The sequence below is a fragment of the Streptomyces sp. NRRL S-337 genome (assembly GCF_000720175.1).
Classification (GTDB): domain Bacteria; phylum Actinomycetota; class Actinomycetes; order Streptomycetales; family Streptomycetaceae; genus Streptomyces; species Streptomyces siderophoricus.
The window spans coordinates 1-54722 of sequence record NZ_JOIX01000006.1 but is presented as its reverse complement, the minus strand read 5'-3'; the positions used below and the strand labels follow the sequence as shown (position 1 = coordinate 54722).

Genomic DNA, 54722 nt, shown 5'->3' with positions numbered 1-54722 from the left:
TCATCCGCCTGCACACGCCCCCGCTCTTCGTGGGGGCTCCGCATTGGCGGCGCGGGTCGTGACTTGCGCACACCGGCCGACCAGGCTGGGTCGGGTTGATGCAGCGGTACCCGTTCGACGTGGTGGCCGAGCAGCGGGCGTTCATCGGGCCACCGCATCCCAGATGGCGCGGCCCACGGTGCCCGGCTTGTCGCTGGCGGAGGCGTGTCGCGTGGGACCGGAGGGCAGCCCCAGCGGGCCCCCGGACCAGTAGCTGACGTACGCCTCTGGGATCCAGGACTTCGCCCCCGGGGTCCGGGGGCGGGCCGGGGTAATCGCGCTCACCACGTAGCGCTTGCCCTTGACGGTGACGATCCGGCGCCCCTCGCTGTCCGTCTCCTCCGCCGGCTCCCCGTCGACCTCAGCGGGGGACACGAAGCTCGTGGGGTAGCTGGACACGGCACGGTCCCGGTCGTCGAGCACGGCCACGTACCCGGGCGCGGTGTGGATGTGGGCCACGGTACCCGTGAACGGAGCCCGACCGGGACGCTGGACAACCACCGCTTGGCCCTGCACGAACCCCTCCGGCGTGGGGGCGTCAACCAGCACCAGGCGGACGTTCCGGCCGTCCGTGTACTTGATGTTGGCGTCGGTGCGTGCGGCGGACATTTCGCGGACGTTGCGCTTGCCGCCCATCATCGCGTGGTTGATCTCGGCCAGGCCCTCACCCTTGCTGACGTGGGCGGTGGTGCCGTTCTCGGTGCGCTCGTAGACCTGCAATTCAGCCCCTTTGATCCGCGCTGGCCCGGTGGGCCGAGCGATTAACTTTGTGGGTACACAGTAAGGCTAACCGTGTACCCACACAAGTGGTGACGCGAAAGAAACCGTGTGGGAACATCGAGCCCATGGCCGACCAGGACGAAGAGCACACCTTCACCACCAAATTCCGCATCCCACGCCGCATGTGGGACACATACGGGCGCGTCGTAGGCGACAGGGAGCGCGGCGCCGATCTCCTCGACCACGTCCGCGCGACGATCAAAGAGCGCGGCACCGAGCGGGACCTCGCCGACCTCGCCGCGGCCGAGGAGGAACTCGCCACGCGCCGGGCCCGTAAGGGCGGCCGGCCGCCCCGCCGCACCGCGGGCTAGGCCACCGACGCCCCGCCGACCGAGGACTGACGGGGCGTCTGAACTGCATCAGATCCGGGAGTAGCAACCGCCCTCAGCTGGGTGTTGGTGCGCGAGGCAGCGGGCGCATTCGCCGCACGCCATGCAGTCCCCGCCGGGCGGGCACGGCGTGGGGTGCTGGTCGGCGGCTGAGCCGTCGAGGATGGCCAGTACGGCGCTGGCGGCGGGGTTGGGTTCGCCGGGGCGCATCGCGGTCTGCCATTGCGCCGTCAGGGCGCGCACGCGGGCGAGGGCGGCCTCGGCTTCCTCGGCGCGGCGGTGGACCTGGACGACGTGCTCGCGCAGGATGAGGCGCTCCTCGTATAGCATCGCGCCGCGGAGCAGCCGGGCGAGCAACACGCCGAGGGCGTCGTCCTGACCGGTGTCTGGGGCCCTGTCCTGCTGTCCCTGCTCGTTGACCTGCGGTGTCTCGGGTGTCCGGGACTGTCCGGGCGGCGGGGTGCCCGGTGTCCTGGTGGTGTCCGGGACTGTCCGGACGGTGTCCTGCTGCACGGCATCGGTTAGGCATCCGCACCGGAGACCGCCTGCATGACGGGGCGGGTCCGCCGGCACGGGCCGGAGGTTGGGGCAGGTGTCGGGGAACCCTCCGCAGGGCGTTGGGGTGGCGTGGACGGTGCTCTGATGCGCGGCACCGAGGATCGTGGCGGGGTCCATCGGCGGGGGCGTCAGGGCGCAGCGGTAGGTATACGTGTGGCCCTCGGCGCACGCCGGGCCGCACTCGGCGGGGTGTCCGTGGCAGATGAACGGGATCGCGAGATCGTCGGGGCAGCGGGGGCAATCCTCGGCGAGGCCGCCGGCCGGGATCGGGCCGGTGTTGGGCTCGGGGCCGTCCCAGACGATGCGGGTGGCGCCTCCGTGGCCGTGCACGTGCTCGGCGTCGGCGACGCTGTTCCACGAGACGGTGGAGGGCCGAGCGCCGCGCCAGCGGATGGACACGGTCCCATCCGGCCAGCACACGCCGTCGGCGACTATGGCGGTGCCGCTGACGCCGGAGATGTCGCGGTCACGGTGGAGGGCGAACAGGCGGGGGTTGGTCATGAGGTGCTCCGGGTTCGGGGCCCGGCCGCGGTCGGCGGCCGGGCGGGGCGGGTCAGGACGTGGGGTGGCTGACGGCAGCGCGGTCGAGTGCACGCTGTTCGTCCTCGGCGGCGAGCGCAGCGCGGAAGTACGGGTCCGCCATGTCGTTGCCGGCCTCGGCGAGGGCGGCGTCGGTCTCGTATTCGGCGGCGATCGTCTCGCTGGAGAATCCGCAGGCGTTCAGGGGACGCTCAGGCATCGGGGTTCCCTTCGGCACCCGGCCGCGCGCGCGGCCGGGCAGGTCGGTTCAGGGGGTGTCGGTCGGCCGCTCGGCCGGGGCGATCAGACGCAGCTGCGAGGGGTCGTGCTCGTCGTCGTGCACCCGGTAGCCGTCGGGCCCGATCCAGTGCGGTTCGGCGTCGCGGGATGCGACGCGGAGCAGGTTGCGGCGGCCGTCCCAAACGACGTCACCGGGCTGAAAGCCGGGCTTGAGGACCTCCACCAGGACGTCACTGCGGTGGCAGGTGATGTGCGTGCCGGTGGCGAGGGTTATCTCGCCGGCCTGCGCGGACTGGACGATGCCCTCGACGGTGATGCGGACGTGGGCGCCGGGGGTAGTGGGCTGCATCGGGGTGGATCTCCTTGGGCCGGCCGGTGAGGCGGTGGCGGTCGGGTGGGGTGACGGTGGTGCTGGTCGTGAGGCATATGAGGGCGACCAGCAGCACGTCGAGGGCGGCGGACATCAGTCGTGGTTCTCGGCGTTGACGGTGCGGATCACGAGCGCCGGGGCCCGGCCGGGCCGCGGGTCGTGGCGGTGCCGCCATGCGTGGACAGTGGCGGCCGGCCGGACGACCGCATGCATGGCCAGCACGGCGAGTTGCCCGCGGCGCGTGCGGGTCCACCGGCCGCCGAAGGTGAGGCGGCGCCAGACCCAGGTGTCGAGCCGGTCCCAGGGGCGGAGGCGGCCGAGGGCGTAGCCGGCGGCCAGCGCGGCGGCGAGGAGGAGTTCAGGCACCGTCGGTCTCCTTGGTGGCAAGCGGGGTGAGCAGGGCAGCGGCCGCGGCGGGCCAGTGGTCGGGGCCCGGGACGTCGACCACCGGCCGGCGGCGCCGCGGCTGCCACTCCGGCTCGCACACCGCGGGCACCGGCTCGACGAACAGCGGCTGCTGCCCCGCCTGCTCCAGCGCCGCGCGGCGGGTCGCGGCGGCGGTCTGCCGGTGGTGGTCCTGGTCGTAGTGGAGGTGGCAGCCCTGGCACATGGCCCGCAGGTTGGCCGGGTCGCAGTGCTCCGGGGTGTGGTCGAGGTGCGCCACGGTCAACACCACCGTGCTGCCGGTGCCGTACGCCGGGCGGGCGTTGCGGTTCGGGCACCGGCCGTGGTGCGTGCCGCGCCCGCACTCGCCGAGGCACTCGCACTGGCCGCCGGCCCGGCCGGTGCGGATGGACAGGCTGATCTCGGGCCAGTCGGCCGGGTAGCGGCGGCGGTTCTCAGGACGGATCGGCATCGCCGGCCACCTCCCGGCACCCCGCGTCGTGTCCGCGTCCGACGGTCAGCCACCAGGTCTCGCAGCACGCCTGCAGCAACGGCGCGCACTCAGCCGGCCTCCGGGGGCGTGCGGCCCCCTCCGCCCGTATGGCGGCCGAACGCGACTCGCGACACCCCGAGCCCCACGCGTACCGCAGAACGGCGCCTACGGCCGCGCCGAACGCGCTCACGCCGCCGCCGGACGCGCACGCCGGGTCTTCCGCCCCGCCTCCGACGCGGCACCCTGACCCGCCCGGCACGCCTCGCACGGCTCCTCGCCCAACTGGTGGTGCAGGCTGAACCCGTAGAACGAGCCGCCCTGGGCATGCTCCTTGTCGAGGCGCTCCCGGAGGCTGTCCTCGGCCCGCGAGGCGTGCGCCCGAGCGCAGGTGTCGCACTTCTCCTTCAGCGCCCGGTGTCGCTTGAGGGTGGACTCGGTACCGCACGGTTCGCGGACGATGCCGCGGTGGTCGATCCAGCTTCCGTCCTTGTGCGTCAGTTGCCACCGCTCGGTGGGGTCGAGGCCGCCCCAGACGCCGTATCGCTCGTCGTTGGCGATGGCGGTGTCGAGGCAGGCGTTGCGGACGCGGACGGGGCAGCTGGCGCAGTCGGCCTTGGCTTCGTCGTAGCGACGGGGGTTGTGGAAGGTCTCGCCCTTCTTCTGGCAGGGGAGTTGGGTCATGGGTTCGTCCTCGGTGTGGTGGTTGGGCTGGTGTGGGGTTGTTGCGGGGTGCTCCCCCTCTCCCCCCGTAGGGGGGAGGGGGAGCGTGAAGCGGCGCGTGAAGCGAGCGTGAAGCTGTGACCTGCGGGTTTCTTGATCGCGTGAAGCTGCGTGAAGCTGAGCGTGAAGCGGTGCGTGAAGCGGGGGTGCGTGAAGCGGCGTGAAGTGTGGCGTGAAGCTGTGACCTGGGCGTTTCTTGATCGTCGTGAAGTGCGTGAAGCGTTCGTGAAGCGGAATTTCCTTGATCAACGTGAAGCGCGTGAAGCGGAGCGTGAAGCTGTTTTGCTCCTTACATCTGGTCGCCATCGGGCAACTCCCCCTGCTCGTCGAACGCCGCGAAGTAGGCGACCGGGGCGGTGCGGGACGGACCGGTCTTGCGGGCGACGGCGAGGCCCTTCTCGACGTACTGATCGAGGCGACGCCGGGCCTTCTCGATCTCCGAAGTGGTGGGCTTGGCGGTCGGGTTGGGGTAGAGGTTCACGGCCAGCGCGGCCGGGCTGACCCCGGCCGAACCGGCAGCGCGCAGCAGGCCGAGGATGTCGACCTGGTGCCAGACCTCGGTACGGCCGCGAGGGTGGTCGTGCTTGAGCTTCCAGGGGCCGCACTCCCCGGCGGGCTGCTTGAGGTGGCGCATGCTGACGATCGGTTCACCGGCGGCACCGAAGAGGCTGACGACGGACCCGGCACCGGCGGTGATCCAGGTGGAGCCGTACAACTCATCGAGGCTGGTGGGTTCTTTGCCGGAGTCCTTGCCGCTGCCCTGCTTGCGGTGGTGGTGGAGTCCTATGACCTCGATGCCCTCGGCCAGGGTGCGTTGGATCGCCCCGTTGATCGCCTGCCCGCCTTCCTCCGAGGCGAGTTCGCCGGCCATGTCCTTGAGGGAGTCGAGGCACACGGCGTCGGCGCCCGCGGCCTGGCAGAGGCGGAGGAGGATGCCGGGGTCCTTGATGAAGTCGGCGGGCGGCGGCCCGACCCAGAAGGTGAGGTGTTCGTCGAGGGCCGCGCGGTCCTCCGGCTCGACCATGCGGGCCATCGAGCGGGCGGCCTGCTGCGGCCGGTCGCAGGCGAGGTACAGGAACCGCTTGACGCGGCGGACCGGCATGCCGAGGACGGCGCCGGAGTGGAGTCCGATGCTGGCAAGGACGACCTGTTGCGCCAGGGTGGTCTTGCCGACACCGGCGGGGCCGGCGATGAGGAGTGCTTCGTTCTCCGCCCAGATGACTTGCTCGCCGTCGCCCCACAGGGCGGGCACGGTGTCGGGCCGGTCGAGGATGAAGGACCCGCCGGGGGTGAGGCGGGCGCCGAACGGGTCGTTGGTGGCGTGGCGTTGCTGGAGGAACCCGGCGATCTGCTCGTCGAGGGTGTCGGGGGCGGTGCGGTCCATGACGCCGGAGCGCAGGCGGATCGCGAAGGAGTCGATGCGGCGCCACCGTGCGGCCTCACGCACTTCTTCGGCGAACGATGCGGCCATGGGCGCGGTGATGGTGACGCTGCCGAGACGCTCGATGAGCGCGCCGCCTTCGACCTCGCGGAGCCGGCCGAGCCTGCTGATCTCGGCTTTGATGTGGACGGGGTGGAGCTGCTTGCCCTCGGCGACCAGGCCGCCGACGACATCCCAGATGATCTGGTGTCCCGGGACGTAGATGTCGTCTCGGGTGATGACTTCGGCGCAGTCGTTGTACGCCTCGGCGGAGTGCATGATGACGCCGGTCAGGAGTTCCTCGGCCTCGATGGCGTTGGGGGGCGTGCGGTCGTCCACCGGGGCCGGGGTGGGGCGGGGGATCTGGTGGACGTTCTCCACGGGCGGTTCTCCTTGCGGTCAGAAGAGGGTGCTGGCGGGCTGCTGCGGGGGGACGGCCGCCGTGGGGCGGGGGCCGGTGCAGGTGTGTTCTGCGACGTGCTTGTGGGGGCAGCGCGCGGGGTGGTGCCGGTCGATCCAGCGGAGCCGGGCCGGCGTGTGGGGGCGCTGGACGAGGCACCAGATGAGGCGGTTGGGGGTGCGGGCGGCGGCCTGCTCGGCGGGGGTGAGGGGCCGGAGGTCTGCGGTGATGTTGAGGGCGGCGCGTTGGCCGACGAGTTGGCGGATGATGGGCGCGCGGCAGGCCGGGCACCGGGTGGTGCCGTCCGCTGCTGCCGCGCGCCCGGTCATCAGCTGGCCACCGAGTCGAGCGTCCCGCCCGAGGTCCGCTGGCGATACATCGTCTGTGCCTGCTGGCGGAGCTTCTCCTCGGTGAACTCGTCTCCGGCGATCTCGATGCCGACGACGCGGACCTTGACGGCGTCGTCTTTCTCTTCGTCGGGGCCCTGCTCGGTGCGCTCAACGGAGGCGATTTCGACGATGGCCATGACGTGGTGACCGAGGTCGTTGAAGAGGTCGGCGGCGTGGGGGCGGATGGCCTTCTCGACGTCGGCGAGGACCTTGGCGTCGAATTTGATGGTGGTCATGCGGCTTGGGCTCCTTCGTAGGTGGTGGTGCATCGGGTGGGGTGGGCGGCTCGGATCGTGGCGACGAACTGCGCGACATCCGCAGCGCCGGAGACCGGGCCTTCGGTGGTGCGGCAGCGCAGGCACTCGTAGCGGGCGCGGGGCGGGCGGACCCATCGGCCGGCGTGGTTCTGCTGGCCCATGTCGACGTACAGGGCGCCGGTGATGACCAGCGGCCGGCGAGCCTGCGGCCGGGCGGTCATTCGGCGCCGCCGAGATCACCAATGGCGATCTGCGCCGGTACGGGCTTCACGGGCTCCGCGCACGCGGCAAGAGGCGACGGATCCCACTCGATGCGGGCGTTCTCCCAGTTCATTTCACGCATCTCGTCGAACGAGAGCATGGACCGCATCAGCTGGCCGGCCAGGACCATGGTCATCGTGCCGTCGGGGTGGAGGGTGCAGTCCTGGATGTCGCCGTCCTCGTTATGGACGCGGAACTGCCGCGGATCGGCGGGAAGTTCTACAGCATCGTGCGCGGCCGGGGGCCGGCCCACTGTTGTGGTGTCAGCCGTGGGCCGGCAGTAGCGGCAGGTACAGGCGCTCACGCGGCGCACCTCCCCGAGAAGTCGCCTACGGGCGCCGTGTTGGCCGGGAGGTTGAGGCGCTGGCGGATGGTCCACACGCCGCTGGTACCGATGTCGAGGCGCTCGGCGATCTGTCCGTCACGGAGGCCGGCCCGGTGCAGACGCCGCACCACGGCCTCCCGCTCGGCGACGGTCAGTCGCCCGGGCCGGTCACCGAGCACGGTCCGTTCGACCACCACGTCATCGACCTCAGCGACCGTGACGAACTGCGGATCGCCGTGCCGCTTCCACCGCTCGTAGTGCATGGCGCACAGCCCCTTCGCGCCGTGCGGATTGGGGCAGCCGGTGACGCGGCAGCCAGTGCGGTGGCGTCGTCCGCCGAGCGGGTGGCCGTGGCGGCGCCAGCGCCGGTAGTGGGCCTCGCACCAGCCGCGGGCCAGGCGTGGGGCGCGGCAGCTGGAGATGGAGCACAGACGGATCTTCATCGGGCCCACCTCGGCAGCCCTACGGGCCACTTGGCCTTGCCGAGGCGGGCGCGCTGCGCGTCGGGGAGGGGGAACAGAGGGTCGCCCCACCAGTCGTGGCCGGCGGCGCGCAGCCACCAGGCGTCGCACATGTCGCCGCCGTGCCCCTTGGGGGTGAGGTCGCCGGGAAAGGTGGCGCCGTCCGCGAGGTACGCGGCGTCGGCCATCTGCCGCTTATCGGCCTTGCCGTAGTCGCAGGCGAAGCACTTCAGGGTGGCCGGGGAGATGAGCGCCCGCGGTACCCCCGCATCGGCCAGTTCGGCGCGGACAACTCCCTGTGCCATGCCGGTGAGTCCCGCGCTCTTGGCGCCGACGGGGAGGTCTTCCAGCACGGCGAGATGCAGGGGCTGGTGTCGGATGAGGGTGCGGCGGATGTGGTCGCGGATGACGACCAGGCGGTAATCGGCGTCGGCGTCTCGGGTCTTGATCCGGTAGGTGGTGCCGTCCGGGAGGCACACGCCGGTGCTGCTCAGAGAGATGTCCAGGCCGATGATGCGAGGCCGGGGCCCGGCCGCCGTGGTGGCGGCCGGGGCGGCGTCGAACAGGGTCGGGCCGGTCACTTCTCGTCCCCCTCGGCGATGTGGCCGCACCCGTCGGTGGTGCAGCGCCAGAAGCCGTTGTCGGCCGGGACGTGCGGGGTCTGCATGTGGCCGCAGACCCCCGCGTTGTGGCACGCGAGGTAGCGGGTGCCGTCCGGCACGGCGTAGAACCGCGCGTGAGGCACCGGGGGCAGAGAGCGCTGGGTGATGCGTCGGGGCCAGGTGACGAGGGCGATGAGGGCGACGCCGAGGGTGATGCCGGCGAGGCCGCCGAGGATCGCGGTGATCACTGCTGCTCACCGCCCGCCTGATGCGGGATGACCGGCCACGCGCCCTCGACCACGGCGGCGGGATCCTTCTTGCGGAACCACTCCTGCAAGCTCGCGGCCTGCGACGCCGCCCACTTGATCTGAGCGTGATGCAGCCCTTCAAGGTCGAGCGCCGCCACATCATCGAATCGCTGAGTCCGCGTCCGCCGGACGAACTCCGGCCGGTCGCCGGTCGGCGTGTGCGCGATGGCGCTGATCCGGTACGCGATCCGCGCAGCCATCAGCGCGTCATACTCGCTGCCGTGCGCGGCCTCCTCGTCCCAACCGAGGCCGTAGACCTGCGCCAGGGTGATGAGTTGGCGGGCGCCCTGCGTCTCGGAGACGCGACGCCGGAACGGCAGGACGTGTTGGTCGAGGACGCGGGTGTCAATGACCGGCCAGATCACCGAATCCTCGTAGCGGTCGAGCAGCGTGGGCAGCCCGTACCGGCGGCACTCGCGGTCGAGGATCGTGAGGTCGTAGACGACGTTGTGACCGACGATCGGCACACCGCGGTTGAGGTACCCGGCGAGCACGGCCGTGAGGCCATCAATGGCCTGCTCGGCGGGCATACCCTTGGCGCTCGCCTGCTCGGTGGTGATGCCGTGCACCGCCGTCGCTTCGGCGGGGATGTCGATACCCGGGTTGGCAAGCCACGTGTGCGGCTCGGTGGGTTGACCGCCGCCGACGGCGATGGCGGCGGCGGTGACGATGCGGTCGGTGTTGACGTCGACCCCGGTCGTTTCGGTGTCGAAGGTCAGCAGACGCTTGGTGTGCCAGGTCATGCCCGCACCCCCTTGAGGGTGGCGAGGAAGGTGCGGAGCCGTTCCGCGGAGGCGGTCGAGGGGTGGAGGCCGCCGTTCGACGCGGCGAACTCGGCCTCGACCTGCTCGGTGGTCATGCCGTGGCGGCCGGCGGCGGCGATGATCTGGAACCAGATGTCCGCGGTGTCGTCCTCGACGATCTCGGCGTCGTGCACGACCTCGCCGAGCTGCTCGGGCGAGGCGTCGCCGTAGTCCGCGGGGTTGAGCTGCCGCTCGACGTCATCCGGGTGGGGCTGGTCCTGGTCCGGCACACGCGTGGCAGGGGTGGACGGAGCCTGGTCCTTGCGAGCCGCGCCGAGCGCCTCCGCCAGGGCGGTGAGCTTGTCAGCGATCTGCTTGTTCATGTGCCCGGCCGCAACTGCCTTCTCGTACAGGGCGCGCACTTCGGCGGGCGTCTTGGCCACCTCGGCGAGCTGGACGTAATCCGGGCGCGGCGCCTCGATCGCGGCCCGCTGCGGGCCACCCGCCACCGCCGGGCCGGCCGGCGCCTCCCCCGACATCAGCGCGGTCGGGGTGATGTCCACGTCGATGGTCGGGACCATCCACCGCAGCGTCTTGCCTTCCCGCTTCGCGGTGCGCTCCTCCAGCCCGAGGAACGCGGGCACGTACCCGCCCGCCTTGGCCAGCAGCTCAGCCACGCCCGGGAGTTCGAGCGCGGCGTAGTAGCCGTGCGACTCCAGCCGCCACACACCGACACCGGGAACCTCGGCGAGGACCACGTTCAGGCGGGTGGTGGGCTTGCACTGGCGGCGCTGCGGGTCCGGCCCGCACGGGCACGGCCGGTCGGACAACAGCTCGGTGACGCCGTCGCAGCGTCGTTGGCAGCCGCCGCCGGACCACAGCTCGTAGTACTGCGAGACGGGCTGGTGGGGAACGAGGATCGGCATGCGCGTCGCGTCCGTGATCACCTCGTACTGGCCGGCTCCGCCGTCCGGGGTCCACGGCGCGACGGTGCCGCCGTACTGCGTGGCGACCCGGTCGAGGAGTTCGCGGGACGGGGAGGTGAGGCGGAAGCGGTTCAGCTTGGACGGGCGGGTGTTGCCGTTGGAGGTGGGCACCTTCTGGCCGATGCGGATGCGGCCCAGCTCCCGGATGCGCTGCTGCAGATCAAGGATGGGCATGATCAGTCCCCCTGTTCGGCCCGCTTGAGCAGGGCCGTGATGAGCGGTGTGGTGAGGAGCCACGCACTCGGATCGCGCATGATCCGGTCGGTCTCCTCGTCGATGGATGCGGTGACGGACAGGTACGCCTGCGTGTTCTCGTCCGGCAGCGAGCAGCGGGCCAGGCCGAGGGCGACGTGAAACGCGATCTGGTCGGCCTGCCGGAGGAGGAAGGCAGCGACGTTGCCGCAGTAGCGCGGCTCCATCTCGTCGAGTCGGTGCTCTACGCCGTGTCGGTCCGTCCAGATCTCGGCCTGCTGGAGGAGGTGGGGAAGGTTCACGCCGCCACCTCCTCGGCCGGGGCAGGCAGCGTGAGGGCCTCGCCTACAACGGACTTGGACAGCGAGCGTTGGAACTCGGCGACTGCCTGCACGTGGCGGAACACGGCATACACGTCGTCGCCGCACTTCAGCGGCATCGGCCGGTACCCCTCCGGCCGCAGGTGCAGGACGATCCCGACGTCGTGCACCGCGGGCATGGGGATCTGCGTGCCGTCCCGCAGCCACGCCACCTCGGCCCGCCGGTACGCGGACATCTGCGCGCCGGCCTCGGGATAGACACCCTTCTCGTCCAGCTCGCCGCCGGTCTTGGTGTCGCCGATGAACAGCGTGTTCGCGGGAACCCGCAGGCACTCGGCGATGCGGCGGGATCGGAACAGGTAGTCGAGCTTCCCGGCCCACCCATCGGTGAAGTTCCCGACGGTCATCTCCGACGCCTCGAACTCGATCTCCCACTCGGCAACGAACCGGAGAAAGTTGTCGAGGAACGGCGCCAACTCGCGGTCGTTCAGCAGCGCCTCGGGCAGCGGGGTGCCGAGGACGTGCGCCTCGATGACGTCGTGGACGGCGCCGCCGATCTCGCCGCGCTCGTCCTTCTTGCGGATGTGGCCCTTGCGCAGCCAGTCGTACGCCGCTTCCTTCTCGGCCGGCCGCAGGGAGGCTGCGACGAGGGTGGGGAGGGTGGCGAACGCGTCGGCGGCGGTGAGGTTGGCGGCCCAGAACACGAGCTGCGGCTTGGGGAATCCCTGGCTGAGGATGGTGGTTACGCGCCGCAGCTTGGTGTCGGTGCCGGGGACGCGGTACCAGCCCTGTGAGGGGCGGGGGATGCGGTCGGCGCCGGTGGGCGCCGGGGTCTGCTTCTTGGTCCGGCGTCGGGGGCCGGAGGCCGGGGCCGTGGTGGCCCCGGCCGTCGCGGTGTTGGTCATGAGAGCAGCGCCCCCAGAATCGCGGTGATGGTGGTGGTGAGGACGACCAACGCCGGGGCGGCGCAGCCGTCGCCGTCGGGGTCCTGGTCGTACGTGGCCCGGTCCTGTGCGGCGCGGGCGGTGTGGGCGCGGCCGTCGTCGGTGCGGCGGCGGTGGTAGCGGTCGCCGAAGGTGTCAGCCACGGTCGCCACCGCCAGCCGTGCACACCGGGCACCGGTGGAACGCGTCGGTGGACTCGTGGCACCAATCCACGCACCGGCGGCAGAACGGGGTGTTGCCGGAGCGGGCGAGCCCGTCGAACGACGTGTCTTCGGGATCAAAAGCGTGGCGGCAGCGACCGCAGGTATCAGCGGGCGTGGCCTCCGCCCATCCGCTCAACTCGTAGCTGCGCTGGTCCAGCGCTACGGGCTCGTTGTCGCGGTCGTACTGCATCTCCCAGCCCAGGGCGCGGCGTTCGCCGGTGGTGGGATGGGTGCTGATGGTGTCGCAGCGGAAGGTTGTCCGGCCGCTGATGTAGGTCCGGCCGGGCTGGAAGAAGTCCGGTGCGTCGGCGTCGCGGGTGGACTCGCCCCCTGGGGTGTCCTTCCCGGCGTCGGCCATGAGGCGGAGTAGTACTGCCGCGTCACCGCGGCCGGGGTCGCATTCGTAGTCCTGGGGCAGGGCGTTGATGGCGTCGGCGGCCTCGCGCAGCACCTCGGCGCGGTGCTCATCCATGGCGTCCCGGTAGTGGCCCGTGCCGAGGAAGGCACGGACAGCGCCGCGGTCCACCTTCGACGCGAGGACCCGGGCGTCCCACACGGTCTGCTCACGGGCCTTCTTCACCAGCCACGCGACCGTTTCGGTCTTGGCCCCGGCAAGCACCTCAGCGCGGTAAGCGTCGAGCTTCACCCGCAGTTCCGCGAGCGTTCCGAGCGGAGCTGTCTCGGCCCGGCCGTACTCGTTGATCAGATCGTCGCGGGCGCTCATGCGTCACCCGCCTCACGCTGCGACGGCACAGCCTTGGGAGCAGCCACCGCCCGGATACGGTCGGCCAACGCGAGGCACTGCCCGCCATACACGTGGATCTTGGTGGAGAGTTCAGCAACGAGCTCTTCCACGAGCAGCGACTCGGGCCGGTGCCCGTCGTACGGACGGTCCTCGGCCTGCTCGTCGAGGATCTCGCCGAGCGCCTCGGCCTGCTCGGTGACCAGGTCCAGGATGAGCGACTCGACGAACGACGAGACATCGAGGGTGACACCCGTCGGGATCGCCTCGACGGTGATGCGGAACGGCCCGGTAACGGGCGTACGGTCAGCGGACATCGGTGCCTCCAGAGAGAAGCTCGAAGAGCCAGAGCGCCAGGAACGCCACAGCGAGGACGATGAGGAGGAGGGCGCCGGTCACGGGAGATCACCCCGCGCGGCAATCCGCTCGGCCCGGAGCGACTTCATCCGGGCCTTGATCTGCTCGTCCGTCGGCGCCTGCCACGTGTGCGTGCCGGCCTCCTCCGTCCACTGCTGTGCGTGTCCGCGCTGCGGCAGGCCGCAGGCGCCGCAGGCGTTCGGCTCGGGGTGCCTGGCCGTGGAGGGCGCGAGGATCGTGCGCAGTCGCGCTGCGGACTCTGCAGGCGTCGGGCCCGGGGCATCGTCGTGCACCAGGCGCCACCGCTCGGCCGCGCGGTCCCACTCGATGTGCTCGCCGTCGAGGCCCGCGATGTGGCCGTCCGGCTCGATGTGGAACCCAATGCCCGCGTCGGCGAGGGCGTTAAGGCCGTCGGTCGCGCGCTGCCACGGGCACGGCTCGGTGGCCTGCGCTTCGGTGGTCACCGATTCCACCAGCAGGTCATCCCGCTGCCCGGCCAACTCGTCGACCCGGGCTCGCAGCCGCTCCACCTCGGAGGCCGACTCCGGCGACTGCAACATCCCCGCCGCGTCCAACGCCATCGCGATACCCGCAGGCGTCCGGTGCGTCTGCATTGTGCGGCAGATCAGGTCAGCCGCAGCGTTCACGAGACGGGCGTTCACCGGGCCACCGCCGCAGCGATCTCCGACATGACGGCGGCGTCCAACGGCACCGCACACGTCACGCGGATCTCCACCCGTGACCCGTCCCGCGCCTCGTCGGTGTGCGTGACCAGGATGTACGGCCGGACACCCATGAACTCGGGCCCGATCCGGACCTCACCGCCGCGCTCGTACAGCCACTCGCCGAGGTCGTCGATGTCCGCCACCATCACGTGTACGTACTCGTGGTGCGGCTCGATCACGGGGTGCGGCAGGGAGGTGTAGTTGAGGAGGCACTCGACCTCCCGCGCGTTGTAGGTCTGCTGCCGCACCTGCCGGGCGGCACGCTCGCCGTCGTCGTGCGGCGCGAGGTGTAGCGGCACCGGCACCGGTGCGTGGCCGGTGAACCGGCCGGGGAAATCGGTAGGGTTGATGCTCACGGTGAGCCTCTCGTTTCTGTGGTTGGTGAGGTGAGCCGGAGGGGTCGCACCGGAAGGCAGCCGGTCGCGGCCCCGACTCACGTCGGGATGGGTCAGGCCGCGGGCCGCTCGGTAGCGGCGGGGCGGGAACTGGTGAGGATCGGGCGCAGACGCGCGATCAGCTCGCGGGAGGGCGGCGGCGCCGCTGCAACTTCCTTGCGGATGTGGGCGATCAGCTCGTCGCCGAGCAGCGCCCGGCGCTCGGCCGGCGTCATGCCGCTTCCTTCACCAGCTCGGCGGGCTCCATCAGTGACTCGATGGCCACGCCGTAGGCGTAGTGGATTCGCAGCATCGAAATCAGGTCAGGCTGAGACTCGCCGGACATCATCCGGTAGGCCGCGGACTCCGCGATTCCCGTGCGGCGGTGAATCGCGTACGCGGTCTTGTCGCCCTTGGTAGCGGCGGCGTCGCGCAGCTTTTCGATGCACAGGCGGTACATGTCACCCCCTTGTAGATGCAGGTGGAGGGAGGTTTCTCCCTCACGAGCAAGAAGTTACGGCATTCCTTCCTCCCTCGCAAGCATGCTTGCTAGGTAGGGAGGGGTGAATTTCAAAACCGCACACACGTTCGCCTCGGTTGTTACACTGCCGCAATGGCGTCACATGGCTTGACCTGCACTCTTGCTTGCGCGCAAGAATCTGGATACTCCCTAGCTAGGGAGGTACATTGCGCGCATGACTGCCGACACGCCCCCCACTCGCGCGCAGCGATTCGCCGCCGCCGTAGCACCGGCCGCACAGCGCGCTGGCTACACCGGCCGCGGCGCCAACGCCAGACTCGCGCGCGACGCCGGCATCCCGGAGAGCACCGTCAGCCGGATGATGCTCGGCAAGACCATCCCCGACCCCAAGTCGTTCGAGGCCCTCGCGCGCGCGATCGGTCTGCCCGTAGCGGACCTTTTGATTGAAGCCGGAATTGTCTCTGCCGAATCACTGACCGAAACCGGCCGGTCACAGGTACGATCTGAGCCGATCACCCTCGAAGAGGCGGCCGACCAACTGGGCATTGCCGACCCAATCGGGCGCCAGATGTTTTACGGGACAGTCGAACGGCTCAGGAGGCAAGAGCAGGAACAGGCCCCCGGCGCAGACGGGGGTGTCGCAGCCGAACAGTGAACGGGGGCAACCCATTTTGCTTTCCACGCGCCACCGCATCACCGCCGTTGCAACACTCGCCCTCGCCGCCGGCCTACCCCTCCTCGGTCACGGCCTCATATCCGACAACACCGCGCGCACGACCGGAGGCGTATGCCTCACGTCGTGCGCGCTTGTGCTGATAGCCCTCCTGGCAATCCGGTCATGGATCACCGACACCACCCAAGAACGCTCCATCCTCTACGACTCCATCTGCTCCGCCGAGACCGAGAAGGAGCGCTACCAGGCCGCGAAATACGCCCTCGACGCCGAGCGCGACCGCATGCGGCGAGACGCCATCAACGCCGAGCGCCGGGCCGCACAGGCCCTCGCAGCCGAACGTGACGCGCTCCGCGACCAATTCGAGGAAGAGCGAAATCAGCTAATCTGCCAGACTTTCGAAACCGCGTTCCGCCTCGCCCGCGCCGGAATCGCCGAGGCCCCCGCCACTCCCCGCGTCATACCGTTTCCGTCCCAGCACCACCCTGCCGAGGGAGAGACGACCCGCGGTCGAGGTGTGACCCGCCCCTGAACCCGGGCTGCCCGAAAAAAGACATCGTGATCCGCCCCGGCCTGATGATCTGCGCGCCCCTCACGTGCGCATGGTGCAGGCGGACCGTTACCACCTGGCGGATTACCTCGCGCTTCTGCTCCAGCTGCAGCCCACCCCACACCGCCTCGACGTCCGGGGCACCCAGCAGACTTGCCACCACCGGCGACACCGGCAGCGACAACGCCGCCGACTTCTCTTGCGCCGCCTTGATCTTCGGCAGCAGGTTGCGTTCCATCGAGGCCAGCGACATCGCGGACAGGCGCGGCTCTCCGGTTTCCTCGTCGAACGTGCCGGCCAGCTCACGCGCCTCCGACAGCTGCCTCTCCAGCCGCTCCGCCAGCAGCCGCGCGGCCTCGGCTTCCGCGTCCTCCCCGTCGCGCTGGAACGCTGACACCGCGGCCGGGGAACTCAGCCACTCTATGATCGCCTGCTCGACGTAGGCTTCGAACCGCGGAGCGCTGATCGCCGTGTCTCCATCCAGGAAGCACAGGTACCGCGGCTTCGAGCCGCCCTTGTGAACGATCAGTTTCGGCAGGTCGTCCCCGTGCTCACCGCAATAGGCAATGTGCGCAAGAAGGTGGCGCACACGCGAGTCACGCTGGGTGCGCCGTTCCGGGCGAGCGAGAATGCTTTGAACCGCGTCAAACAGATCATCATCGACGATCCTCTCCCAGGCGGCATCGCCGACGATCTCGCCCCTGTGCTTGCGGCGAGCGGCATACGCAGGCTGGCTCAACTGCTCAACCACACGCTTTTGATCCCATCGCACGCCGGACCTCGTAGCCGCGTCCGGCTCTGAGTTCAGCCACTGGGCAATGCGGTATGAGCTTTCACCTGCCGCGAACCGCTTGAACATTCCAATCACATACGGCTTCCGCGTGGGGTGCGGAACCTGGTCGATCAGGTCGCCGGTTTCCGGGTCGTACCGTCGGACGTACCCCCACGGCGGCCGGCCGGCGGGCTTCCCAGACTCGGCAAGGCGCCTCTGTGTGCGCAAGTTCCGGTCCCGAATGCCCTCGGCCTCATCCTCGGCCTGCAGGGCATCCATCGCGGTCGCTTTGCGATCCTCGCGCTTGCTCAGGTCGTAAACGGTGCCGTTGTAGCAGAGCAGGACGCCCGCTTCGTAGCAGACGTTCCGCAGCCGGACGTACGCCTCAAGATCGCGGTAATACCGGGATGCCTCCCACGCGACGACGATGCGGCACTTCCGCGCGGCGATCCCGTCGAGCATCGCCTCGAAGTCGGCACGCTCCCCCTTGCGGTGGCGAGACGCGGAACGGTCGACGTCCTTGTCGAATACCCCGACGATCGGCCAGCCGTACCGGTCGCATAGCTCGCGCCCCTCATGCAGCTGCGTGCTGACGCTGCGTCCCCGTTTTGTGGGGTCGTGGGACGCGCGGCCGTAGAGGTAGGCGTCGAACCGGATGCCGGGGTGTACGAGGTGGAGGTACTCGGGCGCGATGGGCATGAGGCCACGATAAAACCGCCTACCCCTCTAGCGTCGGTAGTTTGGATAGAAGCCCATCAAATACGGCAGCGCGTCGGCCAGCTCGGCCGGACTCCGCAGCGTGACCTGGGACTCCGCGGCCGGCGCCGGAAGCGCGTCGGCAGGTGCCGGTACGGAGAGGTGCGGGGAGTCGGTTGCGCCGGTGTGGCGGGAGGACTCGGTGGGGTCCGCAGGGTCGGTGGGCCGGGGATCGATCGGCGCGTGGGAGGACTCGGGAGAGGGGCGGGGGCCCGGGATCGAGGAAGGAGGAGGGGTCGGCGGGTTGGAGCGTGTCGAGGACGTCGGAGGGGCGGCAGAGGTGGGACGGGTGGATGACGTGGACGGGGACGAGGAGGTCGAAGCGTTCGGAGTCGAGGAGGTCGGAGGGTTCGGAGGGGTGGGTGCGTCGGAAGGTGTCGGGGGTGTCTCGGAAGTCGCCGGGGACGCCGGTGAGTTGGGGTCGGTGCTGCGCTTGCGCGGTTCGCTCTGCGAGTTCATGGCTCGAAGATCTCGCGATCGGCCGCCGCGCCGCGACCCCTGTGGATAACTCTGGGTGACGAGTTATCCACAGGCTCGGGCGGGGGTTCGCGCATTGTCAGTGGCATCGGGTTGCATGGGGGCATGAGCAACGAAGATCTGCGTGCCGCGGCCGATGCCGTCCTGACCCGGCTCGTCGGCGATCCCAGCGGTACGGCCCGGCTGCGCGAGGACCAGTGGCGGGCGATCGAGGCCCTGGTCGCCGAGCGTCGTCGCGCGCTGGTCGTGCAGCGCACGGGCTGGGGCAAGTCGGCGGTCTATTTCGTCGCGACCGCGCTGCTGCGCGAGCGCGGCAGCGGACCGACCGTGATCGTCTCCCCGCTGCTCGCCCTGATGCGCAATCAGGTGGAGGCGGCCGCCCGGGCCGGGATCCGCGCGCGCACGATCAATTCGGCCAACACCGAGGAGTGGGACACCGTCCAGGCCGAGGTGGCGGCGGGTGAGGTGGACGTCCTGCTGGTGAGTCCGGAGCGGCTCAACAACCCCGATTTCCGTGATCAGGTCCTGCCCAAGCTCGCGGCGGCGACGGGGCTGCTGGTGGTCGACGAGGCCCACTGCATCTCCGACTGGGGCCACGACTTCCGCCCCGACTACCGGCGGCTGCGCACCATGCTCGCCGATCTTCCGCCGGGTGTCCCTGTGCTCGCCACCACCGCGACGGCGAATGCGCGGGTGACCGCTGATGTCGCCGAACAGCTCGGGACGGGCGAGGGCACGGCCGAGGCGCTGGTTCTGCGCGGTCCGCTGGACCGGGAGAGCCTGAGTCTGGGCGTGCTGCCGCTGCCGGACGCCGCGCACCGGCTGGCCTGGCTCGCGGACCATCTGCACGAGCTTCCGGGATCGGGGATCATCTACACCCTCACCGTCGCCGCCGCCGAAGAAGTCACCGCCTTCCTGCGTCACCGTGGGCACACGGTCGCGTCGTACACGGGCAAGACCGAGAACGCCGACCGCCAGCAGGCCGAGGACGATCTGCTCGCCAACCGCGTCAAGGCGCTGGTGGCCACCTCCGCGCTGGGCATGGGCTTCGACAAGCCCGATCTGGGTTTCGTGGTGCATCTGGGCTCGCCGTCCTCGCCGATCGCGTACTACCAGCAGGTGGGCCGGGCCGGCCGTGGTGTCGAGCACGCCGAGGTGCTGCTGCTGCCCGGCCGGGAGGACGAGGCGATCTGGAAGTACTTCGCCTCGCTGGCGTTTCCCCCCGAGGAACAGGTGCGCCAGACCCTCGACGTACTGGCCGCCGCCGGCCGGCCGGTGTCGCTGCCGGCCCTGGAGCCACAGGTCGAACTGCGCCGCTCGCGCCTGGAGATCATGCTCAAGGTGCTCGACGTGGACGGCGCCGTGCAGCGCGTCAAGGGCGGCTGGATCTCCACGGGCCGGCCTTGGGCGTACGACGCGGAGCGCTATGCGTGGGTGACGCGGCAGCGCGAGGCCGAGCAGCAGGCGATGCGCGAGTACGCGACCACGACCGGCTGCCGGATGGAGTTCCTGCGGCGGCAGTTGGACGACGAGGCGGCGGCCGCCTGCGGCCGGTGCGACAACTGCGCCGGGGCGCGGTTCACCGCCGAGGTGGCGGCCGCTTCGCTGGATGCCGCGCGCGGTGAGCTGGGGCGTCCGGGCGTGGAGGTGGAGCCGCGGCGGATGTGGCCGACGGGGCTGCCGGCCGTCGGCCTCGACCTCAAGGGGCGCATTCCGGCGGGCGAGCTGGCCGCGACCGGCCGGGCGCTGGGCCGGCTCTCCGACATCGGCTGGGGCAATCGACTGCGCCCGATGCTCGCGGCGCAGGCACCGGACCGTCCGATTCCGGACGATGTGGCCTCCGCGGTGGTCACGGTCCTCGCCGACTGGGCGAAGGGGCCCGGTGGTTGGGCATCCGGGGAGCCGGATGCACCGGCCCGCCCGGTGGGAGTGGTCTGTCTCTCCTCGCGTACCAGGCCGCAGCTGATCCGCTCGCTGGCCGAGCGGATCGCGGCGGTCGGCCGGATGCCGTTCCTGGGCGTGGTGGCCTCGGAGGAGGACGGTGCCGACACCAGGATTCCGCGCAGCAACAGCGCCCAGCGGTTGCGCGCGCTCCACGGCTCACTCGGCGTACCGCCGCAGCTGGCGCAGAGCCTTGCGTCCGTGGGCGGCCCGGTGCTCCTGGTGGACGACTATGCCGATACCGGCTGGACGCTGGCGATGGCCGCCCGTCTGCTGCGGCGAGCCGGAGCCGAGGGGGTGTTTCCGCTGGTCCTCGCCGTGCAGGCGTAGGTGATGGTCCCGGGCGTGGGCAGCGGCCGCCCGGTGGAACCGTGGCCATCGGGGATCCCGACGCCGCGGGTCGGGGCCGACGCACGGGTGCGACAGCAGGGAACTTTCGTCACAGATGGCGCGATTCCAGTCTCCTGAGGGAATTGCTCGTTGCCCGCATCCCGGTACGACCGCAAGAATTGGAGGTGCTTCCCCGTACCGGCCGCTCCGCGGTCACGCTCGGTCATGACCTGGTGCTCGGACACCAGGACATCGCCCGATGCGCTGACGCGTGGACGAAGGGAGGACCGTGACCTTCGACTTCGTCCCGCCGCCGCGCCTTTCGCCGCCCTGGTCCACCGACCCAGCCGCCCGGCTGGGCCGGATGCTGGAGCCCGCCGAGTGGGCCTCCGCCGGTATACCCCTGCTGCGCAACCCCCGTGAGGTCGTCGCCGGCCTGCACGAGCGTCATCGTCCGGGGGCGTCGACGGCCGTCGTGGCGGTGCTCGATGCGCAGGATCGGGTGACGGCCAGCGCGTCCTTCACCGAGCCCGCTGCCGCCCCCGACGGCTGGGAGTTCCGAAATGCCCTGCTGGCGCATCTGCGCCGGGTGATCCCGCACGACCTCCGGCTGCGCGCCCCGGTCCGGACCGCCGTGCTGCTCTACTGCCGTGACGGGGAACCCCGTTGGACGGAGACCGACGGCGCGTGGATGTGGGGCCTGCGCGACGCCTGCACGCTGCACGGCCTCCGCTGCGGTGCGTACATCGCGCTGACCCCCGACCGCTGGCAGGTACTGGGGGAAGGCCGGGGCGGGCGCCGGCCCAAATCTTCGCCCAAGGACGAGCGGCGCACGGAAGCCCGCCATCCGGGAGCCGGGTTCGCCGGGGCGCGCCGCACCACGGCGCCACGCCCGGACGCGCCACGTACGGCCACGGTCCTCGCACAGGGCCGGCCGGCGCCGCGGAGCACCGGCGGCGGGGCGCCGGAGGCCCACCGGCACACGGCGGCACGCTGATCACCTCCCGCCGTACTCAACGCAGGACCGCACGAACGCCGGCGGTACGCGGAAATACGGCCGTACGAGAAGGTGAGAGCCGTGGAAGACGCGAGAGCCGTACGCGGAAGCGGGGCTGTGGACGTGCCGGAACGCAGGCGAGCCCGACGGCCTCTGGGGCCGACGGGCTGCTGCGAGCGGAAGCGGTCAGACGCCGGCGCCGAGAACGGTGTTGATCCGCTGCGGGTCGCCGCAGACGATCAGCAGCGCTCCGGCGCGGGCCATCGCCGAGGGCAGTGCCCGTGCGGTGACCTCGTCCGTGTCGCCGTTGACGGCGACGACCACGACGGGGCGGCCGGTGGCACGCTCGGCGTCGGCATCCGCGTAGAACACGTCGTCAGCGGCGTCGTGTTGGGCCCAGTAGGACGCCTCACCGAAGGACAGCTCGTGCGCGGCCCACGGGTGGGTCTCGCCCGTGGTGAGCACCAGGATTTCACCCGGGGCACGCCCCGAGTCCAACAGCAGGTCGACGGCTTCGTCGGCGGCGTCGATGGCACCGGCGGCGGGCGCCGGAATCAGCTGGAGCTGCGCTCCGGCCGTGCCGGTCTCGCCGGCCGGGGGCTGCGGGGAGCCGGTGCGCTGCGCCGGCGGAGCGGCGACAGGCCCACGCGGCGGGGCAGCGGGTCCGGGCTTGCCCGGACGGGCACTGGCCGCGGGAGCACCGCGCGGCGGCGCGGGGCGGGGGCCGGGACCAGGAACAGGACGGGGGGTCGGCGCGGTACGGCCGGCGGCCGAGGTTGCGCGGGGACCCGGGACACTCTCGTGAATCTGAGGCTCCTCGGGGATGAGAGGCATAAAGGGATGTCTATCAAACGTAAGTGCGGGACACGTCATCGGGTACCGAATTGATGCCCGCACCGCTCAGAAGTCGAAGCCGAGTTGGCCGCCGGCTTCCAGAGCGGCTGCTTCGGGGGTGATGCGCACCTTCTTCAGATGCCGCCACCGGGGCAGCGCGTCCATGTAGGACCACGACACCCGGTGGTGCGGCGTGGGTCCGTACTCCTCCAGGGCGATGCGATGGGTCGGCGACGGGTAGCCGGCGTTGGTCGCGAAGTCGAAGTCGGCGTAATCCAGGCCCACTTCGGCCATCATCGCGTCGCGCTGCACCTTGGCGAGCACGGACGCGGCGGCAACCGCGATGCAGGACTGGTCCCCCTTGATGACCGTGCGGACCTGCCACGGCGTGCCCAGGTAGTTGTGCTTGCCGTCGAGGATGACCGCGTCCGGACGGACCGGCAGCGCCTCCAGGGCGCGTACGGCCGCGAGCCGCAGTGCCGCGGTCATGCCCAGCTCGTCGATCTCCTGCGGCGAGGAGTGCCCCAGGGCGTAGGCGGTGACCCATTGGCCGAGCACTGCGCACAGTTCGGCGCGGCGCTTGTGGGTCAGCAGCTTGGAATCGGTGAGTCCGTCGGGCGGTCGGCGGAGTCCGGTGATGGCCGCGCAGACGCTGACCGGTCCGGCCCAGGCTCCGCGTCCGACCTCGTCGATCCCTGCAACGATCTTGGCGCCCGTCGTGGCGCGCAATGATCGCTCGACGGTATGGGTGGGGGGCTCGTACGGCATGGCGCCAGCCAGATTACGCCTATTCGGCCCAGCGTTCCGCATCGGATCCATACCTGGCCGCAAACGGTGCCGGTGCGGGAACGGGCGGGCTGAGCAGGTGACCCTACCGATGGGTACGCGAGCCGCCGGTGTGCGGCCTTCCCGGACCTGCGGATCGTTGCCGTGCGTCTGCTCGGACGCGAGCGGGCAGCGCGAAGTTGGGGGTCCGCCCCGCGCGTTGGCGCCCACCGGTCGCGTCCGGGAACTCGGCCGACCACGGAGTGAAGGATCAGCTTCCGGCCGGGGCGCGGAGTCGTGGGGCAGGGGTGGTCGTGCGTGTGGTCAGTCTTCGAGGGTGGGAGCCCAGGACGGGAGGGGCTCGGTGCCCTCCAGCCATGCCGCGGGGGGCGCGCCGGCGGGGTCGGCGGCCACGATCCCGCCGACGATGCCGCAGGTGGTGTCGACATCGCCGCCGGCCCGCACGGTTGTCCAGAAGGCCTTCTCGTAGTTGCCGAGATGGCGGGCCGCCGCCCACAGGGTGAAGGGCACGGTGTCATGGGCGCTGGTGCGCCGGCCGCAGCCCAGGACGGCGGCGACGGTGCCGGAGTCGGCGTAGTCGAGCATGTCCCTCGCCCGGCGGAGTCCGGCCTGTACGGCGCTGCGCGGGATCAGCTCCAGTACCCCGTCGAGCAGCTCCTCGGGGCCGGTCTGCCGGCTCGGGTCGGCGACCAGGGCGGCCGCCGCGGCCACGGCCATGGCGCCGACCACGGCCTCGCGGTGCTGGTGCGTGGTGTAGGCGGAGATCTCCGCCTGGTGCGTGGCCTGCTCGGGGTCGTCGGCGTACCACGCGCCGAGGGGCGCGATGCGCATGGCGGCGCCGTTGCCCCAGGACCCCTGGCCGTTGAAGAGCGCCGACGACAGCTCGCGCCAGTCGCCGCCCTCGCGGATCAGCCGGAGCAGGCGGTTGACGGCCGGGCCGTAGCCGCGGTCGAAGTCGTGGTGGTCGGCGAAGGAGGCGGCCAGGGCGTCCTGGTCGATCCGGCCGTGCGTGACGAGCACGGCCAGGACGGAGCAGGCCATCTCCGTGTCGTCGGTCCACTGCCACGGGGTGGGCGGCAGCTCGCGGCGCTTGAGGGCAGGATAGTGGGCGGGGACGAAGAACTGGGATCCGAGGGCATCGCCCACGGACAGTCCGCGCAGGCTCGCCAGAGCCCGCGCACAGCGGTCTGCGTCACGGTGGTCGGGGGTCATCGGTGTGCACTTTAACCGGTGACGCCATAAGGCTCGGGTTCACACCAGCGCTCGAAGGGCCGGTCGAGGGTGTAGCGGCCGTCCGGTCCGAGCAGCAGGGTGCGCCATTCGGCGTTGCCCGGGTTGGACAGCGACTCGAATTCGGCGACGGTCCAGTGGAACCAGCGCATGCAGAACAACCGCATGGTGAGACCGTGCGTGACGATCAGGACGTTCGGCGGATGGTTCGGGTCCTCGAAGCTGCGCCACAGGCTCTCCAGGAACGCCCCGACCCGGTCGTAGACGTCCGCACCGGACTCGCCCTGGGCGAAACGGTAGAAGAAGTGACCGTACGCATCCCGGTACGCCTTCTGCAGCCGTACGTCATCGCGGTCCTGCCAGTTGCCCCAGTCCTGCTCGCGCAGCCGCGGCTCCTCGCGCACCCGGACCTTGCCCGGGTCGAGGGCGAGCTCGCGGAAGGTCTGGTGGGTGCGCCGGTAGGGCGAGACGTAGGCGGAGATCCGCTCGTCGCCGAACATCTCGCGGAGCGGGGCACCGGCCTCCTCCGCCTGCCGCCGCCCCGCCTTGGTGAGGGAGAGGGCGTGGTCCGGCTCCCGCTCGTAGATGGAGTCGTCGATGTTCCCCTCCGACTCCCCATGACGGAGGAGCACGATGCGTCGGGGGCGAGCCATGCGGCCAGCCTAAAACGCCTGCCCTGTACATGCCGCACGCGGGCCGTTGCGGGAGGGTCTGGGCGTTCGGCGCCCGGCTTGCCGAGGACATGGGACATGGCCGCGCCGGCGGTGGCAGTGGCTGTCGGCGCAGACGGCGGACGCCCGCCGTGGACGCCTGCGGTGGTGACCGGCCTCGACGGGCCGGTCCGGCTCGTCCCGTCGATCGGGTCGGCGTGGATGTCCGCCAGGGCCCGTGCTGCACGTCAGCGCACCGATGGGAAACGTGGCCGCGCCGGAAGCGGACGGCGACGCTCTCGGCTTGGTCCCGCACCGATCGCGGCGGTGACCTCGGCAGGCAACCGGCTCAGGCAGCGACCAGGGCCGGGCGGCCGTCGCGTATCTCGTAGGGGCGGCCGCCGAAGCGCCGGCGCAGCAGGCGGTCGTGAGTGACCACGACCAGGGCACCGGGCCAGGCCGCCAGTGCCGCTTCGAGCTCCTCGACCAGGCCGAGGGCGAGGTGGTTGGTGGGTTCGTCGAGCAGCAGCAGGTCGGCCGGGCGGGCCAGCAGCCGGGCCAGTGCGAGACGGCGCCGCTGCCCTGCCGACAGTGCCCCGACGGGCACCTGGAGATCACGTTCGCGGAACAGCCCGAACGACAGCAGCAGCTCAGCCAGCTCTTCCGGATGGCCGGACAGGCCACGGCGGAAGGCCTCCAGCAGCGGCTCGGCCGGGCGGGAGACCGGTATCTCCTGGGCGAGGAAGCCGATCCTTCCCCGGCGCAGCACCGTGCCGCTGTCCGGTGCCGTGAGCCCGGCCAGGACCCTGAGCAGGGTGGTCTTGCCGGCGCCGTTGGGGCCGTGGATGAGCAGCCGCTCCCCCGCCGTGACGCTGAGGGCGTCCACGGCGAGCCGGTCCCCGACCCGTACGCCGTCGAGCTCAACGAGGGTGCCCTCGGTCCCGCCGAGGCCCGGTGCCGCCCGGAAGCGGAGCGGTTCCGGGGGCTTGGGGACCGGGTGGTCCGTGAGTCTGCGCAGCCGCTCCTGGGCGTTGCGCACCCGGCTGGACACCGATGCCTGGACCCGGCCCTTGGCCCGGTCGTACGCCATCTTGTTGCCGTCCTTGATGGCCCGGCCCGGAGCGACGCCGTGCGCCGTATCCGCTGCGAAGTCGGTGAGGCGGGTGATCTCTGCGCACCACGTGGCGTACTCCTGCTCCCAGCGCCGGCGGGCGGTGGCCTTGGCCGCCACGAAGGTGCCGTAGCCGTCGCCGTAGCGGACGAGTGCCCGACGGTCGGCGTCGACCTCGACGATCACGGTGGCGATCCGCTGGAGGAAGAGTCGGTCGTGCGAGACGGCGAGGACCGTGCCCCGGTGGGCGAGCAGCGCGCCCTCCAGCCAGTCCAGCGCGGCGGCGTCGAGGTGGTTGGTCGGTTCGTCGAGGAGCATCACCTCGGGGGCCGCGGCGATGAGGCAGGCGAGGCCCAGGCGGGCCTGCTCACCGCCGGAGAGACTGCCCAGGAGCCGGTCGTGGCCCAGTCCTTCCAGGCCGAGGGCGTGCAGGGCCGCCTCGACGCGGGCGTCGGCCTCATAGCCGCCGCGCAGCTCGAACAGCGTGAGCAGATCGCCGTACTCGTCGAGCCGGGCGACCGTGGCGTCGCCGAGTCCGCTCTCCAGTGTGCGGAGCCGGCGCTCCAGGTCCCTGAGGTCGGCCAGTGCCGCGTCGATCGCGTCCTGGACGGTGTGGTCCGGCGGGAGGTCGGGAGTCTGTCCGAGATATCCGATGCCGCCGTCGGCGGTCAGCACGACATGGCCCTCGTCCGGCTGCTCGACGCCCGCGATCAGGCGCAGCAGCGTCGACTTCCCGGCGCCGTTCTCCCCCACGATCCCGACGCGTTCGCCGGGCCGCACCGACAGTGAGACGCCGTCGAGCAGCCGGCGCTCGCCATGCGATGTGGTGATGTCGTGCAATGAGATCTGAGTGGGCATACAACCTCCCCCAGTAAACGCAACACTCGTTGCGTTACGCTGAGGATGACACAGTCCACCCAACTAACGCAACTGGAGTTGCAATTGACTGGAGAACCCGCGCGGGACAAGGCCGGCAGCGCCGAGCCCTCCGCCCCCGGCACCCGCCGTCCCGGCGGCAGGACCGCCCGCACCCGCGCCGCGGTCCGCGACGCGGTGCTGGCCGGCCTCACCGAGTACGGCTACCCCGGCCTGACGGTCGAATATGTCGCCGAGCACTCCGGCGTGCACAAGACCACGCTGTACCGCCGCTGGAAGGACGTCGAGGGCCTGGTCGCGGACGCCCTCGACCTGGCGGGCGAGGACAGCTGGACACCGCCGGACACCGGGTCATTGGAAGGCGATCTGCGGGCGCTCGCCCATGAGGTCGTCGCCTCCTTCACCGACCCCGCGGTGGCCTCGTCGGGCTCCGCGATGATCGCCGCCGCCTTCCAGTCGGAACGGGCCGCGGAGGCACTGCGCGCCTACTACGCCGAGCGGTTCACGCGCTGCGAGGCCATCGTGGAACGCGCGGTCGCACGCGAGGAGTTGGCCGCCCCGTTGGACGCCGGCGCGCTCGTCCGGTCCGTCTCGGCGCCGCTCTTCTTCCGGCTGTTCATCACCCGTGAGCCGATCGACCGCACACTCGCCGACCAGGCCGTGGCGGTCACGCTGGCCGCGGCACGGGCGGGGGCGTTCGCCGGTGGCGACACCGTGGGAGCGGCTCCGGACCCGGCCGCCTCCTGACTCCGGGAGGCGGGGCGGACCGGGCCGGTCACACCGTCCAGGACGGTTCGAGCCGCACCACGTCCCCGGCGATCGCCCGGACGTCCGCGGCTATCTGGGCCCGCAGCGCCAGACGTTCCACCCGTTCGGGCCGGTACTTCCCGCGTTCCGCCGCCGACTGCCACATCGAGAGGACCAGGAACTCCTCCCCGGGCGCCCGCCCCAGCATCCCCCGGAGCATCCCCGGCGAGCCCGCCATCGCCGGGTTCCAGACCTTCTCCTGCATGAGCATGAAGTGGTCCACGCGGTCCTGGCGCACCTGGCAGTGCGCCAGCCGCAGCACGTCCACGTCACCGAACGCCGGCCGGAAGCCCACCTTCACATCGAATTCGTGCTCGAAGAGGCGGACTTGGGCGTCCTTGTAGGTGCCGGTCTGGGCGGCCGCGAGCCGGTCGTGCGAGCGGGCCATGAAGGAGTCGTAGAACGCCCGGCTCTCCCAGAAGGCGACCAGATGCGCCACGTCCGGCCGGGCCCGGCTCCATCCGCCGCCCTGTCCACGAAACCCCGGTTCACCCAGCAGCCCCGCCCATTTCCGCTGCCCCCGCTCGAAACCTCGACGGTCCACTACGGTGAGGCGAATCCACTTGACCAGCACCGCGCCATCGTACGGCTCGGGAGCCGATCCGGATCACTGTGCGTACCACCCCGAACTTCCTTACGGGCGGGGATCGATGGGCGTCAGCACTCCCAGCCGCCGCTCCACCTCCTCGGCGGCCTCCAGACACAGGTCCTCCCGGTAGGAGCGGCCGATCAGCTGCACGCCGTACGGGAGCCCCGCCACCACTCCGGTGGGCACGGCGACCGCGGGGACCCCCACGAAGCTGGTGGCCGTACACAGCCGCATGGCGTTCTGCACCCGCCGATAGCCCTCGTCGTCCCGCACCTCCTCCCCCGGCGCGAACGGCGGCTCGGTGAACACCGGGCCCAGGACCAGCGGATACTCGTCCAGGAACTGCGCCCAGTCCCGTTGGATGCCCATCCGCACGCCGGTCAGCCGCAGGTACTCGGTCAGCCCCACCGGAGCGACCTCCGCCATGCCCCGCTCGATGTAGCGGTGCCCGCCCTCGCCGAGCAGCGGCTTGACCACCGGCCAGGTGGTGGCGAACTCGGTGCGCGTCATGCGGGCGTACGCCTCCAGGGCCTCGTCCAGCCGCGGCACATCAGCCACCTCGCTCACCTCGTACCCGGCGTCCCGGAGCGCGTCCGCGGCACTCTCCACCGCCCTGCGCACCGAAGGGTGCACACCGTGCCCACCCGGGTCGGTCACCATCGCCACCTTGACGGGCCGCTTCAGCGGCTCGCCGTACAGGGGCACCGGTACCGCCCTCGGGTCGCGGGGATCGGCTCCGGCCAGCACCTCGTAGGCGAGCCGGAGATCACCGACCGTACGGGCCAACGGCCCGTCTACCACGAGGAACTGGGCCGCGAGGGTGGGATCGTCGGGCCCGATGCGGTGATCGGCGGCGAACCGCCCGTAGGTGGGCTTGAGTCCGGCCACACCACAGAAGGACGCCGGGATGCGCACCGACCCCCCGGAGTCGTTGCCGAGGCCGAGCGGAGCCATGCCGCTCGCCACGGCCGCACCGTCGCCACCACTGGTGCCACCCGGGGTGACCGCCCCACTCCAGGGGTTCGCGGTGTCACCGAACAGCTCGCTCCGGGTGTGGACACCGGCCAGGATGAGCGTCGGCATGTTGCTGTGTCCGAGGGGGATGGCGCCCGCCGCGCGCAGCCTTGCCACCGGGGGCGCATCGGAGCGTGCGACGAGGTCACGGAAGCGCCCCGCGCCGAAGGTCGTCGGTACGCCCTCGATGGCGGTGCTCTCCTTCACCGTGAACGGCACCCCGGCCAGCGGCCCCAGCTCCGCCCCCTCGGCGCGCTTGCGGTCGACCGCCGCCGCTTCGGTCCGGGCACGCTCGGCGAGCAGCTGAGTGACGGCATTGACGGCCGAGTTGACCTCGGCGATCCGCGCCAGGTGCGCATCAACCAGCTCCACCGCCGACACCTCTCCGTCGCGCACCGCCGCCGCCTGGGCAGCGGCGGTCAGCTTCCACAACACGCTGTGCATTTCTCCCCTTTCGGGCCCGGGACCGGACGTCGCACGTTCCGCCGCGGGTACCAGGCCGACCCTTTTCCGATGCACCTGCATCACTTCGGCATCGTAACCTTGCCAGCGATACGCCCGCATCGAATAAACCGGAGCGCACGGGATGCCCAAGCAGGTGGACCACGAGGGCCGACGTCGGCAGATCGCCGAGGCGGTGTGCCAACTCGCCGACGAGAGCGGACTGGAGGGTGTGACGCTCCGCGATGTCGCGGCGCGCGCCGACGTGTCCATGGGAGCCGTCCAGCGCTGCTTCCGGACCAAGGAGGAGATGCTGGTCTTCGCGCTCGGCCACATCGGCGAGCGGGTCGGCGCACGGGTGTCGGCACGGCTCACCGCCTCGCCCGCACAGTCGGCACGCACGGCGTTGGGCCACGCCGCAACCGAGGTCTCACTGCTCCGGGACGAGCACCGGGCCGAGGCCCGGGTCTGGCTCGCCTTCGTGGCGCAAGCCGCCGTCAGCCCACCACTGGCCGAAATCCTGCGCAGCAACTACACAGGTCTGCAGACAGTGTTCACGCGACTGATCTCCGAGGCTTCCGACACCGAAGACCCGGAGCGGGCAGCACGCACGCTCCTCGCCCTCGCCGACGGCCTCACCACCCATGTCCTGATCGGCCACCTGTCCCCCGCCACCGCCCTGGACGTCCTCGACGGCCATCTGCGCCATCTCTGGAACCAGAAGGCGCCCTGAGACACATACGGAACATCCCTCCCCGAGCCGCCAAGGGCATTTTCCGGCCAACAGCAACGGCATCAAGTCACCTCTGACCAGCGGAAGTTCTCCGGCACCCTCGGCCACGGAGCGTGGCACGATGGTCGCCAACGGGAAGTCCCGGGGCCCGTCCGCGCCACCACGTCGGCGGTTCCGCACCCCCGGGGGACGAGGGAAGGGAAGCCCGGTGAGCACGCTCAACAAAGGGATCGAAAAGGTCGAAGTAGCGCTCAAATGGGATCCGAGCCCGCTGGGCGCGCCGGACCATGACCTCGACATCGTCGCGGCGCCCTATCCGGCCGACGCCCCGCACGGCGACCCGGCCTACCTGGTGCACTTCGACAGCCGGTCGCCCGACGGAACCATCAGCCTGAACCGCGACAGCCGGACGGGCCAGGGTTTCGGCTGGGACGAGATCATGACGCTGGAACTGGACCGGCTGTCCGAGACCTACGTACGGGTGGTCGTCGGCGTGGCCATCCAGCAGGGCGAAGACCGCATCACCTTCGGCGACGTCGCCAACGCGGCCGTACGCATCCGCGAGGGCTACACCGACCTGGCCTCACACGGCTTCGCCGAGGTCGCGGAGTCGACCGCCACGACGGTCGCCGAGTTCATCCGGGACGAGACGGGCAACTGGCGCTTCAACTCCGCGCTCCGGGGCTACGACGCCGAACCGGCCGACTTCGCCCGGCTGATGGGGCACTGACCAAGGCGTTCCCGCGGCACCCGCCGGAGCGGTCCGCGCCGCTTGACTGCCCCTGGGAGCGCGCCGCTATCCGCCCTCCCTCTTGCGGCGGCGGTGCGCCGCGACCCGTGCCCGTGACGCGCAGGCGGTCGAGCAGTAGCGGCGCGCGCTCCCGGGGCCGGTGCCCAGATAGAGCGTGGTGCACCCCGGAGCGGCGCATTCCCCCCAGGGCATCCGGCCGTACTCGGTGAGGATCTGCGACAGCGCCAGGGCACTTGAGGCGGTGAACCACTCGGCCCAGGTCGCGTCGTCCCCCCGGTCGATGTGCAGGTGCCAGGTGTGTCCGTCGTGCCGTGAGAGGCGCGGACGGGCGCCGCATTCGGTCAGCAGTGCATTGATGGCGTGGGCGGCCCGGTCGACGTCGGGCTCGGCGAGGAGAGCGCCGAGCCGGTACGCGGCCGCCCGCAGCCCCTCGGCGTCCTCTCCGGTGAACGCCTGCTCGGTGAGGTCCTCCGGGCGTTCCCCGTGGCGCGTGAGCAGCCCGGCCAGCGCCTCCCGGGAGATACCAGGATCCGCGCGTACCGCATTCACCAGATCCTTCAGCCGGTCCGCGGGCCGGAACCCACGCATCCCCGCCGCCTCAGCCGTCACGGACTCCCCGCTCTCCGCGCTCATGGCGCACACCCATGGTCCCGTTCACACTCCTCCAGCGTAACGGCTTGTGTCAATTAGCCGTTACGCCGCATCCTTTGGGCTGAGGACGGCTCACCGGACACCTGGAGAAGCGCATGCCGCGACAGCCCGCCCTGAGGGAACGCTCAGGATTACCGCTCTATCTGGCCACCGCCTTCTTCGCCCGCCTCGCCGATGAAGGGACGGCCGTGGCGGTCGTCCTGCTGGCGGTACAACGGACCGGGAGCGCGGCGCAGGGCGCGTTCGTCCTCACCGCCTGGATGGCACCCCATGTGATCGCCGCTCCCCTGGTGGGCGCCCTCGCTCCCCGGGTGCGCCACCTGCGACTGTGCTACCTCGGGGCGCTGGGCGGTTTCGCCGCGGCCATCGCCGTACTGTCGCAGCTCCTCGGGCGGGCCCCACTGCCGGTGACGCTGGCCGTCGCCCTGGCCGGCGGCGCTTGCGGCCCGGTCGTCTCCGGAGGTCTCTCCAGCCTGATCGCCGTCCTGCTGCCGGCGGGCGCACGGCGCGACCGGGCCTACGCCCTGGACGCGACGGTCTACAACGCCGCCTCGGTCGCCGGGCCCGCCGTGGTCAGCGCGGTGGCCGCACTGGCCTCACCCGGCGCGGCCACACTGCTCCTCGGGGTCGCGGCGGCCCTCGGAGCGGCGCTGTCCGGCGGACTGCCATACGGGCCCGCGGAACAGCCGGCGTCCGGCGCCGCACCGGCCACCACCCTGCGCGCGGACCTCGTGGCCGGACTCGCGGCCGTGTGGCGTACCCGTGAGCTGCGCGCCATCACGGCGGCGACCTGTCTGGCCTTCGGCGGCCTCGGAGGTCTCACCACCACTACGGTGCTGCTCGCCGCCCACCGGGGACACCCGGGGGGCAGGGGGCGCCCTGATGACCGCGTTCGCCATCGGGGCGCTCGTCGGCTCACTGGTGGTGGCCCGCCGGCCGGCGCTCCTCCCGGATCACCGCCTCGCCACCGTCGCCCTGTGCGGGACCGGCCTGGCACTGGCCGCCGCCGCGCTGATCCCGTCCCCCGTGGCCGGCCTGGCCCTCTTCACCTTTGCGGGCGTATGCGACGGTCCGTTGCTGACCGCCACACTCCGCATCCGCGCCGCGTACGCGCCGCCGCGGACCCGGGCGCAGGTCTTCACCCTGGGGGCAGGACTGAAGTTCACCGCCGCAGCCGTGGGCGCGACGCTCGTCGGCGTGGCGGCCGCACTGCCGCCGGCTCTCCTCCTGGCCGGCATCGCCGGTGTCCAGCTGGCCGCCGCGGCCCTGAACTTGCTGCTCCGCCCCCGGACGAGCGGCCGCGACGGCGCCCCGGACACGCCGGAGGGGACCGGCGCCCGACCGGTCCCCTCCGTACGTCCTTGAGCCCTCTCAGCCCGTCACCCGGGCCGTACGGGCCGCTCCGAAGACCTCTCCGGCGCGGCCCGTCACCGGCTCAGCTGCAGCCGCTGGTCGACCCGCAGCCCTCGCACAGGTAGCAGCTGCCCGCGCGCTGCATCTTCGTGCCGCAGGAGAAGCACAGCGGGGCGTCGGCGTTGATGCCCAGCTGCATCTCGACCAGTTCGGCGTTGGTGTGCGCCTGCTTGGGAGCCGGGGCGGCGGTCTCCTCGACGATCTTCACCGCCGGGGTGGACTCCTTCGGCGGGTCGATCTGGCGCGGCGCCGACTGGGCCAGGCCCTCGACGTCGACCTCGTCGTCGGACGGCTCGTACGAACCGGTCTCCAGGTGGCGCGTGCGCTCCTCGACGGAGTGGATGCCGAGCGCCGAGCGGGTCTCGAACGGCAGGAAGTCCAGCGCCAGGCGGCGGAAGATGTAGTCGACGATCGACTGCGCCATCCGCACGTCCGGGTCGTCGGTCATACCGGCCGGCTCGAAGCGCATGTTGGTGAACTTCGAGACGTAGGTCTCCAACGGGACGCCGTACTGGAGGCCGACGGACACCGCGATGGAGAAGGCGTCCATCATGCCCGCGAGGGTCGAGCCCTGCTTGGACATCTTCAGGAAGACCTCACCAAGACCGTCGTCCGGGTAGGAGTTGGCGGTCATGTAGCCCTCGGCACCGCCGACCGTGAAGGAGGTGGTGATCCCCGGACGGCCCTTGGGGAGGCGCCTGCGGACCGGGCGGTACTCGACGACCTTCTCGGCGACCGGCGCGGCCACCGCCTTCTTCTCCTCCTCCTTCTTCTTGGCGGAGAGCGGCTGGCCGACCTTGCAGTTGTCGCGGTAGATCGCCAGCGCCTTCAGGCCGAGCTTCCAGCCCTGGAAGTAGACGTCCTCGATCTCCTCCACGGTGGCCGTCTCCGGGACGTTGACCGTCTTGGAGATGGCACCGGACAGGAACGGCTGGGCGGCGGCCATCATGCGGACGTGGCCCATCGGGGAGATGGAGCGCTCGCCCATGGCGCAGTCGAAGACCTCGTAGTGCTCCGGCTTGAGGCCCGGGGCGTTGACGACATTGCCGTGGTCGGCGATGTGCGCGACGATCGCCTCGACCTGCTCGGGCTGGTAGCCGAGCCGCTTGAGCGCCTTGGGGACCGTGTTGTTCACGATCTGCATGGAGCCGCCGCCGACCAGCTTCTTGAACTTGACCAGCGCCAGGTCCGGCTCGACACCCGTGGTGTCGCAGTCCATCATCAGGCCGATCGTGCCGGTCGGGGCCAGCACGGACGCCTGGGCGTTGCGGAAGCCGTTCTTCTCGCCGAGGCGCAGCACGTCCTGCCAGGCCTCGGTGGCCGCGGCCCAGACCGGGGTGTCCAGGTCGTCCATGCGCACCGCGGTGGCATTGGCGTCCGAGTGCTGCTTCATGACGCGCTTGTGGGCGTCGGCGTTCCGGGCGTAGCCGTCGTACGGGCCGACGACCGCGGCCAGTTCGGCGGAGCGGCGGTAGGAGGTGCCGGTCATCAGGGAGGTGATGGCACCCGCCAGCGCGCGGCCGCCGTCGGAGTCGTAGGCGTGGCCGGTGGCCATCAGCAGGGCGCCCAGGTTGGCGTAGCCGATGCCCAGCTGGCGGTAGGCGCGGGTGGTCTCACCGATCTTCTGGGTGGGGAAGTCGGCGAAGCAGATGGAGATGTCCATTGCGGTGATGACCAGCTCGACGACCTTGGCGAAGCGCTCCGCGTCGAAGGACTGGTTGCCCAGGTCGTCGTCGCGCAGGAACTTCAGGAGGTTGAGCGAGGCGAGGTTGCACGAGGAGTTGTCCAGGTGCATGTACTCACTGCACGGGTTGGAGGCGGTGATCCGGCCCGTCTCCGGCGAGGTGTGCCAGTGGTTGATGGTGTCGTCGTACTGGATGCCGGGGTCGGCGCACGCCCAGGCGGCCTCCGCCATCTTGCGGAACAGGCCCTTGGCGTCGACCTCCTCGATGACCTCACCGGTCAGGCGGCCGCGCAGGCCGAACTTCGAGCCGGACTCGACGGCCTTCATGAACTCGTCGTTCACGCGGACCGAGTTGTTGGCGTTCTGGTACTGGACGGACGTGATGTCGTCGCCGCCCAGGTCCATGTCGAAGCCCGCGTCGCGCAGCGCGCGGATCTTCTCCTCCTCCTTCACCTTGGTCTCGATGAAGGCCTCGACGTCCGGGTGGTCGACGTCGAGCACGACCATCTTGGCCGCACGTCGGGTGGCGCCACCGGACTTGATCGTTCCGGCGGAGGCGTCGGCGCCGCGCATGAAGGAGACCGGGCCGGAGGCGTTGCCACCGGAGGAGAGCAGTTCCTTGGAGGAGCGGATGCGGGAGAGGTTCAGACCGGCACCGGAGCCACCCTTGAAGATCATCCCCTCTTCCTTGTACCAGTCCAGGATCGACTCCATGGAGTCGTCCACGGACAGGATGAAGCAGGCGCTGACCTGCTGCGGCTGCTTGGTGCCGACGTTGAACCACACCGGGGAGTTGAAGCTGAAGACCTGGTGCAGCAGGGCGTACGCCAGCTCGTGCTCGAAGATCTCGGCGTCCGCCGGGGAGGCGAAGTAACCGTTCTCCTCACCGCTCTTGCGGTAGGTCTTGACCACGCGGTCGATCAGCTGCTTGAGGCTCGACTCACGGCTCGGGGAGCCCACCGCGCCACGGAAGTACTTGCTCGTGACGATGTTGACCGCGTTCACCGACCAGAACTCGGGGAACTCGACGCCACGCTGCTCGAAATTGACCGAGCCGTCGCGCCAATTGGTCATGACGACGTCACGGCTCGCCCATTCCACCTCGTCGTACGGATGCACTCCGGGCGTGGTGTGAATGCGCTCGATACGCAGACCCTTGCTCGCCTTGCTGCCCTTGGCGCGGGAGCCTCGTGCCGGGCCGCTCGTCGTCTCTGTCATTCCGCCTCCCTGTATACGGGCAAACGCCCATATGTGCGCACGCATTCCGTGGCACGGTGTTTGTCTTTCTGCTACCGGGGCGCCCTGCTCTCGCCCCGATACAGGTCTGGATGCGCGCCGAGCTCAGTCGGCGGCGGTGGCGGGCGCGGGAACGGCCGCGTCGGCCTCCCCGTCACTCCCGCAGCCCGGGCCGGGCGGGCCCTGCTCGCGCTGCTCCCGCAGCTCGGCAATGGCCGCCTCGAAGTCCTCGAGCGAATCGAAGGCCCGGTAAACGGACGCGAAGCGCAGGTACGCGACGAGGTCGAGTTCCTGCAGCGGGCCCAGTATGGCGAGCCCGACGTCATGGGTGGACAGCTCGGCGCTGCCGGTCGCGCGCACCGCTTCCTCGACCCGCTGGCCGAGCTTGGCGAGTGCGTCCTCGGTGACCGGGCGACCCTGGCACGCCTTCCGCACCCCGGCGATGACCTTGTTGCGGCTGAAGGGCTCGGTGACCCCGCTCCGCTTGATCACCATCAGGGACGCCGTCTCGACGGTCGTGAAACGGCGGGAGCAGTCGGGGCACTGACGGCGCCGGCGGATCGCCGTCCCGTCGTCCGTGGTCCGGCTGTCGACCACCCGGCTGTCGGGGTGCCTGCAGAAGGGGCAGTGCATGTCTCGACCCTCCTCACCCTCGCTGTACGGACGTACGTACGCCAACGATCCCGGCACACGACGAATGACCCCGGCCGGCCGCCAGGGGCCCTCCGAAGCAGCCCCAAGCATAGGCGATCCCGGCGCCCCGAAGGACCAGGCACCACAACTTATGGGCGGCCGAACGCATATAACCACTAGATGTGGTGTCGGCCCGCTTACGTCCGCCTACCGCGTGTCGCGAGGGGGGCGAGCCGGACGGCCGCCCATGAGGGTACGGGACGCCACCCGCCCAGGGGTGCGGCGGGGCCGGGATGACACAATCGGGCCGACCGCACGGCCCCTCCGTTGCGCGCGGAAATTCGTCGCTCGGCCATACACCCAGCCACTTGATCGGGTCAGCCAATCAGCGAATATTTCACTCGAACGTGTGTTTGGCGCAACCTTTCGAAAGCAACTACCGTTGGCTAACTAGGGAGAACATTTCGAGAGGGGCCGACGTGACCACCACCGCAGACAGCGCGACCATCACCGCACAAAGCCACTCCCAGAGCCGGTTCGAACAACCGCAAAAGGCACCGCGGCCGCCGATGGAAGACGCCACGTTGGACTCCGAGGAGCAGAAGCCCGCCCGATCGCTTCCCGGTCGGCCTCCAGGAATCCGCGCGGACAGTTCGGGGCTCACGGACCGCCAGCGCAGGGTGATCGAGGTGATCCGGGATTCGGTGCAGCGGCGCGGCTATCCACCGTCCATGCGGGAGATCGGCCAGGCCGTCGGGCTGTCCAGCACCTCGTCCGTCGCCCACCAGCTCATGGCCCTCGAGCGCAAGGGTTTCCTTCGACGCGACCCGCACCGCCCGCGGGCGTACGAGGTCCGCGGCTCGGATCAGACCGCCACCAGCGCCGCGACGGAGACCGCAGGCAAGCCGGCCGCGTCCTACGTCCCGCTGGTCGGCCGGATCGCGGCCGGTGGCCCGATCCTCGCGGAGGAGTCGGTCGAGGACGTCTTCCCGCTCCCCCGCCAGCTCGTCGGCGACGGTGAACTCTTCGTCCTGAAGGTCGTCGGCGACTCCATGATCGAAGCCGCGATCTGCGACGGCGACTGGGTCACGGTCCGCCGCCAGCCGGTCGCCGAGAACGGTGACATCGTCGCCGCCATGCTGGACGGCGAGGCCACCGTGAAGCGCTTCAAGCGCGAGGACGGCCATGTGTGGCTGCTGCCGCACAACTCCGCGTACCAGCCGATCGCTGGTGACGAGGCGACCATCCTCGGCAAGGTGGTGGCCGTACTGCGGCGGATCTGACCCACCCCTCACGACCGGGCTCCGGGACCACTGCGCCGGTCCCGGAGCCCTGCTTGCGTAGCGGGCCCCAAGCCGGGCCATGTGTGCCGGTACCCACAGCAGGGCTCTGCCCTCTGCGCCCTCCGCGACCCCTGGCTCGTGCTACTGCTCCGGCTTCTCTTCCGCCGCCTTGGCGGCCGCGTCGATGGCCGCCAGGGAGCGGCGGACCTGGTTGCGGTCGGTGGTGTACCAGAAGTCGGGCATCGAGGCGCGCAGGAACGAGCCGTAGCGGGCCCGCTCGACCCGCGGGTCCAGGACGGCCACCACTCCGCGGTCCCCCGTGGCACGGACCAGGCGACCGGCGCCCTGGGCCATCAGCAACGCGGCATGGGTGGCCGCCACGGCCATGAAGCCGTTGCCGCCGGCCTCCTCGACCGCCTTCTGCCTGGCGCTCATCAGCGGATCGTCCGGACGCGGGAACGGCACCCGATCCATCACCACCAGCTGGCAGTTCGCCCCCGGTACGTCGACGCCCTGCCAGAGGGAGAGCGTGCCGAACAAGCAGGTCCGGGCGTCGGCGGCGAAGTTCCGGATCAGCTCGCCGAGGGTCTCCTCACCCTGGAGCAGGATCGGCACGTCCAGCCGGCCGCGCAGCTCCTCGGCGGCGGCCTGGGCGGCGCGCATGGACGAGAACAGGCCCAGGGTGCGCCCGCCGGCGGCCTCGATCAGCTCGGCCAGCTCGTCGAGCATGTCGCCGCGGCTGCCCTCCCGGCCGGGCTGGGAGAGGTGCTTGGCGACGTAGAGGATGCCCTGCTTCGAGTAGTCGAAGGGCGAGCCGACGTCGAGGCCCTTCCACGGGGGTGCGTCCTCGCGCTGGGTGCCCTCCGGGGAGAGTCCCAGGGAGGCCGCGACGCCGTTGAAGTCACCGCCCAGTTTGAGCGTGGCGGAGGTGAGGACCACCGAACGGTCCGCGAAGAGCTTCTCGCGCAGCAGCCCCGAGACGGACAGCGGCGCCACCCGCAGGGACGCGCCGAAGCGGTCGTGGCGTTCGTACCAGACCACGTCGTATTCGGAGCCGTTGGCGATGCGCTCGGCGACGGCGTGGACGTTCTCCACCGACGCGAGCGCCTGCTTGCGGACGGCGTCCTCGTCCTGCACCGATTTGTCGCGGGTCGAGCCGAGCGCCGAGATGACCGTACGGGCCGCGTCGCGCAGCGCCATGAGGCAGTAGCCCAGGTCCTCGGGGATCTTCTCCAGGCGGCCCGGCAGGGCCAGCTCCATCAGGCGCTCGAAGGTCTCGGAAGCGGTCTGCAGCTGGTCGGCGGCCTTTTCGTTGACGAGCTTGGCGGCCCGGCGGACGGCGCGGTTGACCTGGCCGGGGGTGAGCTCGCCGGTGGCGACGCCGGTGACCCGGGAGACCAGCTCATGGGCCTCGTCGATGATCAGGACCTCGTGCTGCGGGAGGACCGGGGCGCCCTCGATCGCGTCGATGGCCAGCAGCGCGTGGTTGGTGACGACCACGTCGGCCAGCTTGGCGCGCTCCCGGGCGGCCTCGGCGAAGCACTCCGCGCCGTACGCGCACTTCGAGGCACCCAGGCACTCCCGGGAGGAGACCGAGACCTGACCCCAGGCGCGGTCCGAGACGCCGGGGGTGAGGGCGTCGCGGTCGCCGGTCTCGGTCTCGTCCGCCCAGTCCCGCAGCCGGAGCAGGTCCTTGCCGAGCTTGCTGGTGGGGGTGGCCTGCTCGAAGACGTCGAAGAGGCCGTCCTCCTCTTCCTGCGGGACGCCCTCGTGGAGGCGGTGCAGGCACAGGTAGTTCGAGCGGCCCTTGAGCATGGCGAACTCGGGGCGGCGGCGCAGCAGCGGGTGCAGCGCGTCGACCGTGCGCGGAAGATCACGCTCCACCAGCTGGCGCTGGAGCGCGAGGGTGGCCGTGGCGACGACCACTCTCTCGCCGTGGGCGAGCGCCGGCACCAGATAGCCGAGGGACTTTCCGGTGCCGGTGCCGGCCTGGACCAGTAGGTGGGCGCTGTCGTCCACGGCCTCGGCGACGGCCTCGGCCATCGCCACCTGGCCGGGGCGCTCTGTGCCGCCGACGGCGGTGACGGCGGCGTGGAGCAGATCGGGGAGGGAGGGCTTCGTCATAGCGCTGCAAGCCTACGCGGGACCACTGACACCGTGCCGGGTCACGGATGGTGGAGGGGGTTGGGGACGGTGCCGTGCACCGCGGCGTGCGGGCGCTCGCGGCGGTCCCGGTAGCCGTCCACATGCAGACGGTTGCGGTTCAGGCACAGCCGCTCGATCCGCGGGGTGAGCAGGTCGAACGTCTCGTACCGCTCCTTCAGCCCGGGGAAGCGCTCGTGGTGGCGGAGGATCTCCGCCCGTACGAGTGACCAGAACTCCTCTTCGGCAACGCCGAGTTGGTCGGCGCACAACGGGGCGAGGTAGCGGAAGACGCCGACGAACAGGCCGGAGTGGATGAACTGGGTGAGGAACGCGGGCGGTTCGGTGAGCAGGACCGCGCGCACGTCCTCCGGCATGGAGTCGTGCTCCGGCAGCGGCTGGGCACTGGTGTTGACGTCGTCGACGAAGTCCTTGACCGCGAGGCGGGTGGGGACGTCGTGCTCGTCGAAGATCACGATGGCGTTCTCGCCGTGGGGGGAGAAGACCGTGCCGTACTGGTAGAGGAAGTGCAGCAGCGGGGGGAGCAGAGCGGCGAAGAGCCGGGCCAGCCAGACGCGCGGGGCCAGGCCGGAGCGGTGCACCAGCTCGGCGGTCAGTGCGCGGCCCTGTGGGTCGGTCTGCAGCAGCGAGGCCAGCGTGCGGCCCCGTTCGCCGGGGTCGAGGCAGCCGTGCAGCGGCTCCCGCCAGATGCAGCCGAGCAGCTCCTTGAACTGGTACGGGACGCCGGGCAGCCGGTCGTAGAGAGGGTGCTCGACGGTGACCGAGGCGATCTCGCCGAGGAGGATCACCCGGGTCTCGTCGCGGAGGTAGGGGTCGGCGTCGCGCAGGCCGTGGACCCAGCGGGTGACCGCGGGCGCGGCGAGGGTGCGCTCGGTGGGCAGTCCGCGCCAGACGAGGGTGTTGAGGATGGAGAGCGGCAGTTTGACCGTTCGGGCCTCGGGCCGGCTGACGTTGAGGAAGGTGCGGATCGACTGCTGCGGCAGCCGGAGGTCGTTGTCAGTGGGCAGCGCGATGATGGATCTGTCCGCGAGTTGCGGGGCGAAGAGCGGGGCGATGGTCTCGTCCCACTGCCAGGGGTGTACGGGGAGGAAGAGGTAGTCGGCGGGGTCGCGGCCCTCGTCGGCGATGGCGCGGGCGAAGGTGTGACGGGTGGCGGGGGTGAGTTCCTCGCCGTAGAGACGGTCGGGGGTGGCCAGCGTGGGGATACCGCGGTAGTGGGCGATGCCGTGGTGCGCGGCGAGCCAGGGCAGCCGCCGGGCGGTGCGCGCTTCGGGGGCGAAGGTCGCCGCGTCGGTGGCCGAGAAGCCGAGCCGGCCCTTGTTGGCGACGAGCCAGGGGTGGCCGGTCTGGTGGCCTTCGAGGGCGGCGTAGTCCAGGTCGGCGAGGTCGGCGGCGCTGAGGGCGGTGGCGTCGAGCCGGGTGTCGGCGGCCAGGGTGGCGGTCAGCTCCCGGATGAGGTGGCCGGTGGTGTCGCCGGACAGGCCCAGGACGGTGTCATGGGCGTGGGCGAGGAAGTGGAAGGGGTCGGCGTCGGGGGTGATCGAGGCGGGGTCGACGCGCCAGTGGCCGTAGGCGCCGCGGCGGGCCCGGAAGCGGTAGGTCGGTCCGTCGGAGACCGGCAGGCGGTAGCGGGGGACGCCGTCCGGGCCGGTGCCGTCGGGCTCGGGCGCGAGGACTTCCTCGTAGGCGAATTCCGCCAGGATCTTGGCGAAGAGCCGGCGGGCGGCGTGCTGCCAGGCGTGCTGCGAAGGCTGGGGCTCAGGAGGCAAGGCGGGACTCCTCGAAGCGGGACCGCCCCGGCTCGTACGGGGGACAACCGGAGCGGCGGGGTGGACGACGGACCGGAGCGGGGCCGTCGACGGACGGCCCCGGGGTCAGAGCAGGTGGCGGTGGGCGCGATCGCGGACCATCAACGCCGCGCGTTTTTCGGGGAGTTCGAGCTCGTCGGCGTAGCGGAAGCCGGCGGTCAGGAAGGCCGCGACGGACGCGGTGTTGCGCAGGTCGGGCTCGGCGAGGACCCGGGCGCAGTCCGGTCGGCGGTCGAGCACGAGGTCGGCGGTGGCGCGCAGCAGGGTGCTGCCCAGGCCGCGGCCGCGGTCGTGGGCGCGTCCGAGGAGGAGGTGGATCCCGGTGTCGTGGGGGCGCGCCGGGTAGTAGCGCGCGAGCATGTCGAGATCGGCGCGGTAGATCTCCCAGTAGCTCATCGGGACGCCGTCGAGCACGCCCAGGCAGGGCACGCTCCGGCCGTCCCCGTCGAGCTGGCTGCGCAGGTGGGCGGCGGTGGTCTCCGGCGGCCCGGCCAGCTCCCAGAAGGCCGAGACGGCCGGATCGTTCATCCAGGCGGTGATCCGCTCCAGGTCGCGGGCGGGCTGGACGGGCACGAGCTGGAACGGCCCGGCGGGCGTGCGGGCCGCTCCCCAGGCCGCCAGGTCGTCGAGGAGCGGGCCGGCGGGGGACGGCGGCCGCCCGGGGCCGCCGGTGCCCCGGGTGGTGCGTGCTGCCATGAGCGGGTGGTGGGCGGCCTGGTCGGCGCTGGAGTCGATGCCGGAATCGGTGGATGGCACGGCGGCGCTCTCCTCTCGTGGCCGGATGCCGCGTGGCCTTGTGGGTCGCGGGGCGTCGGCGCCGGGGACGGGGGGCGGGAGGCTGGGGTCGGACGGACCGGCGTCCTAGGGAACGAGGGGGTTGGGCAGGGTGACGTAGACGGACTGGGTTTCGACGGGACCGACGAGTTCGTCCAGGCCGTGCAGCCGGGTCGCGAGGTTGGCCTTGCAGCGCAGGGTGCGGGCGGCCAGCAGTTGCTCGGGGAGCGGGGAGCGGTGCCCTTCGGGGGCCGCGGCGGCGTCGGCGAGGAACCTCCGGAAGGCGGCGAGCAGGATCTCCTCGCGGACCAGGCGCTGGGACCCGAAGGCCCCGATGAGGCCGAGGACGTTGTTGATGCCCAGGTAGTAGGCGAAGCGTTCGTCGATGACGTCGTCGGCGACGAAGGTGTCGCTCGCGACGCCGATGCCGGGCAGCCGCCGTTCGAGGCCGGCGCGGCGGGAGGTGCGGAAGTAGTAGCCCTGGTTGTCGCGGTAGCGGCCGCCGGTCGGCCAGCCGTCGGGGTCCAGCAGCACGAGGGTGTTCTGCTGGTGGGCCTCCAGGACGATCCCGGCCGTGCCGTCGAGCCACAGCAGGGGCCGGACGACCGCTTCGAGGTAGCGCAGGAACCACTCCGTGGCCACCGCACCGGTGGGGCGTCCGGTGCGGGCGGCGAGGGTGCCGACGAGGTCTTCGAGGCGGGAGCGGACGCCCGCGTGGCCGGGCCAGGGGCGGGGCGAGGTGAGACCGGCGATGCAGACGGCGTCGTCGGTGCGGGTGAAGGGGTTGTGGCGGATGACGACGTCCAGGCCCTGGACGGGTTCCCCGTCGGGGCCGTCGACGGCGAGGTAGGCCGGGTCGCGGACGATGTCGAAGCAGGGGTGGGCGGTCTGCCACTGCTCGCCGAGTCCGGTGCGCAGCAGCCGGTGCACCTCGACGCCGCGGACCAGTTCCTTGCGGAGGTTCTCCCGGCGGGAGTTGGTGATCCGCAGCCCGAGGGAGAGTTTGAGCATGGCCTCCGCGTCGGGGCGGTGGACGGTGCGGACGGAGGAGGTGGGGTGCCAGAGCGGACCGTGCGGGCCCAGGTCGTGCAGCAGTCCGGCGTCGCGGAGGGCGGTGAGGTCGGGGCGTCCGGCCAGCTCGCGGGCCTGCCAGGGGTGCAGGGGCAACGGCACGGTGTCGTCGGGGAGTTGGAGTCCCTCGCCGGCGAGGCGGGCGGTGAGCCGTTCCGCCGGGACGGGCTTGCCGCGTTCGGTCCAGGCGGAGTCGGCGGCGACGGCGGAGCGGTGCACGGCGATCCAGTGCAGCGGGAAGGCGCCGCGCAGTTCGGGCGAATAGGCCCGGGTCTCGGCGTCACTGAGCCCTTCCCGGCTCTTGGGGGTGGGGTGCAGCGGATGGCCGAGGAGCAGGGACTGCTCGGCTTCGAGGAAGAGCGCGCCGTGGTCGTCGGCGGGCCGGGCGCGCCGGTCGGCGAGGAAGGTGGCCACGTTCCGGACGGAGTTGGCGACCCTGCCGAGGAGTTCGGCGCCGTCACCGTCCGGTGTCGGTTCGCCCTCCGGGGCCGTTTGTTCCCCGCCGTCGGCGACGCGGTGCTCGCCGCCGTCCGAGGCCCGCCGGTCACCGCCGTGCGCGGCCTCGCGGCGCAGCAGCGCGGCGAGGGTGACGGCGTCCAGCGGGGCGGCGCCGGCCGGGGCGCCTTCGAGGCTGGGCGCGCCCAGGCGGTGCCAGCCGGTGGGCGACCAGTAGCGGACGGGGATGTGGAGTGCGGTGGCGCTGGCGGGCAGCGGGAGGCGGAGCCGGCCGCCGGTCGGCCGCGGGCTGCCGTTCTCCCGCAGCCAGCAGCGCAGCAGGTGCTCGATGCCCGCGGCGTCCGCGGCGACCGCCGGGTCGGGGTGGTCGAGCGGGTCGTGCTCGCCGGGGACGCGGTCGTAGGCGGGGGGCGCGGTGAGCGGGCCGGCTGCCCGGTCCGGGCCCTCGGGGGTCTGCTGGTGGCAGGCGTCCTCCGGGGCGCGCCGCTGCTGGCGGGGGACGGACTCGATGGTGCCCGCGCCGTGGTGGCGGTCGGGGAGGCGCTCGGCGGGCGGGGTGCCGTCGGAGCCGGGGCGTTCGTTCATGGGGTGGTGCCTCACAGAGTCGTGGGGGACGAGGCCGTCGGCCCGGGGTTGGTGCGGACCGCCGCCGTGATGGCGTCGGCGAGGCGGTCGAGGATCGCGTCCGCCTGTTCGTCGGTGATGGTCAGGGGTGGCAGCAGCCGGACGACGGCGGAGTGCCGGCCGCCCAGCTCGACGATCAGGCCGCGGTCCAGGCAGGCCCGTTGGACGGCGGCGGCGAGTTGCGGGGCAGCAGGGCGGGCGCCTCCGGGGTCGAGGTCGGCGCCCGGGTCGACGAATTCGAGGCCGAGCATCAGTCCGCGGCCGCGGACGTCGCCGATGCAGTCGTGGGTGCCGGCCAGCGCGCGGAGCCGGTCGAGCATCCGGGCGCCGAGTACCCCTGCGCGTTCGGCGAGGCCGTTGGCGCGGACGTGGGCGAGGGTGGCGCGGCCCGCGGCCATGGCGAGTTGGTTGCCGCGGAAGGTGCCGGCGTGCGCTCCGGGCTGCCAGGCGTCGAGTTCCTCGCGGTAGACGATCACGGCCAGCGGCAGGCTGCCGCCGATCGCCTTCGACAGGACGAGCACGTCGGGGACGATGCCGCTGTGCTCGATCGCCCAGAAGGTGCCGGTGCGGCCGACGCCGGTCTGGACCTCGTCCACGATCAGCGGGATCTGCCGGGCAGCGGTGAGCTCCCGCATCCGCCGCAGCCAGCCGTCCGGGGCGGGGATCACCCCGCCTTCGCCCTGGACGGGTTCGAGGATCATCCCGGCCGGCCGGGGCACCCCGCTCTTGTGGTCGTCGAGGAGGTTCTGGGTCCAGCGGGCGGCGAGTTCGGCGCCGCGCTCACCGCCGGTGCCGAAGGGGCAGCGGTAGTCGTAGGGGTAGGGCAGCCGGGCGACGCTGGTGTGCTGGGCTCCACCGGAGGCGGCGAGTGCCTCGGCGGTCATGCCGTGGTAGGCACCGGAGAAGGCCATCAGGCCGTCCCTGCCCGTCGCGGTGCGGACGAGTTTGAAGGCCGCCTCGACGGCGTCCGTACCGGCCGGGCCGCAGAACTGGATCCGCCCTCTTTCGGCCAACTCCCTGGGCAGCGTGGCGAACAGCTCGGTGGTGAAGTCGTCCTTGACGGGGGTGGCCAGGTCGAGGACGTGCAGCGGAGCGCCGGAGTCGAGGACCGTGCGGATCGCTTCCAGCACGACGGGGTGGTTGTGGCCGAGGGCAAGGGTGCCGGCGCCGGAGAGGCAGTCGAGGTAGCGCCGGCCGTCGGCGCCCTCGATGGTCAGCCCGCGGGCGCGCACCGGGACGATGGGCAGCGAGCGCGCGTACGTACGGGCTGCGGACTCACGCAGGGACTGTCGACGCAGGATCCCCTCGTGGGCCGGCGGCGCGGCCGCCGGCACGGTTTCGGTCAACGCCACGGCAGTTGTGCCTCCTGCTTGGTGAGCTGTTGCATACCGAGCGGGCCGGCGGGCAGCCCGGCCGTCCCCCGTACGTACCAACGACGGCGGCGACGCCGGATCACGGCCCGGAACAAGATCCTTGACGGGCTGGAACCGGGGACCCGAGTACCGCCGTCCCCATCGTCACCGGCATAGTGGGGTCTTGCGCTCGGATCTTGGGGTTCATGACAACTTCCGGAACCGGAGCGACTCCGCTCAATGTCACACCATTCGATTCATCAGGGGGATCCCACCCATGCGACCCATACGACGGCCCGTCCTGGCCGCCGCCGCCCTCACCGCCGTAGTGGCGCTCACCGCCACCGGCTGCGGGCCGGACAGCGACAACGCGGACGCCAAGCCCAGTCAGTCCGCGGCAGACACCACGGGTGGGGGTGCGATCAAGATCCCCAAGGACATCCAGGACAAGCTCAAGGAACACGGCATCGACCTGGACAAGTGGAAGAACGGCGAGTGGAAGAACTGGGACCGGGACAAGTGGCTCCGGGAGGCCGGGGAGTTCATCAACCCGATCATCAAGAACTTCTGGAACCCCGACAAGATCGAGAAGGTCAAGCCGCCCAAGGACCCCAGCAAGCCCGGGGACATCTCGGAGGACCAGGGCAAGACGGATCCTGAGCCGGCCGCCGTCCCCGCTCAGGCCGTCAAGACCCCGTACACCGCCACCGCTCCCGGTGTGGGTCTGCTGCTGTTCAGCACGCCCGAGGGCGAGTCGCGCTGCTCCGCCACGGTCGTCAAGGACCCGGCGCACCCCGGTAAGTCCAACCTGGTGTGGACCGCGGCGCACTGTGTGCACGCCGGCAAGAACGGCGGCTGGTACCGCAACATGATGTTCGTGCCGAACTTCAACAAGACCGGTGGGACCGCCGGCCAGTTGAAGAACAAGCCCTTCGAGGAGCGCGTCCCCTCGGGCAAGTGGTGGGCGGACGACATGGCGACGTCCAGCGAGTGGATCAAGGACGGCGGCGCCGTGCCGGGCGTGCCGATGGCCCCGTACGACTTCGCGCTGATGCACGTGAAGCCGGAGGAGAGCACCGGCGGCAAGTCGCTGGAGGAGATGGCCGGCGGCGCGTACCAGGTCGACTTCAACGCCCCGGCGATGGCCAAGATCCCCAGCCTGACCGCGCAGGGCTACCCGGCCGAGCCGCCGTTCGACGGTGCCGCGCAGCAGAGCTGCACCGACAAGCCGACCCGGCTGTCGATGGACGCCAACAAGCCGACCATGTACCGGATCGGCTGCACGATGACCGGTGGCTCCTCCGGTGGCCCCTGGTTCATCAAGGGCGCCGACGGCAAGCCGGTGCTGGTGTCCAACATGTCGATGGGTCCGCGCCCGGCCCGCTGGTCGGCCGGCCCGCACCTGGGCCCGGAGGCCAAGGCCATCTTCGACAACATGAGCAAGAAGTGGGCGAGCAAGCAGTAGTCCGCTGAGGTGGGGCGGTGCCCGGCACCGTCCCACCGGGCCGCCACCACGGCGAAGGCCCGCTCCGGTCTCCCGGAGCGGGCCTTGCGTGTACCTGCGGGCCGTATGTGCGGCCTTACGCCGCCGGCACGAACGGGCGGAACTCGGCGGCCAGCGCTTCGTGGACCCGCGCCTTGAGGACCGTGCCCTCGGCGGTGTGCTCCTCGGAGAGGACCTCGCCCTCGGCGTGCGCCCGCGAGACCAGTGCGCCCTGGGTGTAGGGCACCAGGACCTCGATCTCGACCCGCGGCCGGGGCAGCTCCTCGTCGAGCAGGGTCAGCAGCTCAGCGAGGCCCTGGCCGGTACGGGCCGAGACCGCGATCGCGTGCTTCTCCTGGCGCAGCAGCCGCTGGAGGACCAGCGGATCGGCCGCGTCGGCCTTGTTGACGACCACGATCTCGGGCACGTCCGTGGCGCCGACGTCCCGGATCACCTCGCGGACGGCGGCCAGCTGCTCCTCGGGCACCGGGTGCGAGCCGTCGACCACGTGGAGGATCAGGTCGGAGTCGCCGACCTCCTCCATCGTGGAGCGGAACGCCTCGACGAGGTGGTGCGGCAGGTGCCGGACGAAGCCGACGGTGTCGGCGAGGGTGTAGAGCCGTCCGCTGGGCGTCTCGGCCCGCCGGACGGTCGGGTCCAGGGTGGCGAACAGGGCGTTCTCCACCAGCACACCGGCGCCGGTGAGGCGGTTGAGCAGGGAGGACTTGCCGGCGTTGGTGTAGCCGGCGATGGCGACCGAGGGGACCTGGTGACGCCGGCGTTCCTGGCGCTTGGTGTCCCGGCCGGTCTTCATCTCCGCGATCTCCCGGCGCAGCTTCGCCATCCGCTCGCGGATCCGCCGCCGGTCCGTTTCGATCTTGGTCTCACCGGGACCACGGGTGGCCATACCGCCGCCGGTGGAACCGGAGCCACCGCCACCCATCTGCCGGGACAGCGACTGACCCCAGCCGCGCAGCCGGGGGAGCATGTACTGCATCTGGGCCAGCGAGACCTGCGCCTTGCCCTCCCGGGACTTGGCGTGCTGGGCGAAGATGTCGAGGATCAGGGCGGTCCGGTCGACCACCTTGACCTTGACGACGTCCTCGAGGTGAATCAGCTGGCCCGGGGAGAGCTCACCGTCACACACCACGGTGTCGGCCCCGGATTCGAGCACGATGTCGCGCAGCTCCAGGGCCTTGCCCGAGCCGATGTACGTGGCCGGGTCGGGCTTGTCGCGGCGCTGGACGACGCCGTCGAGCACCAGCGCACCGGCCGTCTCGGCCAGCGCGGCGAGCTCGGCGAGGGAGTTCTCCGCGTCCTGCACCGTGCCGGAGGTCCAGACACCGACGAGCACCACGCGCTCCAGTCGGAGCTGGCGGTACTCGACCTCGGTGATGTCTTCGAGCTCGGTGGAGAGGCCCGCCACGCGCCGCAGCGCCGCGCGGTCCGACCGGTCGTACTGGTCGCCGTCGCGCTCCCCGTCGATCTCGTGGCTCCAGGCGACGTCCTCTTCCATCAGGGCGTCGGCCCGAAGGCTCTCCGGGAGGCGCTGCCGGTCCTGCGGAAGGGAAGAAGAGGAGGTCATTTGATCCTTTGCGTCGTTGGGAAGCCCTCATGGGACCGGATGCATGGCCCCACCGGGACTGTCGTAGGTGTCAACGTACGACACGCCCCGGAGATTCCCGGGCCGCCGGCGCCGACCTGATGATGGTCCCACGGCCGGGGAGGGCGGTCACGCGGGTTTTCCGGGGGAAAGCTTTCCGGCGAGCTTCACCGGCTGTCCGGTCTTGCCGGGCTGTCCGCCCTTCGCGGGCTGCCCGGGCTGCGCCGGCTTGCCCAGATCGCCGGCCGCACCGGGCCGCCACGCCGGGTGGCCGGGCATCGGCGGGGTGTGCGCGCCGTAGAGCCACTCCTGGAAGAAGCTGGTGAGGTCCTGCCCGGAGATCTTGGAGGCCAGTGCGGTGAAGTCGGCCGAGTCGGCCACGCCGTCCTTGTGGTGGGCCACCCATTCGCGTTCGAGCCGGTCGAAGGCCGCCGGGCCGATCTTCTGCCGGAGGGCGTAGAGGACCAGGGCGCCACCGTCGTAGACGATGGGGCGGAAGATGCTGATCTTCTGGCCGGGGCTGGGGGCCTTGGGCGCGGCGGGCGGCCCGCCCTCGGCCCGCCATCCGTCGGACTGCTGGTACGCCCGGTGCATCCGGGTCTCCAGGTCGGCCCGGCGGTCGCCCTTCTCCTCGGCGTAGAGCGCCTCGTACCAGGTGGCGTGGGCCTCGTTGAGCCAGACGTCGGACCAGCGGCGCGGGCTGACGCTGTCGCCGAACCACTGGTGCGACAGTTCGTGCACCATCACGGACTCCACGTACCAGGCGGGCAGGTGCTCGGTCGTGAACAGGTCCTTCTCGAAGAGCGAGAGGGTCTGGGTCTCCAGCTCGAAGCCGGTGTGGGCGTTGGCGATCAGCACCCCGTACGCCTCGAAGGGGTAGGGGCCGACCTTGCGCTCCATCCAGGCGACCTGCTCCGGCGTCTTGGCCAGCCATTTGGCGAGCACCGCGCGGTTCGCGGTCGGGACCACGTCGCGGATCGGCAGGTCGTGCGGTCCGTGTTTGAACAGCACGCTGGACTTCCCGATGGAGACCTGGGCGAGTTCGGTGGCCATGGGGTGGGCGGTGCGATAGGTCCAGGTACGGCGTGCCGCGCGGGTGCCGCCTGCCCCCAGGGGCAGGCCGTTGGCGACCGCGGTCAGCTCCTGGGGGGCGGTGATGCGGAAGGTGAAGAGCGCCTTGTCGGAGGGGTGGTCGTTGCAGGGGAAGACGCGGTGGGCGGCGTCGGCCTGGTTGGCCATGGCCAGCCCGTCGGTGGTGCGGATCCAGCCGCCGTCGGTCTTGCCGCGGGGGTCGCTGGTGTGCTGGACGGAGATCTTGACCTGCTGTCCCCGGGAGATGTGGAACGGGGGGACGACCACCAGGTCCTCGCCGTGCTGCTCGTACCGGGCGGGCAGACCGCCGACCTTCACGGAGCGCACCGTGCCGCGGGCGAAGTCGAGGTTGAGCCGGTCGAGCTCGGTGGTGGCCTGCGCGGTGATCTCCGTGGTGGCGTTCATCGGCCGGTCGTTGTGGCCGGAGTAGTCCAGGGAGACGTCGTAGGACGTGACGTCGTAGCCGGTGTTGCCGAGCGTGGGGAAGAGCCGGTCGCCCAGGCCCTGGGCCCCCAGGGGCTGCGGCTCGGCCACGCCGAGGGTGGCGACGGCGGCCAGCCCGAGTGCGGCGGCCCGGCGACCGGAGCGCCGGAGCCGGCCGGTTCGGGCACCGCGCGGCGCGGGGACGGTGCGGTCGGGGTCGCGGGACGGTCGGCGTGAGCGAAGGGACATGAACTACGGCTACCAACGCGGCCGCCTCCGCGGTGGGCGAGCCGTCAAACGGCACCCGAACGGGCGGTGCTCCGTGCGTCTGTCCCGGAGGGCGTCCTCCGGACGGCCCGCAGCCGTCCGACGGGCCGTCACCACCCGTGTCCGGTCCGGCCTCAGGGGCGCATCGCGGCGGTCTGCCGGACCCGCCCGGCGCGCAACACGTCGAAGACGCCGGGCACTTGCCGCATGGCGCGCATCAGGGAGGGCAGCCCGGCGGCGTTCGGCAGGTGCAGCGTGTAGGTGTGGCGCACGCGCTGTTCGTGCGGGGGTTCGACGGCGGCGGACACCACGGCGGCGCCCTGGGCGGCGATCACCTCGGTGAGGTCGGCCAAGAGGTGCGGCCGGCTGAAGGCCTCGGCCATGAGGGTGACCCGGCAGCCGTGGGCGCCCTGGCCCGCGCCCCGCCAGCGCACCCCGACCGGCTGCCGTCCGGTGGCCGCCATACGGGCCACGACGGGGCACAGGGCGCGGTGCACGGTGACCGCGCCGCCCCGTACCGCGAAGCCGGTGACGGTGTCCGGCGGTACCGGTGTGCAGCAGCCGGCCAGCCGGACCGCGGCGCCGGGCAGGTCCGCGACCGCGAGGACCGAACCGGGCGTGGCGCGGGCCGCCGCGGGGGGCTCGCCGTCCGGGGCGGGCCGGCCGGCGGGCGAGGGACCGGAAGGGGGCTCGGCGGGCCCCTGCGGCCCGACGGCGGGCTCCTGGGCCCCGGACAGCCAGCGGGCGATGGCGAGCCGCGCGGCGGGCGTACGGGCGTGGTCGAGCCATTCCGGCGAGGGGCCGGCGGCGGAGTCCGGGGCCATCAGGAGCTGCAGGCTGTCGCCGTCGTGCAGGACGGTGGCGAGGGTGGCGAGCCGGCCGTTGACGCGCGCGCCGATACAGCAGTGCGCCCGCTCGCCGTGCCGCTCGTACGCCGCGTCCACACAACTGGCGCCGGCGGGCAGGCCGATGGCCTCGCCGGCCGCCCCGTCCGTGGCGTCCGACCCGTCCGAGGGCGCGTCCGCGCAGAAGACCGTGATCTCGCGGTCCTGGGCGAGATCGTCGCGCAGCGAGGTCCAGAAGGTGTCCGGGTCGGGGGTGGTGCGCTGCCACTCCAGCAGACGGGAGAGCCACCCGGGGCGGGTCGGGTCGGCCCGCTCGCCCTCGGGGGCGTCGGACCCGTCCGTGGGTGCGTACGGATTGCCCAGCGCGATCACCCCGGCCTCGGCGACCCGGTGCATCTGGTGGGTGCGGATCAGGGTCTCGGCGATCTCCCCTGAGGGGCCGGTGACGGCGGTGTGCAGCGACTGGTAGAGGTTGAACTTCGGCGTCGCGATGAAGTCCTTGAACTCGGAGACCACCGGCGTGAAGCAGGTGTGCAGCTCACCGAGGACGGCGTAGCAGTCGGCGTCCTCGGCCACCAGCACCAGCAGCCGCCCCAGGTCGGCGCCGGTCAGCTCGCGGCGGGCCAGCCGTACGCGGTGCACGGAGACCAGGTGCCGCGGCCGGACGAGGACTTCGGCGTCGATACCGGCCTCGGCCAGGACCGTGCGCATCCGCTCCGCGGTGTCGGCGAGCGGGTCGGGCCGGCCGGCGTACTCCAGGACGAGGGCCTGTGTGGTGGCGTACTCCTCGGGGTGCAGGATCGCGAAGACCAGGTCCTCCAGCTCGGCCTTCAGCGCCTGGACGCCGAGGCGTTCGGCCAGCGGAATCAGCACGTCGCGGGTCACCTTGGCGATCCGGGCCTGCTTCTCGGGCCGCATCACGCCGAGGGTGCGCATGTTGTGCAGCCGGTCGGCGAGCTTGATGGACATCACCCGGACGTCGTTGCCGGTCGCCACCAGCATCTTGCGGAAGGTCTCCGGCTCGGCGGCGGCGCCGTAGTCGACCTTCTCCAACTTGGTCACGCCGTCGACGAGATAGCCCACCTCGGCGCCGAACCGCTCACGTACCTGATCCAGCGTCAGATCGGTGTCCTCGACGGTGTCGTGGAGCAGCGAGGCGATCAACGTCGTGGTCTCGGCGCCGAGTTCGGCGAGGATGAGGGTCACGGCCAACGGGTGGGTGATGTACGGCTCACCGCTTTTGCGCAGCTGGCCGCGGTGCGAGGACTCGGCGAGCAGATAGGCCTGGGCGAGGGTGTCCAGGGCGGCGTCGGGGTGGTGACGGCGGTGCACCTTGGCGACGTGCTCCAGGGCGTGCGGGAGGCCGTCACGGGGGGCTGGGCCGAGCAGTGCGGCGCGGCCGATGCGGCGCAGCCCTCTGAGCTCCAGTCGGCGGCGGCCGCGCCCGCGGCCCGCTGCTCCAGGGTTACCAGGGTTAGTGGCCTCTGCGCTCATGGGCACCTCCGGCAGCGTCGACCGGCGGTGGGACGCGTCAGTTCCGGTGTCCCGGGCCGGTGCTTGATGCTATCGAGCCCATCACGCAGCGCTGTCCACCTCTCGCTCAGAGTGATACGGATCACCCGTTCGAGCGAATCTTTTGGCCTGAACCGTTTCTGCGGGGCGACCGGGGAGTGTCCCCGCCCGGCCTCCCTGCGGTGGGCCGGTCAGGCGAGCGCGGCGGTCAGCCAGGAGGGGTCGAAGGTGCCCTCGGCGACGATCTCGGCCGGCCCGGTCATCTCGACCGTGCCGTCGGGCAGCTCGGTGATCTTCAGGCTGCCGCCGAGCACATCGACCGTGTACGTGACGGGGCTTCCGGTCACCGCCGGGTCCAGACCGTCCCTCCGGGCGGCCGCGACGGCCACCGCGCAGGCGCCGGTGCCGCAGGACCGGGTCTCGCCCGAGCCGCGCTCGTGGACCCGCATCGCCACGTGCCCAGGTCCGCGGTCGACCACGAACTCGATGTTGACGCCGTCGAGATAAACCGCCGCGGGGCTGAACGGCGGTACGGCCAGCAGGTCCCCGGCGTGGGCCAGGTCCTCGACGAACGCGACCGCGTGCGGATTGCCCATGTTGACGTTGCGGGCCGGCCAGCTGCGGCCGCCGAGCGTGACCACGACGCCGTCCTCGGGCAGCTCGGCGCGGCCCATGGCGACCGTGACGTCGCCGGTCTTGGCGAGATGGACGCGGCGCACGCCGGCGCGGGTGGCGATGGCGAGGTCTCCGGCCTCGACCAGACCGGCGTGCAGCAGGTAGCGCGCGAAGACCCGGGTGCCGTTGCCGCACATCTCGGCGATCGAGCCGTCGCCGTTGCGGTAGTCCATGAACCACTCGGCCTCGTCGGCCTGATCGCGCGCCTCCGGGTGCGCGGCGGACCGTACGACGCGCAGCACGCCGTCACCGCCGAGGCCGGCCCGCCGGTCGCAGATCCGGGCGACCGCGGCCGCGGGAAGGTCGAGCAGACCGTCCGGGTCGGGGACGATCACGAAGTCGTTCTCGGTGCCGTGCCCCTTGAGGAAGGGCAACCGCTGCGTACTGGTCACCCTTGCATCGTACGGGGCGGGGGCTGTCTCTTATACACATCT

General features: G+C 71.5%; 57 protein-coding genes and 1 pseudogene. 12 read left to right on the top strand and 46 right to left on the bottom strand.

Features of this window, described 5'->3' with window-relative positions; translation table 11 throughout:
* Positions 1–141: 141 nt before the first annotated feature.
* Entirely contained in the window at positions 142–759 is a 618-nt protein-coding gene (locus IG62_RS47710; protein WP_199812427.1) for a hypothetical protein, read from the bottom strand.
* A 125-nt stretch (positions 760–884) separates the two neighbouring features.
* On the opposite strand from IG62_RS47710, the gene IG62_RS0107360 reads away from it, so the two are divergent.
* Positions 885–1130, top strand: coding sequence for a hypothetical protein (locus IG62_RS0107360; protein ID WP_030798906.1), 246 nt, complete (start codon positions 885–887; stop codon positions 1128–1130).
* 48 nt (positions 1131–1178) lie between these two features.
* Here IG62_RS0107360 and IG62_RS48370 read toward each other — a convergent pair whose 3' ends face one another.
* The 25 genes from IG62_RS48370 to IG62_RS0107230 form a co-directional block, all read right to left on the bottom strand.
* Positions 1179–2207 (bottom strand): hypothetical protein, encoded by a 1029-nt coding sequence (locus IG62_RS48370; RefSeq protein ID WP_063755337.1) that lies wholly within the window; start codon positions 2205–2207, stop codon positions 1179–1181.
* A 52-nt stretch (positions 2208–2259) separates the two neighbouring features.
* The gene (locus IG62_RS0107350; RefSeq protein WP_030798902.1) at positions 2260–2445 is read right to left on the bottom strand and encodes a hypothetical protein; all 186 of its coding nucleotides are present in this window, start codon (positions 2443–2445) and stop codon (positions 2260–2262) included.
* 48 nt (positions 2446–2493) lie between these two features.
* Positions 2494–2814 (bottom strand): hypothetical protein, encoded by a 321-nt coding sequence (locus tag IG62_RS0107345; protein ID WP_030798900.1) that lies wholly within the window; start codon positions 2812–2814, stop codon positions 2494–2496.
* Positions 2815–2928: 114 nt separating this feature from the next.
* Entirely contained in the window at positions 2929–3201 is a 273-nt protein-coding gene (locus IG62_RS0107340; protein WP_030798899.1) for a hypothetical protein, read from the bottom strand.
* Entirely contained in the window at positions 3194–3691 is a 498-nt protein-coding gene (locus IG62_RS0107335) for a hypothetical protein (protein ID WP_234326323.1), read from the bottom strand. Before IG62_RS0107335 ends, IG62_RS0107340 begins: the two co-directional genes overlap by 8 nt.
* Positions 3692–3898: 207 nt before the next feature.
* A complete protein-coding gene (locus tag IG62_RS49795; RefSeq protein WP_037837933.1) occupies positions 3899–4393 on the bottom strand; it encodes a WhiB family transcriptional regulator in 495 nt (164 codons plus the stop codon).
* A gap of 328 nt (positions 4394–4721) precedes the next feature.
* Complete coding sequence (locus tag IG62_RS0107325) at positions 4722–6233, bottom strand: DnaB-like helicase N-terminal domain-containing protein (protein WP_051797706.1); 1512 nt, start codon at positions 6231–6233, stop codon at positions 4722–4724.
* 18 nt (positions 6234–6251) lie between these two features.
* Positions 6252–6581, bottom strand: a complete 330-nt coding sequence (locus IG62_RS49460) for a hypothetical protein (RefSeq protein ID WP_030798894.1) — start codon at positions 6579–6581, stop codon at positions 6252–6254.
* Positions 6581–6877, bottom strand: coding sequence for a hypothetical protein (locus IG62_RS0107315; protein WP_030798893.1), 297 nt, complete (start codon positions 6875–6877; stop codon positions 6581–6583). Before IG62_RS0107315 ends, IG62_RS49460 begins: the two co-directional genes overlap by 1 nt.
* Positions 6874–7119 (bottom strand): hypothetical protein, encoded by a 246-nt coding sequence (locus tag IG62_RS0107310; protein ID WP_030798892.1) that lies wholly within the window; start codon positions 7117–7119, stop codon positions 6874–6876. The genes IG62_RS0107315 and IG62_RS0107310 overlap by 4 nt, the downstream gene beginning before the upstream one ends.
* Positions 7116–7463: a hypothetical protein gene (locus IG62_RS0107305; protein WP_158794997.1), complete on the bottom strand. Its 348-nt coding sequence runs from the start codon at positions 7461–7463 to the stop codon at positions 7116–7118. Before IG62_RS0107305 ends, IG62_RS0107310 begins: the two co-directional genes overlap by 4 nt.
* On the bottom strand, positions 7460–7927 hold the full coding sequence (locus IG62_RS43105) for a hypothetical protein (RefSeq protein WP_030798890.1): 468 nt from the start codon (positions 7925–7927) through the stop codon (positions 7460–7462). Before IG62_RS43105 ends, IG62_RS0107305 begins: the two co-directional genes overlap by 4 nt.
* On the bottom strand, positions 7924–8526 hold the full coding sequence (locus tag IG62_RS0107295) for a hypothetical protein (RefSeq protein ID WP_030798886.1): 603 nt from the start codon (positions 8524–8526) through the stop codon (positions 7924–7926). The genes IG62_RS43105 and IG62_RS0107295 overlap by 4 nt, the downstream gene beginning before the upstream one ends.
* Entirely contained in the window at positions 8523–8795 is a 273-nt protein-coding gene (locus tag IG62_RS0107290; protein WP_030798885.1) for a hypothetical protein, read from the bottom strand. Before IG62_RS0107290 ends, IG62_RS0107295 begins: the two co-directional genes overlap by 4 nt.
* Entirely contained in the window at positions 8792–9598 is an 807-nt protein-coding gene (locus IG62_RS0107285) for an exonuclease domain-containing protein (protein ID WP_030798884.1), read from the bottom strand. The genes IG62_RS0107290 and IG62_RS0107285 overlap by 4 nt, the downstream gene beginning before the upstream one ends.
* Positions 9595–10758, bottom strand: a complete 1164-nt coding sequence (locus IG62_RS0107280; protein WP_030798882.1) for a hypothetical protein — start codon at positions 10756–10758, stop codon at positions 9595–9597. The genes IG62_RS0107285 and IG62_RS0107280 overlap by 4 nt, the downstream gene beginning before the upstream one ends.
* Before the next feature lie 2 nt (positions 10759–10760).
* On the bottom strand, positions 10761–11078 hold the full coding sequence (locus IG62_RS0107275; RefSeq protein ID WP_030798880.1) for a hypothetical protein: 318 nt from the start codon (positions 11076–11078) through the stop codon (positions 10761–10763).
* The gene (locus IG62_RS0107270) at positions 11075–12001 is read right to left on the bottom strand and encodes a hypothetical protein (RefSeq protein WP_030798879.1); all 927 of its coding nucleotides are present in this window, start codon (positions 11999–12001) and stop codon (positions 11075–11077) included. Before IG62_RS0107270 ends, IG62_RS0107275 begins: the two co-directional genes overlap by 4 nt.
* Positions 11998–12183 carry a hypothetical protein gene (locus IG62_RS0107265; protein WP_158794996.1) on the bottom strand — a complete coding sequence of 62 codons (186 nt, stop codon included), beginning with the start codon at positions 12181–12183 and terminating at the stop codon, positions 11998–12000. The genes IG62_RS0107270 and IG62_RS0107265 overlap by 4 nt, the downstream gene beginning before the upstream one ends.
* Positions 12176–12967: a hypothetical protein gene (locus IG62_RS0107260; RefSeq protein ID WP_030798867.1), complete on the bottom strand. Its 792-nt coding sequence runs from the start codon at positions 12965–12967 to the stop codon at positions 12176–12178. Before IG62_RS0107260 ends, IG62_RS0107265 begins: the two co-directional genes overlap by 8 nt.
* Positions 12964–13302 (bottom strand): hypothetical protein, encoded by a 339-nt coding sequence (locus IG62_RS41480; protein ID WP_037837931.1) that lies wholly within the window; start codon positions 13300–13302, stop codon positions 12964–12966. The genes IG62_RS0107260 and IG62_RS41480 overlap by 4 nt, the downstream gene beginning before the upstream one ends.
* A 78-nt stretch (positions 13303–13380) precedes the next feature.
* A complete protein-coding gene (locus IG62_RS48355) occupies positions 13381–14004 on the bottom strand; it encodes a hypothetical protein (protein WP_037837930.1) in 624 nt (207 codons plus the stop codon).
* Positions 14001–14423, bottom strand: a complete 423-nt coding sequence (locus IG62_RS41470) for a hypothetical protein (RefSeq protein WP_037837929.1) — start codon at positions 14421–14423, stop codon at positions 14001–14003. The genes IG62_RS48355 and IG62_RS41470 overlap by 4 nt, the downstream gene beginning before the upstream one ends.
* Before the next feature lie 92 nt (positions 14424–14515).
* Positions 14516–14677: a hypothetical protein gene (locus tag IG62_RS47070; RefSeq protein WP_158794995.1), complete on the bottom strand. Its 162-nt coding sequence runs from the start codon at positions 14675–14677 to the stop codon at positions 14516–14518.
* The gene (locus IG62_RS0107230) at positions 14674–14901 is read right to left on the bottom strand and encodes a hypothetical protein (protein WP_030798864.1); all 228 of its coding nucleotides are present in this window, start codon (positions 14899–14901) and stop codon (positions 14674–14676) included. The genes IG62_RS47070 and IG62_RS0107230 overlap by 4 nt, the downstream gene beginning before the upstream one ends.
* A gap of 235 nt (positions 14902–15136) precedes the next feature.
* Between IG62_RS0107230 and IG62_RS41465 the strand changes: the two genes are divergently transcribed.
* Complete coding sequence (locus tag IG62_RS41465) at positions 15137–15577, top strand: helix-turn-helix domain-containing protein (RefSeq protein WP_051797705.1); 441 nt, start codon at positions 15137–15139, stop codon at positions 15575–15577.
* Positions 15558–16127: a hypothetical protein gene (locus IG62_RS0107220; RefSeq protein ID WP_158794994.1), complete on the top strand. Its 570-nt coding sequence runs from the start codon at positions 15558–15560 to the stop codon at positions 16125–16127. The genes IG62_RS41465 and IG62_RS0107220 overlap by 20 nt, the downstream gene beginning before the upstream one ends.
* Here IG62_RS0107220 and IG62_RS0107215 read toward each other — a convergent pair.
* The gene (locus IG62_RS0107215) at positions 16054–17616 is read right to left on the bottom strand and encodes a recombinase family protein (RefSeq protein WP_030798859.1); all 1563 of its coding nucleotides are present in this window, start codon (positions 17614–17616) and stop codon (positions 16054–16056) included. The genes IG62_RS0107220 and IG62_RS0107215 overlap by 74 nt on opposite strands.
* A 639-nt stretch (positions 17617–18255) precedes the next feature.
* On the opposite strand from IG62_RS0107215, the gene IG62_RS0107205 reads away from it, so the two are divergent.
* Together IG62_RS0107205 and IG62_RS0107200 are read left to right on the top strand one after the other, a co-directional pair.
* The gene (locus tag IG62_RS0107205) at positions 18256–20421 is read left to right on the top strand and encodes a RecQ family ATP-dependent DNA helicase (protein ID WP_030798857.1); all 2166 of its coding nucleotides are present in this window, start codon (positions 18256–18258) and stop codon (positions 20419–20421) included.
* Positions 20422–20710: 289 nt separating this feature from the next.
* A complete protein-coding gene (locus tag IG62_RS0107200) occupies positions 20711–21418 on the top strand; it encodes a hypothetical protein (RefSeq protein ID WP_030798856.1) in 708 nt (235 codons plus the stop codon).
* 186 nt (positions 21419–21604) lie between these two features.
* Here the strand turns inward: IG62_RS0107200 and IG62_RS0107195 are convergent, their stop codons facing one another.
* The 5 genes from IG62_RS0107195 to IG62_RS0107175 form a co-directional block, all read right to left on the bottom strand.
* A complete protein-coding gene (locus IG62_RS0107195; RefSeq protein ID WP_030798855.1) occupies positions 21605–22252 on the bottom strand; it encodes a hypothetical protein in 648 nt (215 codons plus the stop codon).
* A gap of 66 nt (positions 22253–22318) precedes the next feature.
* On the bottom strand, positions 22319–23020 hold the full coding sequence (locus tag IG62_RS0107190; protein WP_030798853.1) for a ribonuclease HII: 702 nt from the start codon (positions 23018–23020) through the stop codon (positions 22319–22321).
* 321 nt (positions 23021–23341) lie between these two features.
* Entirely contained in the window at positions 23342–24250 is a 909-nt protein-coding gene (locus IG62_RS0107185) for an ADP-ribosylglycohydrolase family protein (protein ID WP_030798851.1), read from the bottom strand.
* Positions 24251–24261: 11 nt separating this feature from the next.
* Positions 24262–24921 carry a histidine phosphatase family protein gene (locus tag IG62_RS0107180; protein ID WP_030798848.1) on the bottom strand — a complete coding sequence of 220 codons (660 nt, stop codon included), beginning with the start codon at positions 24919–24921 and terminating at the stop codon, positions 24262–24264.
* 346 nt (positions 24922–25267) lie between these two features.
* Positions 25268–26887, bottom strand: a complete 1620-nt coding sequence (locus IG62_RS0107175) for an ABC-F family ATP-binding cassette domain-containing protein (protein ID WP_030798846.1) — start codon at positions 26885–26887, stop codon at positions 25268–25270.
* An 84-nt stretch (positions 26888–26971) separates the two neighbouring features.
* Here IG62_RS0107175 and IG62_RS0107170 point away from each other — a divergent pair, with 84 nt between their 5' ends.
* Positions 26972–27652 (top strand): TetR-like C-terminal domain-containing protein, encoded by a 681-nt coding sequence (locus IG62_RS0107170; RefSeq protein WP_030798844.1) that lies wholly within the window; start codon positions 26972–26974, stop codon positions 27650–27652.
* A gap of 28 nt (positions 27653–27680) precedes the next feature.
* Here the strand turns inward: IG62_RS0107170 and IG62_RS0107165 are convergent, their stop codons facing one another.
* Both IG62_RS0107165 and IG62_RS0107160 read right to left on the bottom strand, forming a co-directional pair.
* A complete protein-coding gene (locus IG62_RS0107165; RefSeq protein WP_078871869.1) occupies positions 27681–28286 on the bottom strand; it encodes a YdbC family protein in 606 nt (201 codons plus the stop codon).
* Between the two features lie 60 nt (positions 28287–28346).
* Positions 28347–29759 carry an amidase gene (locus tag IG62_RS0107160; RefSeq protein WP_030798840.1) on the bottom strand — a complete coding sequence of 471 codons (1413 nt, stop codon included), beginning with the start codon at positions 29757–29759 and terminating at the stop codon, positions 28347–28349.
* 142 nt (positions 29760–29901) lie between these two features.
* Between IG62_RS0107160 and IG62_RS0107155 the strand changes: the two genes are divergently transcribed.
* Together IG62_RS0107155 and IG62_RS0107150 are read left to right on the top strand one after the other, a co-directional pair.
* Complete coding sequence (locus IG62_RS0107155; protein ID WP_030798838.1) at positions 29902–30489, top strand: TetR/AcrR family transcriptional regulator; 588 nt, start codon at positions 29902–29904, stop codon at positions 30487–30489.
* Positions 30490–30610: 121 nt separating this feature from the next.
* The gene (locus tag IG62_RS0107150; protein ID WP_420711052.1) at positions 30611–31219 is read left to right on the top strand and encodes a TerD family protein; all 609 of its coding nucleotides are present in this window, start codon (positions 30611–30613) and stop codon (positions 31217–31219) included.
* A 66-nt stretch (positions 31220–31285) separates the two neighbouring features.
* Here the strand turns inward: IG62_RS0107150 and IG62_RS0107145 are convergent, their stop codons facing one another.
* Positions 31286–31873 (bottom strand): CGNR zinc finger domain-containing protein, encoded by a 588-nt coding sequence (locus IG62_RS0107145; protein ID WP_051797704.1) that lies wholly within the window; start codon positions 31871–31873, stop codon positions 31286–31288.
* Between the two features lie 113 nt (positions 31874–31986).
* On the opposite strand from IG62_RS0107145, the pseudogene IG62_RS49790 reads away from it, so the two are divergent.
* Positions 31987–32691 (top strand): annotated as a pseudogene (locus IG62_RS49790) (MFS transporter); the annotation flags it as partial.
* Positions 32692–32773: 82 nt separating this feature from the next.
* Positions 32774–33256, top strand: a complete 483-nt coding sequence (locus IG62_RS49785; RefSeq protein ID WP_324604611.1) for a hypothetical protein — start codon at positions 32774–32776, stop codon at positions 33254–33256.
* Positions 33257–33326: 70 nt separating this feature from the next.
* Here the strand turns inward: IG62_RS49785 and IG62_RS0107135 are convergent, their stop codons facing one another.
* A complete protein-coding gene (locus IG62_RS0107135) occupies positions 33327–36206 on the bottom strand; it encodes a vitamin B12-dependent ribonucleotide reductase (protein ID WP_030798832.1) in 2880 nt (959 codons plus the stop codon).
* 123 nt (positions 36207–36329) lie between these two features.
* The gene (gene nrdR, locus IG62_RS0107130; protein ID WP_030798830.1) at positions 36330–36857 is read right to left on the bottom strand and encodes a transcriptional regulator NrdR; all 528 of its coding nucleotides are present in this window, start codon (positions 36855–36857) and stop codon (positions 36330–36332) included.
* Positions 36858–37336: 479 nt separating this feature from the next.
* On the opposite strand from nrdR, the gene lexA reads away from it, so the two are divergent.
* Complete coding sequence (gene lexA, locus IG62_RS0107125) at positions 37337–38140, top strand: transcriptional repressor LexA (protein WP_030798828.1); 804 nt, start codon at positions 37337–37339, stop codon at positions 38138–38140.
* A 141-nt stretch (positions 38141–38281) separates the two neighbouring features.
* Here the strand turns inward: lexA and IG62_RS0107120 are convergent, their stop codons facing one another.
* The 5 genes from IG62_RS0107120 to IG62_RS0107100 all read right to left on the bottom strand — a co-directional run bounded on the left by IG62_RS0107120 (position 38282) and on the right by IG62_RS0107100 (position 46388).
* Positions 38282–40264, bottom strand: a complete 1983-nt coding sequence (locus IG62_RS0107120) for an ATP-dependent DNA helicase (RefSeq protein WP_030798826.1) — start codon at positions 40262–40264, stop codon at positions 38282–38284.
* 41 nt (positions 40265–40305) lie between these two features.
* A complete protein-coding gene (locus IG62_RS0107115) occupies positions 40306–42072 on the bottom strand; it encodes an IucA/IucC family protein (RefSeq protein ID WP_030798824.1) in 1767 nt (588 codons plus the stop codon).
* A 105-nt stretch (positions 42073–42177) separates the two neighbouring features.
* Positions 42178–42867: a GNAT family N-acetyltransferase gene (locus IG62_RS0107110; RefSeq protein WP_030798822.1), complete on the bottom strand. Its 690-nt coding sequence runs from the start codon at positions 42865–42867 to the stop codon at positions 42178–42180.
* A gap of 105 nt (positions 42868–42972) precedes the next feature.
* A complete protein-coding gene (locus IG62_RS0107105; protein ID WP_030798820.1) occupies positions 42973–44997 on the bottom strand; it encodes an IucA/IucC family protein in 2025 nt (674 codons plus the stop codon).
* A gap of 11 nt (positions 44998–45008) precedes the next feature.
* Positions 45009–46388, bottom strand: a complete 1380-nt coding sequence (locus tag IG62_RS0107100; RefSeq protein ID WP_030798818.1) for a diaminobutyrate--2-oxoglutarate transaminase family protein — start codon at positions 46386–46388, stop codon at positions 45009–45011.
* 277 nt (positions 46389–46665) lie between these two features.
* Between IG62_RS0107100 and IG62_RS0107095 the strand changes: the two genes are divergently transcribed.
* A complete protein-coding gene (locus tag IG62_RS0107095; protein WP_030798817.1) occupies positions 46666–47853 on the top strand; it encodes a trypsin-like serine peptidase in 1188 nt (395 codons plus the stop codon).
* A gap of 115 nt (positions 47854–47968) precedes the next feature.
* Here IG62_RS0107095 and hflX read toward each other — a convergent pair whose 3' ends face one another.
* The 4 genes from hflX to dapF form a co-directional block, all read right to left on the bottom strand.
* Complete coding sequence (gene hflX, locus IG62_RS0107090) at positions 47969–49456, bottom strand: GTPase HflX (protein WP_030798815.1); 1488 nt, start codon at positions 49454–49456, stop codon at positions 47969–47971.
* A gap of 147 nt (positions 49457–49603) precedes the next feature.
* On the bottom strand, positions 49604–51238 hold the full coding sequence (locus IG62_RS0107085; RefSeq protein WP_030798813.1) for a M1 family metallopeptidase: 1635 nt from the start codon (positions 51236–51238) through the stop codon (positions 49604–49606).
* A 152-nt stretch (positions 51239–51390) separates the two neighbouring features.
* Positions 51391–53595, bottom strand: a complete 2205-nt coding sequence (locus IG62_RS0107080) for a RelA/SpoT family protein (protein WP_030798811.1) — start codon at positions 53593–53595, stop codon at positions 51391–51393.
* A 209-nt stretch (positions 53596–53804) separates the two neighbouring features.
* On the bottom strand, positions 53805–54680 hold the full coding sequence (gene dapF / locus IG62_RS0107075) for a diaminopimelate epimerase (RefSeq protein WP_030798809.1): 876 nt from the start codon (positions 54678–54680) through the stop codon (positions 53805–53807).
* Between the last annotated feature and the right edge of the window lie 42 nt (positions 54681–54722).

Excerpts from the sequence above, each read along its gene's own strand:
- IG62_RS0107360 (WP_030798906.1), top strand. The coding sequence starts at position 885 with ATGGCCGACCAGGACGAAGAGCACACCTTCACCACCAAATTCCGCATC.
- IG62_RS48370 (WP_063755337.1), bottom strand. The coding sequence starts at position 2,207 with ATGACCAACCCCCGCCTGTTCGCCCTCCACCGTGACCGCGACATCTCC.
- IG62_RS0107350 (WP_030798902.1), bottom strand. The coding sequence starts at position 2,445 with ATGCCTGAGCGTCCCCTGAACGCCTGCGGATTCTCCAGCGAGACGATC.
- IG62_RS0107345 (WP_030798900.1), bottom strand. The coding sequence starts at position 2,814 with ATGCAGCCCACTACCCCCGGCGCCCACGTCCGCATCACCGTCGAGGGC.
- IG62_RS0107335 (WP_234326323.1), bottom strand. The coding sequence starts at position 3,691 with ATGCCGATCCGTCCTGAGAACCGCCGCCGCTACCCGGCCGACTGGCCC.
- IG62_RS49795 (WP_037837933.1), bottom strand. The coding sequence starts at position 4,393 with ATGACCCAACTCCCCTGCCAGAAGAAGGGCGAGACCTTCCACAACCCC.
- IG62_RS49460 (WP_030798894.1), bottom strand. The coding sequence starts at position 6,581 with ATGACCGGGCGCGCGGCAGCAGCGGACGGCACCACCCGGTGCCCGGCC.
- IG62_RS0107315 (WP_030798893.1), bottom strand. The coding sequence starts at position 6,877 with ATGACCACCATCAAATTCGACGCCAAGGTCCTCGCCGACGTCGAGAAG.
- IG62_RS0107310 (WP_030798892.1), bottom strand. The coding sequence starts at position 7,119 with ATGACCGCCCGGCCGCAGGCTCGCCGGCCGCTGGTCATCACCGGCGCC.
- IG62_RS43105 (WP_030798890.1), bottom strand. The coding sequence starts at position 7,927 with ATGAAGATCCGTCTGTGCTCCATCTCCAGCTGCCGCGCCCCACGCCTG.
- IG62_RS0107285 (WP_030798884.1), bottom strand. The coding sequence starts at position 9,598 with ATGACCTGGCACACCAAGCGTCTGCTGACCTTCGACACCGAAACGACC.
- IG62_RS0107280 (WP_030798882.1), bottom strand. The coding sequence starts at position 10,758 with ATGCCCATCCTTGATCTGCAGCAGCGCATCCGGGAGCTGGGCCGCATC.
- IG62_RS0107270 (WP_030798879.1), bottom strand. The coding sequence starts at position 12,001 with ATGACCAACACCGCGACGGCCGGGGCCACCACGGCCCCGGCCTCCGGC.
- IG62_RS0107260 (WP_030798867.1), bottom strand. The coding sequence starts at position 12,967 with ATGAGCGCCCGCGACGATCTGATCAACGAGTACGGCCGGGCCGAGACA.
- IG62_RS41480 (WP_037837931.1), bottom strand. The coding sequence starts at position 13,302 with ATGTCCGCTGACCGTACGCCCGTTACCGGGCCGTTCCGCATCACCGTC.
- IG62_RS47070 (WP_158794995.1), bottom strand. The coding sequence starts at position 14,677 with ATGACGCCGGCCGAGCGCCGGGCGCTGCTCGGCGACGAGCTGATCGCC.
- IG62_RS0107230 (WP_030798864.1), bottom strand. The coding sequence starts at position 14,901 with ATGTACCGCCTGTGCATCGAAAAGCTGCGCGACGCCGCCGCTACCAAG.
- IG62_RS41465 (WP_051797705.1), top strand. The coding sequence starts at position 15,137 with ATGACTGCCGACACGCCCCCCACTCGCGCGCAGCGATTCGCCGCCGCC.
- IG62_RS0107215 (WP_030798859.1), bottom strand. The coding sequence starts at position 17,616 with ATGCCCATCGCGCCCGAGTACCTCCACCTCGTACACCCCGGCATCCGG.
- IG62_RS0107205 (WP_030798857.1), top strand. The coding sequence starts at position 18,256 with ATGAGCAACGAAGATCTGCGTGCCGCGGCCGATGCCGTCCTGACCCGG.
- IG62_RS0107195 (WP_030798855.1), bottom strand. The coding sequence starts at position 22,252 with ATGCCTCTCATCCCCGAGGAGCCTCAGATTCACGAGAGTGTCCCGGGT.
- IG62_RS0107190 (WP_030798853.1), bottom strand. The coding sequence starts at position 23,020 with ATGCCGTACGAGCCCCCCACCCATACCGTCGAGCGATCATTGCGCGCC.
- IG62_RS0107185 (WP_030798851.1), bottom strand. The coding sequence starts at position 24,250 with ATGACCCCCGACCACCGTGACGCAGACCGCTGTGCGCGGGCTCTGGCG.
- IG62_RS0107180 (WP_030798848.1), bottom strand. The coding sequence starts at position 24,921 with ATGGCTCGCCCCCGACGCATCGTGCTCCTCCGTCATGGGGAGTCGGAG.
- IG62_RS0107175 (WP_030798846.1), bottom strand. The coding sequence starts at position 26,887 with ATGCCCACTCAGATCTCATTGCACGACATCACCACATCGCATGGCGAG.
- IG62_RS0107160 (WP_030798840.1), bottom strand. The coding sequence starts at position 29,759 with ATGCACAGCGTGTTGTGGAAGCTGACCGCCGCTGCCCAGGCGGCGGCG.
- IG62_RS0107155 (WP_030798838.1), top strand. The coding sequence starts at position 29,902 with ATGCCCAAGCAGGTGGACCACGAGGGCCGACGTCGGCAGATCGCCGAG.
- IG62_RS0107150 (WP_420711052.1), top strand. The coding sequence starts at position 30,611 with ATGGTCGCCAACGGGAAGTCCCGGGGCCCGTCCGCGCCACCACGTCGG.
- IG62_RS0107145 (WP_051797704.1), bottom strand. The coding sequence starts at position 31,873 with ATGAGCGCGGAGAGCGGGGAGTCCGTGACGGCTGAGGCGGCGGGGATG.
- IG62_RS49785 (WP_324604611.1), top strand. The coding sequence starts at position 32,774 with ATGACCGCGTTCGCCATCGGGGCGCTCGTCGGCTCACTGGTGGTGGCC.
- IG62_RS0107135 (WP_030798832.1), bottom strand. The coding sequence starts at position 36,206 with ATGACAGAGACGACGAGCGGCCCGGCACGAGGCTCCCGCGCCAAGGGC.
- nrdR (WP_030798830.1), bottom strand. The coding sequence starts at position 36,857 with ATGCACTGCCCCTTCTGCAGGCACCCCGACAGCCGGGTGGTCGACAGC.
- IG62_RS0107120 (WP_030798826.1), bottom strand. The coding sequence starts at position 40,264 with ATGACGAAGCCCTCCCTCCCCGATCTGCTCCACGCCGCCGTCACCGCC.
- IG62_RS0107105 (WP_030798820.1), bottom strand. The coding sequence starts at position 44,997 with ATGAACGAACGCCCCGGCTCCGACGGCACCCCGCCCGCCGAGCGCCTC.
- IG62_RS0107095 (WP_030798817.1), top strand. The coding sequence starts at position 46,666 with ATGCGACCCATACGACGGCCCGTCCTGGCCGCCGCCGCCCTCACCGCC.
- hflX (WP_030798815.1), bottom strand. The coding sequence starts at position 49,456 with ATGACCTCCTCTTCTTCCCTTCCGCAGGACCGGCAGCGCCTCCCGGAG.
- IG62_RS0107085 (WP_030798813.1), bottom strand. The coding sequence starts at position 51,238 with ATGTCCCTTCGCTCACGCCGACCGTCCCGCGACCCCGACCGCACCGTC.
- IG62_RS0107080 (WP_030798811.1), bottom strand. The coding sequence starts at position 53,595 with ATGAGCGCAGAGGCCACTAACCCTGGTAACCCTGGAGCAGCGGGCCGC.